Annotated in this window: 52 protein-coding genes (2 of these 52 only partly in view); 16 read left to right on the forward strand and 36 right to left on the reverse strand. The window is 72.8% G+C overall.

What is annotated here, in order from left to right:
* Positions 1 to 488: the final stretch of a lipopolysaccharide biosynthesis protein gene (locus tag ACIP4X_RS16070; RefSeq protein WP_401348790.1), read on the forward strand. Its footprint begins 3370 nt before the window's first position; 488 of the gene's 3858 nt are visible here — the last part of the coding sequence; its start codon lies off the left edge, out of view; it ends in the stop codon at positions 486 to 488.
* 31 nt (positions 489 to 519) lie between these two features.
* Here ACIP4X_RS16070 and ACIP4X_RS16075 read toward each other — a convergent pair whose 3' ends face one another.
* A complete protein-coding gene (locus tag ACIP4X_RS16075) occupies positions 520 to 1938 on the reverse strand; it encodes a xylan 1,4-beta-xylosidase (protein WP_401348792.1) in 1419 nt (472 codons plus the stop codon).
* A gap of 143 nt (positions 1939 to 2081) precedes the next feature.
* Here ACIP4X_RS16075 and ACIP4X_RS16080 point away from each other — a divergent pair, with 143 nt between their 5' ends.
* Together ACIP4X_RS16080 and ACIP4X_RS16085 are read left to right on the forward strand one after the other, a co-directional pair.
* On the forward strand, positions 2082 to 3176 hold the full coding sequence (locus tag ACIP4X_RS16080; protein WP_358735357.1) for a DUF5925 domain-containing protein: 1095 nt from the start codon (positions 2082 to 2084) through the stop codon (positions 3174 to 3176).
* Positions 3177 to 3212: 36 nt separating this feature from the next.
* Positions 3213 to 4004: a DUF72 domain-containing protein gene (locus tag ACIP4X_RS16085; protein ID WP_391456337.1), complete on the forward strand. Its 792-nt coding sequence runs from the start codon at positions 3213 to 3215 to the stop codon at positions 4002 to 4004.
* A 28-nt stretch (positions 4005 to 4032) separates the two neighbouring features.
* Here ACIP4X_RS16085 and ACIP4X_RS16090 read toward each other — a convergent pair whose 3' ends face one another.
* A complete protein-coding gene (locus ACIP4X_RS16090) occupies positions 4033 to 4404 on the reverse strand; it encodes a GntR family transcriptional regulator (protein ID WP_391456335.1) in 372 nt (123 codons plus the stop codon).
* Positions 4405 to 4489: 85 nt separating this feature from the next.
* On the opposite strand from ACIP4X_RS16090, the gene ACIP4X_RS16095 reads away from it, so the two are divergent.
* Positions 4490 to 5419, forward strand: a complete 930-nt coding sequence (locus tag ACIP4X_RS16095; RefSeq protein ID WP_391456334.1) for a GNAT family N-acetyltransferase — start codon at positions 4490 to 4492, stop codon at positions 5417 to 5419.
* Complete coding sequence (locus ACIP4X_RS16100; protein ID WP_391456332.1) at positions 5400 to 5918, forward strand: DUF402 domain-containing protein; 519 nt, start codon at positions 5400 to 5402, stop codon at positions 5916 to 5918. The genes ACIP4X_RS16095 and ACIP4X_RS16100 overlap by 20 nt, the downstream gene beginning before the upstream one ends.
* Before the next feature lie 23 nt (positions 5919 to 5941).
* Here the strand turns inward: ACIP4X_RS16100 and ACIP4X_RS16105 are convergent, their stop codons facing one another.
* A complete protein-coding gene (locus ACIP4X_RS16105; RefSeq protein WP_358735366.1) occupies positions 5942 to 6580 on the reverse strand; it encodes a class I SAM-dependent methyltransferase in 639 nt (212 codons plus the stop codon).
* A 139-nt stretch (positions 6581 to 6719) separates the two neighbouring features.
* On the opposite strand from ACIP4X_RS16105, the gene ACIP4X_RS16110 reads away from it, so the two are divergent.
* Positions 6720 to 6854, forward strand: a complete 135-nt coding sequence (locus tag ACIP4X_RS16110; RefSeq protein ID WP_358735368.1) for a hypothetical protein — start codon at positions 6720 to 6722, stop codon at positions 6852 to 6854.
* A 186-nt stretch (positions 6855 to 7040) separates the two neighbouring features.
* Positions 7041 to 8123, forward strand: coding sequence for a lytic polysaccharide monooxygenase (locus ACIP4X_RS16115; RefSeq protein WP_391456329.1), 1083 nt, complete (start codon positions 7041 to 7043; stop codon positions 8121 to 8123).
* 76 nt (positions 8124 to 8199) lie between these two features.
* On the opposite strand, the gene ACIP4X_RS16120 is transcribed toward ACIP4X_RS16115, so the two are convergent.
* The 7 genes from ACIP4X_RS16120 to ACIP4X_RS16150 form a co-directional block, all read right to left on the reverse strand.
* Positions 8200 to 9060 (reverse strand): alpha/beta fold hydrolase, encoded by an 861-nt coding sequence (locus tag ACIP4X_RS16120; RefSeq protein ID WP_358735372.1) that lies wholly within the window; start codon positions 9058 to 9060, stop codon positions 8200 to 8202.
* Between the two features lie 198 nt (positions 9061 to 9258).
* Positions 9259 to 10269: a DNA polymerase thumb domain-containing protein gene (locus ACIP4X_RS16125; RefSeq protein ID WP_358735373.1), complete on the reverse strand. Its 1011-nt coding sequence runs from the start codon at positions 10267 to 10269 to the stop codon at positions 9259 to 9261.
* Positions 10266 to 13739, reverse strand: coding sequence for a DNA polymerase III subunit alpha (locus tag ACIP4X_RS16130; protein ID WP_401348799.1), 3474 nt, complete (start codon positions 13737 to 13739; stop codon positions 10266 to 10268). Before ACIP4X_RS16130 ends, ACIP4X_RS16125 begins: the two co-directional genes overlap by 4 nt.
* A gap of 225 nt (positions 13740 to 13964) precedes the next feature.
* Entirely contained in the window at positions 13965 to 15044 is a 1080-nt protein-coding gene (locus tag ACIP4X_RS16135; RefSeq protein WP_401348801.1) for a S1 family peptidase, read from the reverse strand.
* A gap of 422 nt (positions 15045 to 15466) precedes the next feature.
* On the reverse strand, positions 15467 to 16375 hold the full coding sequence (locus tag ACIP4X_RS16140; protein ID WP_358735379.1) for a S1 family peptidase: 909 nt from the start codon (positions 16373 to 16375) through the stop codon (positions 15467 to 15469).
* A gap of 269 nt (positions 16376 to 16644) precedes the next feature.
* Positions 16645 to 16989, reverse strand: a complete 345-nt coding sequence (locus ACIP4X_RS16145; protein WP_358735380.1) for a hypothetical protein — start codon at positions 16987 to 16989, stop codon at positions 16645 to 16647.
* Between the two features lie 94 nt (positions 16990 to 17083).
* Positions 17084 to 18262, reverse strand: a complete 1179-nt coding sequence (locus ACIP4X_RS16150) for a DUF5685 family protein (RefSeq protein WP_391456320.1) — start codon at positions 18260 to 18262, stop codon at positions 17084 to 17086.
* A 286-nt stretch (positions 18263 to 18548) separates the two neighbouring features.
* Between ACIP4X_RS16150 and ACIP4X_RS16155 the strand changes: the two genes are divergently transcribed.
* Positions 18549 to 18986, forward strand: a complete 438-nt coding sequence (locus ACIP4X_RS16155; RefSeq protein ID WP_358735385.1) for a cell division protein SepF — start codon at positions 18549 to 18551, stop codon at positions 18984 to 18986.
* A gap of 36 nt (positions 18987 to 19022) precedes the next feature.
* Here ACIP4X_RS16155 and ACIP4X_RS16160 read toward each other — a convergent pair whose 3' ends face one another.
* The gene (locus ACIP4X_RS16160; RefSeq protein ID WP_358735387.1) at positions 19023 to 20222 is read right to left on the reverse strand and encodes an acyl-CoA dehydrogenase family protein; all 1200 of its coding nucleotides are present in this window, start codon (positions 20220 to 20222) and stop codon (positions 19023 to 19025) included.
* A gap of 271 nt (positions 20223 to 20493) precedes the next feature.
* Positions 20494 to 22095, reverse strand: a complete 1602-nt coding sequence (locus tag ACIP4X_RS16165) for an MFS transporter (protein ID WP_358735389.1) — start codon at positions 22093 to 22095, stop codon at positions 20494 to 20496.
* Between the two features lie 293 nt (positions 22096 to 22388).
* On the opposite strand from ACIP4X_RS16165, the gene ACIP4X_RS16170 reads away from it, so the two are divergent.
* Positions 22389 to 23591: a hypothetical protein gene (locus ACIP4X_RS16170; protein WP_358735390.1), complete on the forward strand. Its 1203-nt coding sequence runs from the start codon at positions 22389 to 22391 to the stop codon at positions 23589 to 23591.
* Between the two features lie 237 nt (positions 23592 to 23828).
* Complete coding sequence (locus ACIP4X_RS16175; RefSeq protein ID WP_358735392.1) at positions 23829 to 24860, forward strand: phosphatase PAP2 family protein; 1032 nt, start codon at positions 23829 to 23831, stop codon at positions 24858 to 24860.
* A 39-nt stretch (positions 24861 to 24899) separates the two neighbouring features.
* Here ACIP4X_RS16175 and ACIP4X_RS16180 read toward each other — a convergent pair whose 3' ends face one another.
* Positions 24900 to 25115: an I78 family peptidase inhibitor gene (locus tag ACIP4X_RS16180; RefSeq protein WP_358735393.1), complete on the reverse strand. Its 216-nt coding sequence runs from the start codon at positions 25113 to 25115 to the stop codon at positions 24900 to 24902.
* A gap of 413 nt (positions 25116 to 25528) precedes the next feature.
* Positions 25529 to 26251 carry a transglycosylase family protein gene (locus tag ACIP4X_RS16185; RefSeq protein WP_358735395.1) on the reverse strand — a complete coding sequence of 241 codons (723 nt, stop codon included), beginning with the start codon at positions 26249 to 26251 and terminating at the stop codon, positions 25529 to 25531.
* Between the two features lie 543 nt (positions 26252 to 26794).
* Here ACIP4X_RS16185 and ACIP4X_RS16190 point away from each other — a divergent pair.
* The gene (locus tag ACIP4X_RS16190; protein WP_358735397.1) at positions 26795 to 27628 is read left to right on the forward strand and encodes a hypothetical protein; all 834 of its coding nucleotides are present in this window, start codon (positions 26795 to 26797) and stop codon (positions 27626 to 27628) included.
* A gap of 37 nt (positions 27629 to 27665) precedes the next feature.
* Positions 27666 to 28079 carry a hypothetical protein gene (locus ACIP4X_RS16195; protein WP_358735399.1) on the forward strand — a complete coding sequence of 138 codons (414 nt, stop codon included), beginning with the start codon at positions 27666 to 27668 and terminating at the stop codon, positions 28077 to 28079.
* A 55-nt stretch (positions 28080 to 28134) separates the two neighbouring features.
* Here the strand turns inward: ACIP4X_RS16195 and der are convergent, their stop codons facing one another.
* From der to aroH, 5 genes are all read right to left on the reverse strand, one after another.
* Positions 28135 to 29619, reverse strand: a complete 1485-nt coding sequence (gene der, locus ACIP4X_RS16200) for a ribosome biogenesis GTPase Der (RefSeq protein WP_358735401.1) — start codon at positions 29617 to 29619, stop codon at positions 28135 to 28137.
* A 67-nt stretch (positions 29620 to 29686) separates the two neighbouring features.
* Entirely contained in the window at positions 29687 to 30286 is a 600-nt protein-coding gene (locus tag ACIP4X_RS16205) for a lysophospholipid acyltransferase family protein (protein WP_358735446.1), read from the reverse strand.
* Between the two features lie 77 nt (positions 30287 to 30363).
* Complete coding sequence (gene cmk, locus ACIP4X_RS16210; protein ID WP_391456312.1) at positions 30364 to 31059, reverse strand: (d)CMP kinase; 696 nt, start codon at positions 31057 to 31059, stop codon at positions 30364 to 30366.
* Between the two features lie 89 nt (positions 31060 to 31148).
* Positions 31149 to 32234: a prephenate dehydrogenase gene (locus tag ACIP4X_RS16215; protein WP_358735405.1), complete on the reverse strand. Its 1086-nt coding sequence runs from the start codon at positions 32232 to 32234 to the stop codon at positions 31149 to 31151.
* A complete protein-coding gene (aroH, locus tag ACIP4X_RS16220; RefSeq protein WP_358735406.1) occupies positions 32231 to 32593 on the reverse strand; it encodes a chorismate mutase in 363 nt (120 codons plus the stop codon). The genes ACIP4X_RS16215 and aroH overlap by 4 nt, the downstream gene beginning before the upstream one ends.
* 218 nt (positions 32594 to 32811) lie before the next feature.
* On the opposite strand from aroH, the gene ACIP4X_RS16225 reads away from it, so the two are divergent.
* A complete protein-coding gene (locus ACIP4X_RS16225; protein ID WP_358735407.1) occupies positions 32812 to 33315 on the forward strand; it encodes a Rieske 2Fe-2S domain-containing protein in 504 nt (167 codons plus the stop codon).
* Positions 33316 to 33490: 175 nt separating this feature from the next.
* Here the strand turns inward: ACIP4X_RS16225 and ACIP4X_RS16230 are convergent, their stop codons facing one another.
* The 9 genes from ACIP4X_RS16230 to ACIP4X_RS16270 all read right to left on the reverse strand — a co-directional run bounded on the left by ACIP4X_RS16230 (position 33491) and on the right by ACIP4X_RS16270 (position 44341).
* Positions 33491 to 34552, reverse strand: a complete 1062-nt coding sequence (locus ACIP4X_RS16230) for a pseudouridine synthase (protein ID WP_358735408.1) — start codon at positions 34550 to 34552, stop codon at positions 33491 to 33493.
* The gene (scpB, locus tag ACIP4X_RS16235) at positions 34552 to 35226 is read right to left on the reverse strand and encodes an SMC-Scp complex subunit ScpB (protein ID WP_358735410.1); all 675 of its coding nucleotides are present in this window, start codon (positions 35224 to 35226) and stop codon (positions 34552 to 34554) included. The genes ACIP4X_RS16230 and scpB overlap by 1 nt, the downstream gene beginning before the upstream one ends.
* The gene (locus tag ACIP4X_RS16240) at positions 35223 to 36308 is read right to left on the reverse strand and encodes a segregation/condensation protein A (protein ID WP_358735411.1); all 1086 of its coding nucleotides are present in this window, start codon (positions 36306 to 36308) and stop codon (positions 35223 to 35225) included. The genes scpB and ACIP4X_RS16240 overlap by 4 nt, the downstream gene beginning before the upstream one ends.
* 38 nt (positions 36309 to 36346) lie before the next feature.
* Positions 36347 to 36922 carry a hypothetical protein gene (locus tag ACIP4X_RS16245; protein WP_358735412.1) on the reverse strand — a complete coding sequence of 192 codons (576 nt, stop codon included), beginning with the start codon at positions 36920 to 36922 and terminating at the stop codon, positions 36347 to 36349.
* The gene (locus ACIP4X_RS16250) at positions 36907 to 38043 is read right to left on the reverse strand and encodes a ParA family protein (RefSeq protein ID WP_100567648.1); all 1137 of its coding nucleotides are present in this window, start codon (positions 38041 to 38043) and stop codon (positions 36907 to 36909) included. Before ACIP4X_RS16250 ends, ACIP4X_RS16245 begins: the two co-directional genes overlap by 16 nt.
* Before the next feature lie 400 nt (positions 38044 to 38443).
* A complete protein-coding gene (ald, locus tag ACIP4X_RS16255) occupies positions 38444 to 39568 on the reverse strand; it encodes an alanine dehydrogenase (protein ID WP_358735415.1) in 1125 nt (374 codons plus the stop codon).
* Between the two features lie 135 nt (positions 39569 to 39703).
* Complete coding sequence (locus ACIP4X_RS16260) at positions 39704 to 41800, reverse strand: tetratricopeptide repeat protein (protein ID WP_401348816.1); 2097 nt, start codon at positions 41798 to 41800, stop codon at positions 39704 to 39706.
* 161 nt (positions 41801 to 41961) lie between these two features.
* On the reverse strand, positions 41962 to 42588 hold the full coding sequence (locus ACIP4X_RS16265; RefSeq protein WP_358735418.1) for an NUDIX hydrolase: 627 nt from the start codon (positions 42586 to 42588) through the stop codon (positions 41962 to 41964).
* Between the two features lie 85 nt (positions 42589 to 42673).
* Complete coding sequence (locus ACIP4X_RS16270) at positions 42674 to 44341, reverse strand: CTP synthase (protein ID WP_401348819.1); 1668 nt, start codon at positions 44339 to 44341, stop codon at positions 42674 to 42676.
* A gap of 517 nt (positions 44342 to 44858) precedes the next feature.
* Here ACIP4X_RS16270 and ACIP4X_RS16275 point away from each other — a divergent pair.
* Both ACIP4X_RS16275 and ACIP4X_RS16280 read left to right on the forward strand, forming a co-directional pair.
* Positions 44859 to 46661: a glycoside hydrolase family 15 protein gene (locus tag ACIP4X_RS16275; RefSeq protein ID WP_358735448.1), complete on the forward strand. Its 1803-nt coding sequence runs from the start codon at positions 44859 to 44861 to the stop codon at positions 46659 to 46661.
* Positions 46662 to 46778: 117 nt separating this feature from the next.
* Positions 46779 to 48446 carry a PucR family transcriptional regulator ligand-binding domain-containing protein gene (locus ACIP4X_RS16280; RefSeq protein ID WP_391456304.1) on the forward strand — a complete coding sequence of 556 codons (1668 nt, stop codon included), beginning with the start codon at positions 46779 to 46781 and terminating at the stop codon, positions 48444 to 48446.
* A gap of 3 nt (positions 48447 to 48449) precedes the next feature.
* On the opposite strand, the gene ACIP4X_RS16285 is transcribed toward ACIP4X_RS16280, so the two are convergent.
* The 6 genes from ACIP4X_RS16285 to ACIP4X_RS16310 form a co-directional block, all read right to left on the reverse strand.
* Positions 48450 to 49580 (reverse strand): glycosyltransferase family 4 protein, encoded by a 1131-nt coding sequence (locus ACIP4X_RS16285; RefSeq protein WP_401348822.1) that lies wholly within the window; start codon positions 49578 to 49580, stop codon positions 48450 to 48452.
* Positions 49581 to 49779: 199 nt separating this feature from the next.
* Entirely contained in the window at positions 49780 to 50535 is a 756-nt protein-coding gene (locus tag ACIP4X_RS16290) for a hypothetical protein (RefSeq protein WP_401348825.1), read from the reverse strand.
* A gap of 19 nt (positions 50536 to 50554) precedes the next feature.
* Entirely contained in the window at positions 50555 to 52306 is a 1752-nt protein-coding gene (recN, locus tag ACIP4X_RS16295; protein WP_391456298.1) for a DNA repair protein RecN, read from the reverse strand.
* Positions 52307 to 52408: 102 nt separating this feature from the next.
* Positions 52409 to 53314 (reverse strand): NAD kinase, encoded by a 906-nt coding sequence (locus ACIP4X_RS16300; protein ID WP_358735429.1) that lies wholly within the window; start codon positions 53312 to 53314, stop codon positions 52409 to 52411.
* A complete protein-coding gene (locus ACIP4X_RS16305) occupies positions 53311 to 54126 on the reverse strand; it encodes a TlyA family RNA methyltransferase (RefSeq protein WP_401348828.1) in 816 nt (271 codons plus the stop codon). Before ACIP4X_RS16305 ends, ACIP4X_RS16300 begins: the two co-directional genes overlap by 4 nt.
* 7 nt (positions 54127 to 54133) lie before the next feature.
* Positions 54134 to 54457 (reverse strand): hypothetical protein, encoded by a 324-nt coding sequence (locus tag ACIP4X_RS16310; RefSeq protein ID WP_358735433.1) that lies wholly within the window; start codon positions 54455 to 54457, stop codon positions 54134 to 54136.
* A gap of 42 nt (positions 54458 to 54499) precedes the next feature.
* Here ACIP4X_RS16310 and ACIP4X_RS16315 point away from each other — a divergent pair, with 42 nt between their 5' ends.
* Complete coding sequence (locus ACIP4X_RS16315; protein ID WP_391456295.1) at positions 54500 to 54847, forward strand: sterol-binding protein; 348 nt, start codon at positions 54500 to 54502, stop codon at positions 54845 to 54847.
* Here ACIP4X_RS16315 and ACIP4X_RS16320 read toward each other — a convergent pair.
* Entirely contained in the window at positions 54831 to 55715 is an 885-nt protein-coding gene (locus tag ACIP4X_RS16320; protein ID WP_401348832.1) for an ABC transporter ATP-binding protein, read from the reverse strand. The genes ACIP4X_RS16315 and ACIP4X_RS16320 overlap by 17 nt on opposite strands.
* Positions 55712 to 56321 carry the 3' portion of an iron chelate uptake ABC transporter family permease subunit gene (locus ACIP4X_RS16325; protein ID WP_391456292.1) on the reverse strand. The gene runs 479 nt beyond the window's last position, so 610 of the gene's 1089 nt are visible here — the last part of the coding sequence; its start codon lies off the right edge, out of view — the gene reads right to left on this strand; it ends in the stop codon at positions 55712 to 55714. Before ACIP4X_RS16325 ends, ACIP4X_RS16320 begins: the two co-directional genes overlap by 4 nt.

Below are 56321 nucleotides of genomic sequence, written 5' to 3' on the forward strand. Positions count from 1 at the left end.
CCCTGGCACCGGCCGACCCGGTGCTGGTCTCCGGACTGGTCAAGTCGCTGAAGGACGCGGGTCCGAACGCGTACCTGATGATCAACCGCAGTCAGGTGACGTATCTGCGGATGGACGTGGGCTACTCGGCCGCCTGGGAGTCGCGGCTCGTACGCAACCTCGACGACCGGCGGGAGCTGCGGAAGGTCCTCGCCAACGACGACGTGACCCTGTACGAGCTGCGCGAGCGGCCCGGCGGTCCCGTGCCCGAGCCTCGTCCGGGTCCGATCGGGCCGAAGGTGACGTGGACGCCGTGGTCGGTGGCCGGCGGACTCGCGGCGCTGGCACTGACGTTGATGCTGACGGCCCGGGAGGTCGTCCGGGTCGCGGTGCGGCCGAGTGTGCGCCGGCTGCGGTGGCTCCAGGGCAGCTTCTGGTTCTCGCTGCCGCTGCTGGCGGTGCTGTTCGCCTCGCTGGTGCAGCGGTTCCTGACGCTGGGGGGCGGCTGAGCGGTCGGGCGGGTGGAGCGGCTCCGGGGGGCTACCGCCGGAGCCACTTCACCTCGTACGCCTTCAGATCGAAGCGCCTGCCGTCGACCTGCGCGCTGATCGTGCGGTTCAGGGTGTTGACCACCAGGACCGTCCGGTCGTCGGCCAGGACCCGCACGTTGGGCACGTCGTCCGGGGCGACGGACACCGTCCTGTACCCGGTGCCCGGCGGGAACGCACGGCTGAAGCGGGAGACCAGGTCGTGCATGGGCAGCGCCCGGCCGCCGCCCGAGGAGCCGGTCGGGGTCCACAGGCAGCCGGGGCAGCCGCCCGTGCGGTTCTCCGGGTTCCAGTAGAAGCCGGTGGAGGCACCGCCCTTGGCCATGGCGATCAGGCCGGCGGCCTGGACGGCGACGCGGTGCGGTTCGGACCACTCCTTGCGGTCGTCGTTGCGGTCGGCGGGCTCGACGTAGTACTCGGCCCACCACAGCGGCAGGCCGCCCGTCTGCCGCCGCACCCAGCGGCCGACGTCCGTGAGCTTGTCGGTGGCGCGGAACTCGTCGGGCAGCAGGTCGTCGTCCTTGGTGTAGCTGGAGCCGTCCACGACGACGAAGTCGGCGCCCGCCTTGTGCCGGTTCCAGTAGGCGAAGGCGTCCAGGACCCGCTGGTCCATGGCTCCCCAGGGGCCCCGCAGCACGGTGGAGGCGTCCTGCCGCTGCCGCGGGTCGACGCTGTCCATGACCAGGTACGGACCGCCCACCATGATCTTGGGGTCGACCTGCTTGAGCGCCCTGTGGACCAGGTTGTAGAGGTCGGTGTAGCCCTCGTAGTCCCAGCGGCCCCCGGCGTTGTTCCAGAAACCCTTGAACTCGTTCCACACGATGAAGTGGCGTACGTCCGGGTAGCGTCTGGCGACGGTCGCGGCGAGGGCCGCGTAGTCCTTGTAGTGGGCGCGGTCCGGGGCGGTCTCCAGCGCCTCCTGGCTCCAGTCGGTGTTGTCCGCGCCGGCCCGGCCGCCCTTCATCCAGTCGGGCGCACAGCACAGGGTGATCACCGGGGTGCCGCCCGAGGCGCGGACGAAGTCGATCCGCCGGTCCAGCGCCTCGAAGTCGTAACGCCCCTTGACCGGCTCGGGGTTGTCCGCGCCCCAGCCCATGATCGCCTGGTTCTGCGGCAGGCCGCCGTCCTTCGACAGCAGCGCCTCGACCCGGGCGGTCGCGGCCGCGCCGCCCTCGTCGGCGCTGAACTGGGTGTGGGTGAAGCCCCAGCCGACGTCCGGCACGTCCGCGTCCCGCGGAGTGGCCGGTGTGCCGTGCACCCTGTCGCCGTCGCGTGTGGTGCCCTCGGTGCTCGCGCCGCCCGGCAGCGTGCTGATCAGGGCCGCGACCAGGGCCACCGCCGTCACTCCCACGCCGAGCAGCGCGGTGAGCCGCCACCGCCCCGCCCCCGGATTCCCCCCATGACGTGTCATCAAGGACCACAGTAAGGGCCGAAATCATCCGCGGGACAGGGTTCCGGCAGGCTCGGCCCACGACGGGCTCCGTCCGGGCACCGGCACAGGACGCGCGGGGGAAACCGGGTGCGCACGGCGCCCGCGTGACAGATCATGGCGGCATGTCCGCGAACCCACACGACGCTCTGCCGGTCCGGCTCACCGTCGACGACTCCGACTCGCCGTCCGACGTCGTCGACGCGCTGTTCCTCGGCCGCTTCGCGACGGGCGAGCAGCCGTACTCGCACGCGGTGAACATCGACCGCGTGCGTACCGGCGCCACCCTGCTGCCCGAGGACGCCCGGGTGCTGCGCGCGGCCCGCGACGACGACCGCAGCGCGACCCTCGCCGAGGGCGAGGGCTGGACGCTGCTGATCTCCCGCTGGAACCGGGGCGCCGACGTCACGGTCACCGCGACCAGCGCCGAGCTGGCCGCCAAGGTGCTGGAGGAGGCGACGGACGGCGCCGCGGACGAGCCGGAGCCGCAGCCGGAGAACGTGACGATGGGCTTCTGGTACGTCTCGCCCCGGCGCGGCCCGCACCGCACCACGCGGCAGATCTCGGCGGGCACCTGGGACGACGTCCGGGAGAACTACACCGCCCCGGTCGCTGAGGCCATGGACCGGCTGATGAAGACGACCCCCGAGGACATCGCGGGCCGGCTGCTCCTGCTGCACGGCCCGCCCGGCACGGGCAAGACGTCGGCGCTGCGGACCCTGGCCCGGTCCTGGCGCGACTGGTGCCAGGTGGACTGCGTCCTCGACCCGGAGCGGCTGTTCAGCGACGTCGGCTACCTCATGGACATCGCCATCGGCGAGGAGGACGCGGCGGGCAAGGGACGCTGGCGGCTGCTCCTGCTGGAGGACTGCGACGAGCTGATCCGCGGCGAGGCCAAGCACACCGCGGGCCAGGCGCTGTCCCGGCTGCTGAACCTCACCGACGGCCTGCTCGGCCAGGGGCGCAACGTGCTGGTGGGGGTGACGACCAATGAGGACCTGGAGCGCCTGCACCCGGCCGTGGTCCGCCCGGGCCGGTGCCTGGCCCGCATCGAGGTGGGCCGGCTGACCCGCCGGGAGGCGGTGAACTGGCTGGGCACCGAGGAGGGGGTGAGCCGCGAGGGGGCGAGCCTCGCGGAGCTGTACGCGCTGCGGCGGGGCACGTCACCGACGGCGCTCCCGGAGCCGCGCGAGGGGGCCGACGCGGGTCTGTACTTGTGACGGGTCCCGTACGGGCGCCGGTGCTTTGATGGGCGTATGACCCTGTTCGTCGGAACGTCGGGCTGGCAGTACAAGGACTGGCGGGGCGTGCTGTACCCGGCGGGGTGCCCCGCACGGCTGTGGCTGGAGGAGTACGCCGCCGCCTTCGCCACCCTGGAGGTCAACAACGCCTTCTACCGGCTGCCCGCGCGGGAGACCTTCGAGAACTGGCGGGAGCGGGTCCCGGCGGACTTCGTGGTCGCGGTGAAGGCGAGCCGGTTCCTCACCCACATCAAGCGCCTGAAGGACCCCGAGGAGCCGGTGCACCGCCTGATGACGCACGCGGCGGGCCTCGGCGACCGGCTGGGCCCGGTCCTGCTCCAGCTCCCGCCGACCCTGCGCGCGGATCCGGAGCTGCTCGACGCCTGCCTGGCGTGCTTCCCCTCCGGCACCCGGGTCGCGGTGGAGCCGCGCCACGACTCGTGGTGGACACCACGGGTGCGCGAGGTCCTGGAGGCCCGGGGCGCCGCCCTGTGCTGGGCCGACGCCCACGCCCGCCCGGTCACGCCGCTGTGGCGGACGGCCGGCTGGGGGTACGTCCGCTTCCACGTGGGCCGCGCCCGGGCCTGGCCCCACTACGGCCGGCGGTCGCTGGAGACCTGGGTCGACCGGATCGCCACCGCCTGGCCGGGCAAGCCGGATGTGTACGCCTACTTCAACAACGACCCGACGGGGGCCGCGGTCCAGGACGCGGTGGTGTTCGCGCGGGCGGCCAGGAGCGCGGGTCTGGCGGTGACCCGCACCCCGGCGCTCACCGCCGACCGGCAGAAGGTCCCGCCGGGCCGGTGACGCCGCGCGACCGCCACTCCGAAAAGCCCTACCGCTCCCCGTAGCCCGACCGCAGGGCGTCCCGCGCGGCGGCGAGCGCGTCGTCCTCGGTGAGCCCGAGCCGCCGCACCCGCTCGGCGTACGCCTGGGCGGCGGCCGCGGCCTCCCGCGCCGCCGCCGAGTCCGCGGCGGCGACGAACGTGCCGTTGCGCCCCCGCGTCTCGATCACGCCGTCCGCCTCCAGTGCCCGGTAGGCCTTGGCGACCGTGTTCGCCGCGAGCCCGAGCGACTCGGCCAGCCCGCGCACCGTGGGCAGCCGGTACCCCACCGGCAGCACCCCCGACCGCGCCTGCTCGGAGATCTGCGCCCGCACCTGCTCGTAGGGAGGTGCGCCGTCCTCGATGTGGATCTTCAAGGTCACGGAGTGATTGTCCCGCACGCCCGCGCGTGGGACCCAGCGGAAAATGGGAGGCGCCCCGCCGGTCCCCGCCGTAGCGTGCCCCACCATGACCCTGATCATCCGGGAGCTGCGCCCCGACGCGCCGGCCGACCTCGAGGGCTTCGCCCGCGTCCGGCACCTCGCGATGCCGTACATACTCGTCACCCCCGACTCGCTCGTCCACGACCTGACCCACCTGCACCCCGACGCCCACTACCGGCCCCTGGTCGCCGTGGCGGACGGCGAGGTGATCGGCACCGCGCAGGTGCACGTGTCCCACGAGAGCACCGAGCCCGGCCAGGGCAACATCAACGTGTACGTGCATCCCGGGCATACCCGCCGCGGCGTCGGCACCCTCCTCCTGCGGGCCGCCGAGGAGCACCTGGCGACGCACGGGGCGGCCCGGCTGCACTCCTGGGTGCTGGACGAGCCGGGCAACCGCGCCTTCGCCCAGTCGCACGGCTACCGGCCCAGCCGCTCCGCGTACTTCCTGCGCCTGGATCTGGCGAACGGCACGCTCCCCCCGCTCCAGGACCCGCCCCCGGGCGTGGAGCTGCGCCGGGGCTCGGACTACGCCGACGACCCGCGTCCGCTGTTCGAGCTGGACGCCGAGACGACCGCGGACGAGCCGGGCGACGTGGACTTCGAGTTCACCGACTACGAGGCCTGGCTTGAGGGGACCTGGCGGCATCCGCTGCTGGATCTCGAACTGACCTCGGTGGCGGTGGCCGACGGCCGTCCCGTGGCCTTCACGGCGGCCCGTACCGACGGCGGCGCCCGCTACAGCACCGGCATGACCGGCACCGCCCGCGCCTTCCGTGGCCGGGGCCTGGCCAAGCTCGCCAAGAACGACTCGCTGCACCGCGCCCGGGCCGCCGGGTGCACGGAGGCCTTCACGGGCAACGACACCGGCAACGCGCCGATGATCGCGGTCAACGAGTGGTTCGGGTACGAGGTCTGCGCGACGGAGGTGCGTCATGTCCGCGAAATCGGCTGAGACCGGCGATCGCCCGCAGGGACCGGCGGAGGTGGAGGTCGTCCTCGTCAAGGCCGGCCGGGTCAAGATCCGCTACCCGGGCGTGCTCGTGTCCGACGACGGCACGCGCGTCACCGTCCGGGCCCGGTGGGCGAGCGAGGGCGTCCGCGACTTCGGCTTCGTGCGCTTCGAGCCGGGCGACCTGTTCACCGAGCACTACTGGCGCGACCGCTGGTACTCCGTGAAGGAGGTCCGCGACGCCGGGGGCACGCTGAAGGGCTGGTACTGCGACGTCACCCGCCCCGCCACCCGCTCCGGCACCGACCTCGTCGTCGAGGACCTCGACCTGGACCTGTGGCGCTCCGCCGACGGCACGGACGTACGGCGGCTGGACGAGGACGAGTTCGCGGCGAGCGGTCTGGCGCACACCGACCCCGGGGCCGCGGCCGCCGCCCTGGCCGCCCTCGACGAACTGGAGCGGCTGGCCCGCGAGGGCGGCTTCGAGTCGCTGCTGTCCTGACCCCCGCACCGGCCGGCGCCCGCTCAGTCCGAGGCCACCACCGCGTACCGCACGTCGTCCACCTCCCCGCCCCACAGCCGCGCGTCGGCCGACAGTGACTCCAGGTGAATGTGGGAGGCGAGTGGCCGGAGAAGCATGGTCAGCCGGTCCGGGGGTATGCCGACGGGGGTGAGCGTGCCCCAGACACCCTCGATCAGGACGAGCCGGCCGTCCGGCCGCAGCAACCCCTGCCAGTGCCGCAGCGCGCGGGCGGGGTCGGGCAGCGCCCACAGGACGTGCCGGACCAGGACGGCGTCGAAGCGCCGCCCGTCCACGGGCGGGTCCGCGGCGTCACCGACCAGGAACACCGCGTCGCGGCCGGCGAGCTTCGCGCGGGCCCGCTCCAGCATCGCCGGGGACAGGTCCACACCGGTCACCCGGTGGCCCTGCTCGGCCGCGAGGAGCGACAGGCTGCCGGTGCCGCAGCCGAGGTCGAGGATCTCGGCGGGGCGCCCGGGCAGCCAGCCGCGCAGCCGTTCGGCCCAGGCGGCACGCACGCCCGGGTCGCGCAGCCCGTGATCCGGCTCCTCGTCGAAGACGGCGGCCTGGGCGTCCCAGTCCACTCCGGCCCGGGCCCCGCTGCCGTCGTCACCGTCGCCGTCGGTCGTCGTATGCGCGTTCATGCCGCCCAGAGTGACACCACCCACTGACAACCGATTCGTGACAGCCGCCACAGACAGAACCGCACCGATGAGCAACTCTCGCCCGAAAGGTCCCGCCTCCGTACGAAGACGGATCCGGTGGGCCTCGAAGGAGGCAGCCATGCGCCGAGTGACAGTGCACAAGCCCCTGAGGAAGACGGATACCCGCCGCGTCCGCGAGGAGGCCGACGAGCGCCCCGCCGCGCGGCCCGAGGTCCGCAAGGACATCGCGCGCACCTGGTGGCCGGAGTCATGACCGGCGGCCGGACGCTGAGACGCGCCGACCTGAGCGCAGTCTCAGCGCTCCCTTAACGCGAGCATAAGGATCTCCCCGCACCGCCTCCAGCAGGCGTTTTCGCGGTGCGTTGCGGCTAGCTTCTGAACACCCCCACGGGATCCGTCCCATCCTGTGTCAGAGCTGTCGCCCCCGAGGAGTTCCCTGATGCCCGTACGCCGCACGGCCGCCGCTCTCGCCGTCCTCGGACTGGCCCCGCCGGCCCTGACCGCGCTCGCCGCGGCGCCCGCGGCCGCGCACGGCTCCATGGGCGCCCCGGTCAGCCGGGTGGCCCAGTGCTACGCGGAGGGTCCGGAGAACCCGACGTCGGCGGCCTGCCGTGCGGCGGTCGTGGTCGGCGGCACCCAGGCGCTGTACGACTGGAACGGCATCCGGATCGGCGACGCGGGCGGCCGGCACCGGGAGCTGATCCCGGACGGCAGGCTGTGCAGCGCCGGCGACGAGGAGTTCAAGGGCCTGGACCTGCCCCGCGCGGACTGGCCCGCGACGGACGTGCGCGGCGGCGCGTACACCTTCAAGTACCGCGTGACCGCCCCGCACAAGGGCACCTTCACGATCTACCTCACCAAGCCGGGCTACGACCCGGCCAAGCCCCTGGCCTGGGACGACCTCGATCTGTCGGATCCCGTCGCGACGGCCACCGACCCGGCCGCCGTGGACGGCTTCTACACCTTCTCCGGCTCGCTGCCCGAGCGTTCGGGCAGGCACCTGCTGTACGCGGTGTGGCAGCGCTCGGACAGCCCGGAGGCGTTCTACTCCTGCTCGGACGTCACCTTCGGCGGCGGGAACGGCGGCGCGTCCGGCGGCTCCGCCCCGGCGCCGGCCGCCTCCGCGCCGACCGAGCGGCAGATCGAGGACGGTGCCGTCAGGTCGTCGGTCGAGCACCACGGCCACGGGGACGACGACCCCCTGACCACGACGGACCCGGTGGCGCCCGCGTCGGCGGCCCCGGCCGCGAGCCCGGCGTCGGACCCGGTGACGGCCGCGGCCGTGCGGTCGGCCGGTGACACGGACGAGGACACGAGCGCGGACCCGGCCGCGCGCGCCGCCGCCGAGGAGCCGAACCGGCCGCAGGCCGCGGGCAGCCCGGTGAACCTGGCCGAGACCGGTGGCGACGGCCGCACCCCGTACCTCGCGGTCGCCGGCGCGGCCGCCCTGGCGCTCGGCTCGGCGGCCCTGTTCGCCTCGGTCCGCCGGCGTGCCGCGACCGGCGGCGGGCGGGGCCGCTGACGCGGCCCGTCGAACACGGGGCCTGTCCGGCGGCTCAGGCCGGGCAGGCCCCGAGGCACGTCAGCGCCTCAGCAGTTCAGCTGAAGACCGACGCGCAGGTGGTGGCGGTGGCGTGCGCGGGGTCGAGCGCGTTGGCCACCTCGTGGAAGGCGATGCGGTCGATCGTGCCGATCGCCACGTGCTCGGACAGGTCGAGCGCGCACAGGTCCTGCAACAGGACGTTGCGCACGTCGGAGCCGGTCAGGTACTGGGTCCGCCACGGCGTGGCCACCTCGTCGTACCGGGTGGCGATGACCGTGTAGTGCACGCCGGGCACGGTGTCGCCGCCCTCGTTGAGCTTGGTGAGGAGGGCGGACCCGGTGATCTGGTCGGCGAGACCGGGGGTGGCCGCCTTGAGCAGGTCGCTCGCGCCCGGGAAGTAGGGCAGGAGGTTGGTGAGACCGCTGAGGGTGGTGCCGTGGTTGTCGGGTGCGAGGCCGACGAGGGCGTTCACCTTGGCGGCTCCGCCGAGGAACTTCAGGTAGTAGCGGGGCATCATCCCGCCCTGCGAGTGGCCGACGAGGTCCGCCTTGGCGGCGCCGGTGGCGGCGAGCACCTTGTCGACGAAGGCGGACAGCTGCTCGGCCGATTTGTCGACGGGGCCGAGGCCGTAGAAGAGCGGGACGCCCGGCAACTGGCCGTAGTCGAGGGAGAAGACGCAGTACCCGCGGACCTTCAGGTACGGCGCGAGGGACAGCCAGTTGTCGACGGAGTTGCCGAAGGTGCCGTGGACGAGGACGACGGGGCGGGGGTGCGCAGCGGAGGGCCTGCAGCCGTAGTCGTTCCAACCGCTGGTGGGAGCGGCGGCCGCGTGCGCGGTGGCGGTGGGGGCGACGGCGAGGGCGGCGGCCAGCAGCAGGGCGGTCAGTGGTCTGAGGGCGCGCTTGAGGGGCAGCATCGAGTGATCTCCTTGCGGCTCAGGGGAGGTACGACGGCACTACGCCCTGTGATCCGGATCACGGGATGCTGTTCACTCGTCAAGTTACGGACGAGTAGCTCACGTGTGAAGTTACGCGTCAGTAAAAACTTCAACCGGTAACCAGAAGCCGTGATAACGGTCCTGACCGACCGTCACCACGGCGAGAGAGAAGGGGAGTCACGCGGCCAGCGTGCCCGGCATCACCGCCCGCGGCCCGAACCGGGCACGCGCGCGGTCCGCGACCTCCTCGATACGGCGGACCTTCTCGTCGACGGGGTCGAAGGTGAGCTGGTGGGAGGCGTGTTCGGCGGACCCGAGGCCCTCGGCGCGCAGGACGAACGCACGGACCCGGGCACGCTGGAGCCCCAGCGCCTCGTACAGGGCGTACGCTGCGCCGGTCAACGCGGCCGAGTGCGCGGTCGGTTCGGCCAGCGTGCGGCTGCGGGTCGTGCCGACGGGGGTCCCTCCGCTCGCGCCTGCCCGGGAGCGGGAGAGGTCGGCGTAGCGCACGGTGAGCGTCAGGGTGCGGCAGACCTTGCCCAGGGAGCGCAGCCGGGAGCCCAGTTCCCCCGCGGCCGACAGCAGCGCCCTGCGGTGCCGGTCGGGGTCCAGTTCGTCCCGCTCGAAGGGGCGTTCCTCCGCGAGTGACCGGGAGACGGCGTTCGGCACCACCCGGCTGCGGTCGACGCCGTTCGCCTTCTCGTGCAGTTCACGGCCGGCCTTCGCGCCGACCAGGCGCTGGAGGGTCGACAGGGGCGCGGCGGCGACCCGGCCGAGGGTGTCGAGGCCGTACTCGTCCAGGGTGCGGGCCGTCGCCGCGCCGACTCCGGGCAGCGCGGTGACGGGCCGCTCGGCCAGGAACCCCGCCACGGCGTCGGGTTCGCCGGGCACCGCGCATGTGAGTCCGGGCCGGGCGCCCCGCAGGGCCATGCGGGCCAGCATCGGGCCCGGTCCGGCGCCGATCACGCAGTCCACGCCGTGCAGCGCGAGGGCGCGGACCCTGATCACCGACGCCAGTTCGACCGCGTCGCGCCCGAAGTACCTTTCGGCGCCCCGCAGATCGGCCAGCGCCCCGTCCGGGGGCAGCGCCTCGACGACCGGGGTGAACTCCTCCAGGAGCCCGAGCAGCCCCGGCAGGGCGGCCTCGTACATCGGCGGCAGCTGGAAACGTACGCAGAGAACCGTCATCCCGCACTCCCTGGACTCTGGTGCCACAACTTCCTTCCACCCGGCGGGCCTTCGCCCGCGGGACGCAGATCGGCCCAGGGGTGCATCTCGTACCCCGTGGACATGCGGATCGTCCGGCCGTGCGCGGGGGCGCCGTCGCCGGGCCTCTCCGGTGCCGGTTCGGCCAGGCGCGCCGCCACTTCGTCGAGTCCGCCCTCGGCGCGCAGTTCGGCGAGTTCGGCCAGGTTCCAGGCGACGGCGCCCACCACGCTGACGCTGCGCGGGCCGCGCCGCTGCACCACGCCGCGCACCAGCAGCAGCCAGGAGTGGAAGACGGTGTGCGCGCAGGCCTCGTGGGAGTCGTCGAAGAAGGCGAGGTCGACCAGTCCGGTGCCGTCGTCCAGCGTGGTGAAGACGACCCGTTTGCCGGACCGGATCGGCGGGGTCTGGGTGGCCGCCTTGGCGCCCGCGACCAGTACCGTCTCGCCGTGCCTGGCCTCGCGCAGCCGGCGTGCCGGGATCACGCCCAGCTCGTCGAGGAACGTCCGGTGGTCGTCCATCAGGTTCCGCGAGACGTCCATGGACAGCACGCCCAGCTCGGCGCTGAGCCGTTCGGCGTCGGACAGGTCGGGAAGTCCTGCCGCGGCCGTCTTCCTCCCGCCGGCCAGCGGCAGTTGTCCGCCGCCCGCGCCGCGGGCGCCGCGGTGCAGCTCGGTCAGGTGCAGTTGCAGGTCGCGGCGGTTGGCGCCGAACGCGTCCAGCGCGCCCACCTGGGCGAGCCGGGCGGCGATCGGGCGGCTGGGCCGGGCCCGCTCCCAGAAGTCGAGCAGCGAGGCGTAGGGCTGTCCGTCCGCGATGCGCGCCGCCTCCGCCTCACTGATGCCGTGCACGTCGGAGAGGGCAAGCCGGAGTCCCCACATACCGGAGGAACCGGACCTCGACTCAGACACCAGTTCGATACGGTGGGCGACGCCCGAACGGTTCACGTCCAGCGGCAGGATCGGCACCCCGCGCCGCCGCGCGTCCGCCAGCAGCAGCCGCTTCGGGTACATCCCGGGGTCGTGCGTGAGCAGCCCGGCGTAGAAGGCGGCCGGGTGATGGGCCTTCAGCCACGCCGACTGGTACGTCGGCACGGCGAAGGCGACCGCGTGCGCCTTGCAGAAGCCGTAGGAGCCGAACGCCTCGATCACCTCCCAGGTGCGATGAATCGTTTCCGCGTCGTAGCCCTCGGCCGCCGCGTGCTGCGCGAACCACACCTTGATCCGCCCCTGCGACTCCGGGTCGGACAGCCCGCGCCGCACCCGGTCCGCCTCGTCGCGTCCGCAGCCGGTCATGAGGTGCAGGATGTGGATGATCTGCTCGTGGAAGACGACGACCCCGTACGTCTCCTCCAGCGGTTCCTCGAGGTCGGGATGCGGATAGCGCACCGGCGCCCGCCCGTGCCGGGCCTCGATGAACGGCCGCACCATGTCGGCGGCGACCGGACCGGGCCGGAACAGGGAGATGTCGACGACCAGGTCGTGGAACGTGGCCGGCTGGAGCCGTCCGACCAGGTCGCGCTGGCCCGGGGACTCGATCTGGAAGCAGCCGAGGGTCTCGGCGGAGCGGATGAGCCGGTACGTCGCCGGGTCGCCGTCCGGCAGGGAGTCCAGGTCGACCCGCTCCCCCGTGGTCCGCGCCACCTCCGCGACCGCGTGCGCCATCGCCGACTGCATCCGCACGCCCAGCACGTCCAGCTTGAGCAGCCCGAGGTCCTCCACGTCGTCCTTGTCGAACTGGGACATGGGGAAGCCCTCGCCGCTGGTGGGCACGACCGGGGTACGGGACGGCAGGGAGGCGTCGGAGAGCAGGACCCCGCAGGGGTGCATGGCGACCCCGCGCGGCAGGGCGTCCAGGGCCTCGACCAGCTCCCACAGCCTGCCGTACCGGTCCCGCTCCCCCGCCAGCTCCCTGAGTTCGGGCAGCTCGTCGAGCGCCGCGCGGGCGTCGCGGGCGCGGATGTGCGGGAAGGACTTGGCGATGCGGTCGATGTCGGCGGGGTCCATGGACAGGGCGGCCCCTACGTCGCGGACGGCGTGCCGTACGCGGTACGTCTCCGGCATGGCGACGGTCGCGACCCGCTCGGTGCCGAACCGGCCGATGATCCGGCGGTAGACCTCGAGGCGGCGCGCGGACTCCACGTCGATGTCGATGTCGGGCAGGGCCGTGCGCCGCTTGGACAGGAAGCGCTCCATCAGCAGCCCGTGCTCGACCGGGTCGGCGTGGGCGATGCCGAGGAGGTGGTTGACGAGGGAGCCGGCGCCGGAGCCGCGGGCGGCGACCCGGATGCCCATCTCCCTCACGTCGTCGACGACTTGGGCGACGGTGAGGAAGTAGGTGGCGAAGCCGTGGTGGGCGATGATGTCCAGCTCCCGGTGCATCCGCTCCCAGTACTCCCGGCGGCCCGCGTAGCCGCGCAGCACCATGCCCGCCGCCGCCCGGGAGGCGAGCACGCGCTGGGCGGTGCGGCGGCCGGCGCCGACGAGGTGCGGCTCGGGGAAGCGGACGGTGCCCAGGCCGAGGTCGTCCTCGGGGTCGACCAGGCACTCGGCGGCCGTGGCCCGGGTCTGCTCCAGCAGGCGGTGGGCGGCCCCGGGGCGGAATCCGGCGGCCTCCACGATCCGCTCGGCCGCGCGCAGCATGGCGTCCGGTTCCTTCAGCCAGGCCTCCCCGGAGTCCAGTTCCTTGGCCGGGTCGATGGGGACGAGCCGGCGGGCGGCGTCCAGCACGTCGGCGACCGGGCCCTGCCCCGGGTCGGCGTACCGGACGGCGTTGCTGAGCACGGGCCGGATCCGCTGCTCGGCGGCGAAGCCGACGGTGCGCGCGGCCAGGCGCAGCGAGCCGGGTCCGGTGCCCGCGCGGCCGTGCCAGACGGCCTCCAGGCGCAGGGCGTCGCCGTAGGTCTCACGCCAGGGCGCGAGGAGTCTCGCGGCCCGGTCGGGGCGGCCGGCGGCGAGGGCGCGGCCGACGTCGGAGGCGGGGCCGAGCAGGACGGTCAGGCCGTCGGTGTGGTCGCCGGGCCAGGGCAGCAGCGGGGTTCCCGGGGACGGGGACGCCCCCTGTGCGCGCGGAGCGGCGGGTCCGGCGTGGGCGGCGGTGACCAGGTGGCACAGATCGGCCCAGCCGCGGGCGCCGGCACGGGCGAGGAAGGTGACACGGGGAGCCGACTCGTCGACGAAGGCGCCTCCGCGCACGGGGGCACGGCGCCGGTCCCGGCGTACGGGGTCCGGGTCCGTGGTCTCCACCGCCAGCTCCACGCCGAACAGCGGGCGGACGCCCGCCGCCGCGCAGGCCTTGGCGAAGCGGACCGAGCCGGCCAGGGTGTCGCGGTCGGTGAGCGCGAGCGCGTCCATGCCCCGTTCCGCGGCGCGCTCGGCCAGCCGCTCCGGGTGCGAGGCGCCGTAGCGCAGGGAGAACCCGGAGGCGGTGTGCAGATGCGTGAAGTCCGGCATCCGCACCTCCCGCACTCGTGAGCGTCACCGCTCTCGAACATCCGTTCCCATCTCTCTCACCCCCACCATAAACCAATTTCCGAACGTCTGTGCGACATCCGTTCGAGCGTCTCCCACCTGCGCAAACACCCGGCGCCCGGAGCGGGAGGGACCCGGCGGCCATGCGAGAGCCCCGCCCTCGGGAGGGCGGGGCTCTCGTCGGTCAAGGACAGGCCGGTGCCGGGGTCAGCCGATCTGGGCGCCGGTCGCCGAGAGGGCCTCGGTGACCGGCTGGAAGAAGGTCACACCGCCCGAGGCGCAGTCGCCGCTGCCACCGGAGGTGAGACCGATCGCGGTGTCGCCGTCGAACAGGGAGCCGCCGCTGTCACCGGGCTCGGCGCACACATCGGTCTGGATCAGACCGCCGACCGTGCCCTCGGCGTAGTTCACGGTGGCGTTCAGACCGGTGACCGTGCCGCTGTGCACCTGGCTCGTCGAACCGCTGCGGGTCACCTTCTCGCCGACGGTCGCGTCGCCCGCCCCGGTGATCGTCTGCGTCGAGCCGTTGTAGAGGTTCACCGCGCTCGGGTGGTCGACGCCCGCGGTGTACCGGACCAGACCGAAGTCGTCACCCGGGAAGCTGGACCGCTCGTTCTGGCCGATCACCGTGCCGCCGGCGTCCGACCACGTGGAGATCGCCTCCGTGCAGTGGCCCGCGGTGAGGAAGTACGGCTGGCCGTCCTTGACCACGTTGAAGCCGAGCGAGCAGCGGCCGCCGGAACCGGTGATCGCGTCACCGCCCGCGACGAAGGGCTTGAACTCCCCCTTCGACCGCTTGAGTTCGGCCTTGGCTCCGAGCCCGTCGACGACCTTGCTCAGCGTGGTCCACTCGGCCCCGGAGACGGTGCTGTCGGCGGTGACGACGACCTTGTTGGTCACGGGGTCCGTCGCCCACGAGGTGCCGGGGATGGCCGCGTCCTTCTCCAGCGCGGCACGGGCGCCGGTCAGTTCGGCGAGGGAGTTGCGTACGACTCTCGCCCTGGCACCCGCCCGCTCGACGGTCTCGGCGGTGCTCGCGTCGAGCACGTTCACCACGAGGCTCTTCGTCGTGGCGTCGTAGTACGTGCCCGCGGCGTCGGCGCCGAGGTCCCGCACGAGCGTCGAGGCGAGCTTTCCGGCCGCCGCGGACGAGAGGGTCCGGACCTCGGGAGCCTTGGCGGGTTCACTGGCGTTCGCACTCTGGAAGGTGAATCCCGCGACGAGCAGGGCGGCGACGCCCGCTCCCGCCACGGCCGCACGGCGTCCGGGTATGCGTCGGTGCTTCAACTGACGTCCTCCTGTGGGGGGTCGGCCCGGCGGGTAGTGGGGACCCGGCGGGCCGGAAGGCGGTTGAACGGCGCCCACTATTCCGACGCCCCTGGAGGCACACAAGGCCGAGTTCTGGACGTGTGTACGTCAACCGGCGTACTTCCCCTGCGTATCGGCCCGCGCGCCGCGGTCGCCGCCGGAGCGTTCACGCAACATTCACAGCGCAAACACCGGGGACGGGTGACCGGCGCCGTTCCGCGAGGCCCGGCCCTGGCTCGAATGCGGCCCCTTGGGCACGCTCTCCACGCGGGGCCCCGGCGCCGGGGCCGCCGCGCACAACGGCGAGCCCCCGCACGCTGGTTGCGTGCGGGGGCTCCGCGCTGTCGCGCGCCGGGCGAGTACCGGGCCGCGTACACCGCGGCCCGGCAACAGGGGGTACGTCAGCCGAGGTGGACCCCGTACGCGCTCAGCGCGGCGGTGACCGGCTGGAAGAAGGTCGTGCCGCCGGAAGTGCAGTTGCCGCTGCCGCCGGAGGTCAGACCGTAGGCGATGCCACTGGGGGAGTAGAGCGAGCCGCCGGAGTCACCGGGCTCGGCGCAGACCGTGGTCTGGATGAGGCCGTTGACGATCTCACCGTTGCCGTAGTTGACCGTCGCGTTGAGCGCCGTGACCTTGCCGCTGTAGGTGCCGGTGGTCGAGCCGCGCCGGTAGACGGTGGTGCCCACGGACGGCGTGGCCGCGCTGGTGATGTTCACGCTGCCCACGGCGCTCGGATGGGCCACCGAGGTGTTGGTGTAACGCACGATGCCGTAGTCATGGCCGGGGAAGGAGGAGCCGGCGGTGGTGCCGAGCGTGGTCGAGTGGGAGGAGTTCGACCACCAGGTGCCCGCACCGTCGGTGCAGTGACCGGCGGTCAGGAAGTAGGAGTTGCCGCTGTTGTCCTTGACGTTGAAGCCCAGCGAACAGCGCCAGCTGCTCGCGTAGATGGCGTCGCCGCCGGAGATCAGCTTGCTGAACTTGCCGGAGGTGTGCTTGATGGTCAGGGCCCCGGAGTTGGTCCCCGCCTGCCGCTGGATCCGGGCGATGTCGGCCTGGGAGACCGTGCTGTCGACGGTGACGACGACCCGGTTGGTCTTGCTGTCGACGGCCCAGGCGGTGCCCGGGATGTCGGCCTTGAGCACGGAGTCGCTCGCGGTGGTGAGCTGCGCCGTACTGAAGGTGGTGGGGGTGTCGGACGCGCTCGCGTTGGGGACGGCGAACGCGGCTGCGGCCACGAAGCCGGAGGCGATGGCGATCAGCCGGGTCCGTCTCGTCATGCCGCCGAGGGGAGTGGTGCGCTTGATCCTCACTTGTCGTTCCTCCACAAAGGAAGTCGGGGGCCCGCGTGGGGTCGGGGCCCGTGAGGCGCAGTCAGCGGACGGCTGTTCGGAATCCGAACATGCTGTGCCCCTGACAAGCGCTGTGGGGGAGTATTCGGCCGAACGACCGGTCGGCGCAAGGGCGCCTTTCGGCCGTGCGACCATGTGCGATTCGAGTGAACTAAGAGTGATCGGAACCAATTGACGTGTGGTCGGCGACGGGAGGACGGCCTCGGGCCGACCGCGCTTCCCGGCCGCGGTCACGACGCCGCGGCCACCGCGTCCCATATGGTCTCGCGGCGCCCTCCGGACCAGCACTCGCCCAGGTCGGCCCAAGAGGCCGGTACCGGCCGGGTGTCGTCGGCCGCGGATCGCGCCCGGCCGCCGAAAGGCCGCTCGCCGAGGGCCGGTTCGCCCGCCTCGGCAGCGGCCGCCGCGACCGTCGCGCCCTCGGCCGCCCAGGCTCGCAGGATGGCCGGAACTCGACGTTCCGGATGGCCCCGGAACCCGAACGCACCCATCGGCGCGAGCAGGTCGCGAAGCGCCGGCGCCGCCTCCCTGCGGTGGCGGCGCCCCTGCTTCCACTGATCGGATAGGTCCATCATGAGATGAGCCCTTCCATGCGCGGCCCGGCGGTCAAACCCCCTCGCCGCCCACCGCCCGGACCCGGAGCCCGTTGACGGTCGGCCGCGACCGCGTTCAGCAGTCGCAGCACGAGCAGTCACAGCAATCGCAGCCGTCGCAGCAGCAGTCGCACCCCTCGCAGCAGCAGTCGCAATTGCACCAGCCCGAACGCTTCTTGCCCGACCACGGACCCTCGAACTCGTCGGCGCAGCAGACCTTGCAGGTGCAGCACAGCCCGACGGCCACCGCGCACCCGGCCCAGAACCCGCGCCCAGAGGGCCGTGGCGGCTCACCGCCCCCGGTGTACGGGTCGCCCGGGCGGTTCGGGTCGTACGGAGCCTGCGGGGCGTGCGGTGGGCCGAAGGCCCCCTCGGGCGCGTGCCCGCAGGACTCGGTGCCGAAGGCACGGTCGACGGAGCGCCCCAGTTCGTGCACGAGCAGCCGGTGGGCGAGCCGTCCGTCGCCGAACTCCACCTCGCTCAGGGCGAGCCGGATGCCGTGCACCGCGTCGTCGGCGAGCCGGCGCGCCTCGACGAGCGGGGTTCCGGTCGCGGTGAGCGGGTTCCAGGCGCCGGCCGCGGCGTCGGCCGCGCGGTCCTCCACCGCGTCCAGCAGATGCGCGAGCCGTCCGAACAGGCGCCCGGCCTCGGCGAGCGGAGCGGCGTTGCCCGGCCGCCCGGCGAGGACCGCGGTGTGCGCGAAGGCCGCGGCGGTCGCGGTCTCGGTCGGTTCGGTGACGGCGAGGATCGGCGTGCCGGGGCCGGCGAGCGCCTCGAGGCCGGTCTGCCGGTCCACCGCGTCCAGGAGGACGGCCGTGTCGAATCCGACGCCGGCTCCCGTACGGGCGCCCGCCCGGCTCCAGTTGTCGGCGACCCGGCGCGCGGCGAGCGCCACCGGTCGGCGCGTCAGCAGTCCGTCACCGTCGGCGACGTGGTCGCGCACCTTGGCCGAGGCCAGCACCAGGGAGACGGCCGCGGCGAGTCGGGGGCCCTCCCCCAGGGCGACGGACGCGGTGCGCATCCCGCGCAGGGGGCACGGCCCGGCGGTGCGCCGCAGACCGCCGGCCCGGCCGCCCTGCTGCGCCTGAGCCTCCGTCAGCACCGAGACGAGCAACCCGTCGTAGTTCGTCACGAGCCTCGCGAACTGACCGTGGTCGCCCCGCAGGGCCAGGCACAGTCCGCACAAGTGGGCCGTCCACTCGGCGCCGAGTCTCTCCCCGAGCCTGTGGCGACAGGGCCTGACGATTCCGAACACGACCATCCCCTTGGTGTGCAACGTCGAGTCGCGGCATCGTATCGACCCTTCGTTCACCCGTACGCCCTGTCCGTCACCCATGTGCCGAGAACAATCATATTTCACTCTCAGTCAGCAGTCGTGTAGGTCGGATCCCTTGGGGCACACGGGCTCTCGACGTATTAGCCGTGCACCAGTACCGTCACAAACCCCCCGTGCGGCGTGCGTTCACTTGGCGCGTTGTCAGCATCATGGATGACCATAGGGATGCGGAATGCAGGAAAGACCGCTGTGAGAGGAGGCGTCCATGGGATCGGTACGCAAGGCGAGTGCGTGGCTCGGCCTCGTCGACGACAACGATGACGAGCGCTACTACGACGACGACTACACGGAGGGGACCGATTCCGGGGAAGCCTGGGTCACCGATCCTCGGGTGAAGGTGGCGACGGACACGGCAGAGGACAGGGGCCGCCGGATCGGCACGGTGACACCGGACAGCTTCCGGGACGCCCGTGCCATCGGCGAGCTGTTCCGGGAGGGCGTGCCCGTCATCATGAACCTGACGGCCATGGAGGCCTCCGACGCCAAGCGCGTGGTCGACTTCGCGGCCGGGCTCGTCTTCGGTCTGCGCGGCTCCATCGACCGCGTGTCCACACGGGTGTTCCTGCTGTCCCCCGCCGACACCGAGATCGTCAACGGGGATCCGGCGGTGCACCGTTCGGACGGTTTCTTCAACCAGAGCTGAGGCAGGGCCGTACACCGGCCCTGCCCCGTCCGGGGCTCACCGGAACGCGTCGAGACCGGTGAGCGCCTTGCCCAGCACGAGCTGGTGCATCTCGACGGTGCCCTCGTAGGTGAGCACCGACTCGAGGTTGGTCGCGTGCCGCATCACCGGGTATTCCAGGGAGATCCCGTTGGCGCCGAGAATCGTCCGCGCCGTACGGCAGATCTCGATCGCCTCGCGCACGTTGTTGAGCTTGCCGAAGCTGACCTGCTCGGGCCGCAGGCGGCCGGCGTCCAGGCGCCGCCCCAGGTGGTGGGCGAGCAGAATCCCCTTGTGCAGTTCGACCGCCATGTCGGCGAGTTTGGCCTGGGTGAGCTGGAAGCCGCCGATGGGCCTGCCGAACTGCTCGCGCGAGACCGCGTAGTCGAGGGCGGCCTCGAAGCTGGAGCGGGCCGCGCCCATGGCGCCCCAGACGATGCCGTAACGGGCGTGCGACAGACAACCGAGCGGTCCGCGAAGACCGGTGGCCTCCGGCAGTACGGCGTCGGCGGGCAGCCTCACGTCGTCCAGGACCAGCTCGCTGGTGACGCTCGCCCGCAGCGACCACTTGTGCTTGATCTCCGGGGCGGAGAACCCGGGGGTGCCGGCCGGCACCAGGAAGCCGCGGATGCCGTCCTCGGTCCGCGCCCAGACGACGGCGACACCGGCCACGGAGCCGTTGGTGATCCACATCTTGCGGCCGTTGAGGATCCAGTCGGTGCCGTCGCGCTTGGCGTGGGTGCGCATGGAGGCGGGGTCGGAGCCGTGGTCGGGCTCGGTGAGCCCGAAGCAGCCGATCACCTCGCCGGCCGCCATGGAAGGCAGCCACCGCTGCTTCTGCTCCTCGCTCCCGAACCGGTGGATGGCGTACATGGCGAGCGAGCCCTGCACCGAGACCAGGGACCGGATGCCGGAGTCGGCGGCCTCCAGCTCAAGGCAGGCGAGCCCGTACTGGACGGCGGTGGCGCCGGCGCAGCCGTAACCGGTCAGGGACATGCCGAGAGCGCCGATGCTCCCGAGCTCGCGGGAGAGTTCCCGGATGACGGGCAGCTCGCCCTTCTCGTACCACTCGGCGACATGCGGCAGAACGCGGTCGGCCGCCCACTGCCGCATGGTGTCGCGGACGGCGAGGTCCTCCGGCTCCAGCAGGTCGTCGATGCCGAGCGGATCGGCGGGGTCGAACGAGGGCAACGAGGGCAACGGGGACTGCGAGGACATGCGGACACCCTCCGGCGACGGCAACTTCAACTAGCACTGCTAGTGCCCCGACAGGCAACGTTCGCCCCGTCGCGACGCCCGGCACTCCCCCAAGCTCTTCGAGCAGGGGGGACCCCAAGAGCACGCACCGGACGCCGCTCCTTCACGGGCAAACGTTGCCTGCCGCGGCACTAGTTGGGCGACTCCGGCCCGACGTTACGACGCGGAACCGCCCACGTCCAGCCTGCTCCTTTGCCCGCCGCGGCACCGCCGTGCGGGAGAGGAAGGGCGCTCACGCCGAGACGCGGGGCCGCTCGGCCTCCCGCTGCGCGGGCAGTTCGACCGGGGGCTCCTCGCAGTGCATCACCCGCGGCAGCCGCAGCGCCATCACCGCTCCCAGCAGCAACAGCCCCGCGCTCACCAGCAGCGTCACATGCAGCCCGTGCACGAAGGCGTCCCGGGCCGCCCGCCGCAGCGCCGCCCCGACCGGCCCGCCGAGCCGGTCGGCGACCCCGTAGGCCTCCCCCAGCGAGTTCGCCGCCGCGCCGGACGCCTTCGCGGGCACCCCCGGCACATCGGCGAGCGCGGGCGCGTAGGCCGCGTTCATCACCGTGCCCAGCAGGGCGATACCCATCCCCGCGCCCAGCTGGTACGACGTCTCCCCGATCGCCGCCGCGCCGCCCGCCTGCGCGGCCGGCGACTCGCTCAGCATCGACTCGTACGCCCCGAACAGCGTCATCTCCAGGCCGAAGCCGAGCAGCGCGAAGCCGGCGAGGAGCAGCCCGGGGTTGTCCCGGCCGCCCATCGCCGTGAGCAGCACCACCGCGGCGGCGGTCACGCAGAATCCGAAGCACACCATCCGCCGCGGCCCGAACCGCCGCAGCATCCGCGCTCCGGCCAGTCCGGCCGCCATCGCGGCGAACGTCAGCGGCAGCAGCCGCAGCCCCGTGGCGAGCGGCGAGAGACCGAGGACCAGTTGCAGGTACTGCGCCGCGATCAGTTCGAGGCCGACCAGCGCCAGCATGGCCAGGACGATGCAGCCCACCGACGTGCTGAACGCCGGGCGGGCGAACATCCTGAGGTCCACCAGCGGATGGGTCCGCCGCCGCTGCCGTCGTACGAAGGTCACCAGCAGCACCGCGCCGACCACCAGCGGTCCCACGGTGAGCGCGCTCAGAGCCGTCTCACCGCCGCCGAGCCGCTTCACGCCCAGCACCACACCGAACAGTCCGGCCGCCGCCGTCAACGCGCCGACGACGTCCCAGGGCCCGTCACGGTCGCCGGTCGACTCGGGCAGCAGCAGCCTGCCCACCGGCAGGCTGATCAGCATCAGCGGAATGTTGACGAGGAAGACCGAACCCCACCAGAAGTGTTCGAGCAGGAAGCCGCCGAGCAGCGGCCCGACCGCCGCGCCCACCGCGGCGACCGCGCTCCAGATCCCGATCGCCAGCGCCCGTTCGCGCCGGTCCGGGAAGACCTGCCGCAGGAGCGACAGCGTGGCCGGCATGATCATGGCGCCGCCGACGCCGAGCAGCGCCCGCGCGAAGATCAGCATCTGGGGGTTGGGGGCGAAGGCCGCCACGGCGGAGGCGATGCCGAAGAGGGCGTAGCCCAGCAGCAGGATCCGTCTGCGGCCCACCCGGTCGCCCAGGGTGCCGAACAGGATCAGCAGCGAGGCGCAGACGAGGGGGTAGGTGTCGACGATCCAGAGCAGTTCGATGGCGCCGGGCCTGAGGTCCTCGGTGACCGCGGGCACCGCCACGTGCAGCACGGTCGCGTCCACCGCCACCAGCAGCAGGCTGACGCAGAGGACGACCAGGACGACCCAGCGGTTGGCACCGGCCCCGGCCGTCCGACGGCGCAGCCGCTCGGCGGCCGCGGTCGTCCCGGACATGTACGTACCTCCCAGATGAACCCTCGCGTTCGACGGTCCGCGGGACGGGGACTTCCCGCGGCTCGGCCGGAGCGGAGCGGTGGCCCCCGACCTGCACGACGACGTGCGAGTGACACGTCAGCGTACGCTCATTCGCCCGGATGAGGCGTGGCCCACCTCTCAGTGCACGCGGCCAACCCGTGTGGCGTACGCCACTCCGCTTGTCCGTGGGCCCTTGACGCGTGCCTGGTGAGCGGCCTGCCGGCGGGCCCCGGTGGCGGCTCCGGTTTCCGGCAGCGCCGATAATCGAGTCCGTGAGCGATCTTGCGACGCACGTGGCAGTGGTACGTGCCGGGGCCCTGCGCCGGGCCGCCCCGGCTCTGCTCGGGTACGCCGCCGTGCGCGCGCTGGGCCTGGTCGCCCTCGCGCTGTGGAGTGCCGAGCGTGGCAAGAGCTGGTACACGCTGCTGACCGCCCGCTGGGACTCGCTCTGGTACGCCGGGGTGGCCGCGGGCGGCTACGGCCACGAGACACTCCTGCCGAACGGGGACGTCCACTCCGACCTGGCGTTCTTCCCGCTCCTCCCCTGGCTGGAGCGGCCGCTCGCGGCGGTGGGCCCGCTGTCGTACGCCGACGCGGGCTTCGCCGTCAGCCTGTTCGCCTCGCTCGCCGCGGCCTGGGGGATCTTCGCGGTGGCCGACCACGTCTGCGGCCGCGAGGCCGGTGTCGCCGCGGCGCTGCTGTGGGCGGTGCTGCCGGTCGGGATCGTGCAGTCGATGGCCTACAGCGAGTCGCTGTTCACGGCGCTCGCCGCCTGGGCGCTGTACGCGGTGCTCACCGGCCGCTGGGTGACGGCTGGCGCCCTCGCCCTGATGGCGGGGCTGACCCGGCCGGTGGGTCTCGCGGTGGTCGCCGCGGTGTGGACGGCGGCGCTTGCCTCGTTCGTGGGAGACCGGAGCGCGACGGCGGCGGACGGCGCACGGGAGACGGGACACGCCCCGGCCGCCGCGGGGCACGCCACCGCCCGCCGTCTGCTCGGCATGGCCCTCGCCCCGCTCGGCGCCGCCGGATACGTCCTGTGGGTCGGCCACCGCACCGGCAAGGGCCCCTTCGGCTATCTCGACGTCCAGGCCGGCTGGCGCAACGGCTTCGACGGCGGGTACGCCTTCGCCCGCTTCGTCGCCGACAAGTTCACGTCCTTCCCCTCGGCCCTCGCCGGGATCGGACTGATCGCCGGGGTCGCCGCGGTGATCGGGCTGTACGTCGTCGGCGTACGGCAGAGGCAGCCGCTCGCGCTGCTGGTGTACTCGGGAGTGGTGACCGCGCTCGCCCTGTGCGCGTCGAGCTATTTCGGCTCCAAGCCTCGACTGCTGCTGCCCGCCTTCCCGCTGCTGCTGCCGCTCGCGTCGGCGCTCGCCCGGACGCGCGTGGCCCGGGCGGCGCCGATCGTGGGCGGCGTCGCGGTGGCCTCGGCGGTCTACGGGGCGTTCTGGCTGAACGGCTCCGGTCCCCCGTGACCGGTCCCTCGTCCCGCCGAGGGCGCGCGGAATTTCCATCCGGGCGTACGGTCGACGCATTCATAAGCGCCGCATAAACGTCCGCCGGAATGATCAAAGGAAATGCGGGACGGGTTCGTTCGTGATTGCGGATTCCGTGGATATAAAGCCCCGTTGAGAGCAATCCCACATCACGTGGTCATCACAAATCACGTGCTTCGTCAGGGAACACACCTCACTCGCTGTAACGTCGATTGGGTGCGTACCGAACGAACCCTCACCCGCCTGGACCGGGTGTTCGCCAGGCTGGACCGTGAGCCGCAACGGCCGGCGCACATCGACATGCCGCGAATGAGCCGCCACCGGTTCGTGCTCCTCTCGGCGACCCTGGCCTTCTACCTGGCGATCGTCTGGGCCGTGATCACCACCTCGTGGCTGGTCCGGCTCGACTGGCAGGTCATGTTCTTCCGGCCGTACCAGCAGTGGCCTCAGATCCACGCGTTCCTCGACTACTACGTAGTGCTCGGCCAGCGCGGCCCCACCGCCGTGATGGTCTGCGCGTGGCTGGGCTGGCGCTCCTGGCGGCAGCACACGCTGCGCCCGCTGCTGACCCTCGCCGCCTCGCTGCTGCTGCTCAACGCCACGGTCGGCGCCGCGAAGATCGGCATGGGACGGCTGGGACCGCACTACGCGACCGTCATCGGCTCCAACGAGATGGGCCTGGGCGGCGATATATTCCCCAGCGGCCACACCGCCAACGCCGTGGTGACCTGGGGCATCCTGGCCTATCTGGCCTCCACCCCGAGGGCGCGCCGCTGGCTGTCGGCACTGTCCGCAGTGACGGCGCTCGGCGTCGGCCTGACCACGGTCTACCTGGGTACGCACTGGCTGAGCGACGTGCTCCTCGGCTGGGCCGCGGGGCTGTTGATCCTGCTGGCGCTGCCGTGGTTCGAGCCGCTGATCGCCCGGACCGAGGTCGCCCTGTTCGACCTGCGCGACCGCTGGCGCGCCCGTCGCGGCCGCCGGGCACCGGTGCCCGCGCCCGCCGCACCGGTCGGCGCCCCCGTCGTGCTCACCCCGCGCGCCTCGGCCGCGGAGGAGACCCCGGCGGCCCACGGGACGGTCGGCGCGGGACGCGCGCCCCGGACGCCGGCCCACCTCGCCCAGGGCCGGTACACGAGCCGCTCGGAGCGCCCGCCGGTCACCCCGGCCGGCAGCCGCAGACCGCCGCACCCCGAGCGCGTCACGCGCAACACGGCCTCGGCGGCCCGCCCCCTGACGGGCAGTTGACGAAGGACCGCCGTGGGGTCCGGGAGCGCCCGCGGCGGTTCAGCCCTTCCAGGCCCGTGCCACGTGGCCGTCCCTGACCTCGAAGTTCATCCGCCCGAACCGGTATTCCATGGTGATGATCGCGCCCGGCGGCAGTGACCGCACCGTGCTCCAGCCCCGTTCGCGTGCGAGCCGTTCGGCCTGTCCGGCCTCGAGGCCGACGTAGGCGTCGGGGTTGTCCTGGGGTTCCGCGGGCGGAGTGGGATTCGGTGCCATACCGCCACGCTAGGTGCCGGACCGCCGCGGGGGAAGCCCGCCCCGTACACACGGGTCACTTGGATGACTCGTGTCCTTCCTGTCACGTTTCTGTCACAGGCCCCACCGTCCGAAGCGGTCTCACTGCGTCACACGTACGGGCGGTTCCACCGGTCTTCCGCAGCCGTCCGCACGCAATTCCAGGCAGCCGGTGCGGCACCGGGAAAAGCCCCGCCGAATGCGTCGCGGGAAGCGGTCCACGACCTCCCCGGCACCGCCGCGCATTCGGAATCCGCGGCCGTGACAGGGAGTCGGCACGGCACAGGAATTCGGCCATGCCGCCGCCGGATCGGGTGCCTCGCCGGACGGCGGAAGACCCCGCCCGGTCGGTGGACCGGACGGGGCCTGGTGCCCGTGGTGCGAACCGGAGCGGCTCAGATGTCGAGGCGCTGGCCGGGCATGATCAGGTCGGGATCGTCACCGATGACGGACCTGTTGGCGGCGTGCAGCCGCTGCCAGGTGGTTCCGTACCGGGCGGCGATTCCGCTCAGCGTGTCCCCCGCGCGCACGGTGTACTCGCCCCGGGAGGCACTGCGGTTGGTGTGGCCCGCCTCGCGCGCCGGCGCCGTCGACGGCCGGCGCGGCGGGACCGCGTTCCGTGTCCCTGACCGGTCGCCCTCCTGGACCGGCTTGTTCACCGACTTCCGTGTGCTGTGCGCCGATCCCTCGGTCACGGTCCTTTCCGTACCCGATCCGGCAGCGGGTGCGCCGCCGTACGCCCCGGCCCTGGCCGAGCAGACCGGCCACGCCCCCCAGCCCTGGGCCTGCTGGACCCTGGTGGCGACGGCGATCTGCTGCTCCCTGGAGGCCTGGTCGGCGGTGGGCGCGTAGGCCGTGCCGCCGTAGGCCCGCCAGGTGCCGGCGGCGAACTGGAGCCCGCCGTAGTAGCCGTTGCCGGTGTTGATGTGCCAGTTGCCGCCGCTCTCGCACCGGGCGATGCGGTCCCACACGCCGCCGTCCGCCGCGTGGGCGTTGCCGGTGGCTGCCAGCAGCCCGATCGGGGCGAGCAGCGCCGCCCCGGCGAGAGCCGCCGTCGTCCGTGCCCTACGGGCGTTGTCGCGCATGGTGTCGTGGCTCTTGTCGGCACATTCGGACATGTGGATCCCTCTCGAAACACACCCGGGGTCCCCCAGGGCGGACACGCCCGCCGCGCATGGACGCGGTCGGCGCGCTCGCCCCGTCCGCCGCACGAGGCCGGGCCGAGTCGTACTCGGCCCGGTGCGGTCGGCGGACGTTCCCGAGCGGTGCTCGTTGCACACGGCTGAGGAATGTAAGGAGCGTGCGGAGTCCGGAGCAACCAACGGCCCGTTCTGCCAGGCCAGTTCAGCGTTACCGGCAGTAGCGGCTTTTTTCGGTCACCCACTTCATTCGCTGATTTCCTGATTTTTCGACCACCCGCACCGGTGATCTGTGACTCACTTCACCGGCCCAACCCCCCTGAACTTGGGGGGAGTTGACCGTGAGTGCCGGGTTCCGCACGTGACGTCACCCTCCGCACGGGATGGTTCGATTCCGTTCGCCGGAGGGCGTGACTCCCGCCACAGATCGCCCGTTGTCTTCTTCATGAGCCGGGTCCCTCCCGGCTCATGGGCCGGGAGCCACCCGGCTCCGCCACGTACCGCATCCCGAGGGAGCCACCCGTGCCGCGCATGCTCGACGTCAGTGACGCCGTACGCGCCGAGATCGGCGACGAAGAGGCCGACCGGCTGCTCGCCGGACAGAACGCCCCGGGCAGTTACGACTGCACGTCCTGCCGCACTCCCGGCGACTCCGAACAGGAGCGCACCAGCACTGTCCTGTTCGTCGGGGACGAGACCGCCGTCCTCGCCTTCGCCCACGCCACCTGCCTGCCCTCGCAGGTCGTCCAGGTCACCGAGGACCAGCTGCGGGGTGCGGTCCGCTCCATCCACGCGGACACGAACCCCTCCGGCAGGGTGCCGGAGCAGGCCCCGCCCCAGTGGTCCACGGCCCAGCAGGCCGTGCCGCAGACGGCGGTGCCCGAGCAGGCCGTGCTCGGGGTGACCAGCGGACTCGTCCTGATCACCGGGGAGTTGCATCCCGCCCTGGTCGTCGAGCCGACCGCGCCCATCGTGCGTCCGGGCTCGATGGGCGCCGCCGACGAGTTCCTGCCGCTGCTCGTCGAGCAGGGCTACGTCCCGATGACCGAACTCGCCGCCGTGCCACCGGTGCTGCACGGCTGGTCGGTGCTGCTCGCCGCGGGCCAGCTGCACGCCGTCCTCCAGCCCCAGGCGGGCGGCGGCCAGCCGGTGGCCTGGTGGCAGGCGCACCAGCCGCTCCAGGTCACCGACGGCTGGCGGGCGGCCGCCAACAAGCACCAGCAGGTGATCATGTTCGCCGCGCCGGCCGGGTCCATCGGCCGCCAGCCGCGGGAGGACCTGCTGCGGGACGCGCTGGACAAGGCAGCGGCGAGCGGGCGGCTGGTCGCGGCGACCCTGCCGCTCGCCGGGACCTGAGCCGCATCCCTTCCGGTTCGGGGTCGTTTGGAGATACGTGCACGCATATGACGTTCCCCGCCGCCAGCCCTATCCGCCGGTCCCTCCCCCGGGCTCCCGGCTTCGCTCGGGCAGGGAGGTGCCCCCGCCGCGGGCGCCTCAGGATCATCACGGCGGCCCCTCGGCCACGCCGATCTACGACGCGCTCTACGCCGAGTTCGTCAAGTCCTACCGGACCCTGCCGGGCGACCGCAGCGGCGAGGAGGATCTGGGCTTCGTAGCTTTCGGGAACCTGCCGCACCACACGGGCTCCACCGTGTACGGCGCCTACAGCCTGGGGGCCTACAGCACCCGCCATGTCACGGGCCGGCAGCAGCCGCAGTGGCAGCGGGTCGGGACGATCGGGCGGCAGGACACCGGGATGCACCACGTCCCGGCGGCCCTGCCGCCCGCGCCGCGCCGCGGAATCTGATCCGCGGACGGCGAAGGGGCGGCCCCTGTCCGGGGCCGCCCCTTCGCCGTCACCGCTACTTCTTCTTCGCGCCGCGCTTCTCGCGCACCCGCACCGAGATGTGGATCGGCGTGCCCTCGAAGCCGAACTCCTCGCGCAGCCGACGCTCGATGAACCGCCGGTAGCCGGCCTCGATGAACCCGGAGGCGAACAGCACGAACCGCGGCGGCTTGGTGCCGGCCTGGGTGCCGAACAGGATGCGCGGCTGCTTGCCGCCCCGGATCGGGTGCGGGTGGGCGGCGACCAGCTCGCCGAGGAAGGCGTTCAGACGGCCGGTCGGCACCCGGGTCTCCCAGCCCGCCAGCGCCGTCTCGATCGCCGGGACCAGCTTCTCCACGTGCCGCCCGGTCTGCGCCGAGACGTTGACGCGCGGGGCCCATGTGACCTGCGCGAGCTCGGTCTCGATCTCCCGCTCCAGGTAGTAGCGGCGCTCCTCGTCGAGGGTGTCCCACTTGTTGTAGGCGATGACGAGCGCGCGGCCCGCCTCCACGGCCATGGTGATGATCCGCTGGTCCTGCACCGAGATGGACTCGGAGGCGTCGACCAGGATGACGGCGACCTCGGCCTTCTCGACGGCGGCCGCGGTGCGCAGCGAGGCGTAGTAGTCGGCGCCCTGCTGGAGGTGGACACGCTTGCGGATGCCGGCGGTGTCGACGAACTTCCAGGTCTTTCCGCCCAGTTCGATCAGCTCGTCGACTGGGTCGCGGGTGGTGCCGGCCAGTTCGTTGACGACGACGCGCTCCTCGCCCGCCACCTTGTTCAGCAGCGAGGACTTGCCGACGTTCGGGCGGCCGATCAGGGCCACCCGGCGCGGGCCGCCGATACCGCCGCCGCCGAACGTCTCGCGCGGCGCCTCGGGCAGCGCCTCCAGGACGCGGTCCAGCATGTCGCCGGTGCCGCGGCCGTGCAGGGCCGAGACCGGGTGCGGCTCGCCGAGGCCGAGCGACCACAGGTACGTGGCGTCCGCCTCGCCGCTCTGGCCGTCGACCTTGTTGGCGCACAGCACGACGGGCTTGCCCGCCTTGCGCAGGAGCCGCACGACGGCCTCGTCGGTGTCGGTGGCGCCGACCTTGGCGTCGACGACGAAGACCACCGCGTCGGCGGCCTCGATGGCGTACTCGGCCTGCGCGGCCACGGAGGCGTCGATGCCGAGGACGTCCTGCTCCCAGCCGCCGGTGTCGACGACCTTGAAGCGGCGGCCCGCCCACTCGGCCTCGTAGGTGACGCGGTCGCGGGTGACGCCCGGCTTGTCCTCGACGACCGCCTCGCGGCGGCCGATGATGCGGTTCACCAGAGTCGACTTGCCGACATTGGGGCGGCCGACGACGGCGAGGACGGGCAGCGGGCCGTGTCCGGCGGCCTCGATGGCGCCCTCGACGTCCTCGATGTCGAAGCCCTCGACCGCGGCGAGCTCCATGAACTCCGCGTACTCGGCGTCGCCGAGCGCCCCGTGCTCGTACTCGTGCTCTGCCGAGCCGTCGGGCTGGATGTCGTCGTTCATGAAGTCCGTACCTCGTCGTTCATCGTGGTGATCGGTGAACCACCGCCGGTTCGCGGTGAGCCACTACTCAAGTGTCGCTCTGGCGCCCGGTCAGGCGCCTGGCGTTTTCCAGGTGGTCGGTGAGCTGCTTCTGGATGCGCTCGGTGGCCTCGTCCAGGGCCCGTCGCGTACGCCGTCCGCCGTCGTCGCCGGCTTCGAACGGTTCGCCGAAGACGACGTCGACCCGGTGGCGCAGCGGAGGCAGTCCCTTTATCAACCGTCCGCGCCGCTCGGAACTTCCCAGCACGGCCACCGGGACGATCGGGGCGCCGCTGCGGACCGCGAAGTAGGCGAGCCCGGCCCGCAGCGAGGCGAAGTCGCCGTCGCCCCGGGTGCCCTCGGGGAAGATCCCGAGGACGCCGCCCTGCTTCAGGACGCCGAGCGCCCGCGTGATCGCCGAACGGTCCGCGGAGTGCCGGTCCACCTGGAGCTGGCCGATGCCGGTCAGGAAGGAGCCGAGCGGGCCGACGAACGCCTCCTTCTTGATCAGGAAGTGCACCGGCCGGGGTGCCACGCCCATGACCATCGGGCCGTCGACGTTGTGCGCGTGGTTGACCGCGAGGATCACCGGGCCGGTGGCGGGCACCTTCCAGGCACCCAGCACCCGCGGGCGCCACAGCCCGTACATCAGCCCGACGCCGATCCGCCGGCCGACGTCCGCGCCGCGCTCCGACGGAGGGCCCGCCGCGGGCTCCGGCGGACGGCTCACTTCGCGGCCCGCTTCTCCTCGACGAGGGTGACCACGCACTCGACGACCTGTGCCAGTGTCAGCTCGGTGGTGTCCACCTCGACCGCGTCGCCGGCCTTGGCCAGCGGGGAGGTCTTGCGGCTGGAGTCGGCCGCGTCCCGCTTGATCAGGGCCTCGCGGGTGGCGTGGACGTCGACGCCCTTGAGCTCGCCGCTGCGCCGGGCGGCGCGGGCCTCGGGGGAGGCGGTGAGGAAGATCTTCAGGTCCGCGTCGGGCAGCACGGTGGTGCCGATGTCACGGCCCTCGACGACGATCCCGGTCTCGGCGGACGTGGCCAGCGAGCGCTGGAGCTCGGTGATCCGGCTCCGCACCTCCGGTACGGCGCTGACCGCGCTGACCTTGGCGGTGACCTCCTGGGTGCGGATCGGACCGGCCACGTCCACGCCGTCGACGGTGATCGTCGGGTGGGCGGGGTCCATGCCGGAGACGATCTCGGGCTTGCCGGCCACCGCCGCGATCGCGGTGGGGTCCTCTATGTCGATCCCGTTGGTCACCATCCACCAGGTGATCGCCCGGTACTGGGCGCCGGTGTCCAGGTAGCTCAGACCGAGCTGCGTGGCCACGGCCTTCGATGTGCTCGACTTGCCCGTGCCGGAGGGGCCGTCGATGGCGACGATCACGGGCAGGGCGGTCCGGGCGGCGCCGATTTCCACAGCGGAGCACCTTCCTGGTGAAGGGTGGTGGGTGGTGTGCGGGACGCGAGGGCGCCCCGCACAAGGTTACTGGCTTCCCGGACGCCCTCTTACTGGCGGATGGACCAGCCCCGCTCCCGCAGGGCCGAGGCGAGGACCGACGCCGCCTTCGGCTCGACCATGAGCTGCACCAGACCGGCCTGCTGCCCGGTGGCGTGCTCGATGCGCACGTCCTCGATGTTGACCCCGGCCAGCCCCGCGTCCGCGAAGATGCGGGCCAGCTGTCCCGGCTGGTCGTCGATGAGGACCGCGACGATCTCGTACACCCGCGGCGCGGACCCGTGCTTGCCGGGGACCCTGACCTGGCCCGCGTTGCCCCGCCGCAGCACGTCCTCGATACCGGCGGCGCCCTCGCGGCGCTTGGCCTCGTCGGAGGACTGGAGGGCGCGCAGGGCCTGCACGGCCTCCTCCAGGTCGAGGGAGATGTCGGAGAGCAGGTCGGCGACCGGTCCCGGGTTGGCGGAGAGGATGTCGATCCACATCCCCGGGTCGGAGGCCGCGATCCGGGTCACGTCCCTGATGCCCTGCCCGCACAGCCGTACGGCCGTCTCCTCCGCGTTCTTCAGGCGCGCGGCGACCAGGCTGGAGACCAGGTGGGGCATGTGGGAGACGAGGGCCACGGCACGGTCGTGGGCGTCGGCGTCCATGACGACCGGGACCGCCCGGCAGTGCGAGACGAGCTCAAGGGCGAGGTTGAGGACCTCGGTGTCGGTGCCCCGGGTGGGGGTGAGCACCCAGGGGCGGCCCTCGAAGAGGTCGGCGGTCGCCGCCAGCGGACCCGACTTCTCGCGGCCCGACATGGGGTGCGTGCCGATGTAGCCGGACAGGTCGAGGCCCATCGACTCCAGCTCGCGGCGCGGGCCGCCCTTGACGCTGGCCACGTCCAGGTAGCCGCGGGCCGCGCCCCGGCGCATGGCGTCCGCGAGCACTCCCGCCACGTGCGCGGGCGGCGCGGCGACGACGGCGAGGTCGACCGGGCCGTCCGGGGCCGCGTCCGTGCCGGCGCCGAGCGCCGCCGCCGTGCGGGCCTGCTCCGGGTCGTGATCGACGAGGTGCACGACCACCCCGCGCCGGGCGAGGGCCAGGGCGGCGGAGGTGCCGATCAGCCCGGTACCGATGACGAGTGCGTTTCTCACTGGGCGATGTCCTTGCGCAGGGCGGCCGCCGCACCGAGGTAGACGTGCGCGATCTCGGCGCGCGGCCGGTCGGACTCGATGTGCGCGAGGACGCGGACCACGCGGGGCAGGGCGCCCGCGATGTCCAGTTCCTGGGCGCAGATCAGCGGTACGTCGACGATGCCGAGCTTGCGGGCCGCGGCGGCCGGGAAGTCGCTGTGCAGATCGGGGGTGGCCGTGAACCAGATGCTGATCAGGTCGTCGGCGGTCAGGCCGTTCCTCTCCAGAACGGCGGTGAGCAGCGCCCCCACCTGCTCGTCCATGTGGCCGGCCTCGTCCCGTTCGAGTTGGACGGCTCCCCGGACCGCTCGTACCGCCACGGCTCTGCTCCTTGCTGAGGTGAATCGGGTCTCGGGCATCCAGCCTAGTCAGACCGCATGGGACGGGTGGGCGGCGCCCGCCCGCTGAGACGACGGGGGAAACGGGTGGTTTATCGAGTACTGCCCCGATTTGCTTCGACTTCATGGTGTTCGGTGCGAAAATGCTGCTGCTCCGCTCGGAGCTCTTCCCCTCCCCCGGAACCCCCCGGAGTGATGACATGACCCAGGGCTCTACGCGGCGCGCGGTGCTCGCCACGAGTGCGGTGGCGCTCGTGGCGGCGGGCTGCGGCACCACCGCCGGCGGCAAGTCGGAGGCCTCACCCGCCACGGAAACGACGTCTCCCCCCGAGAAGACCTCCCCCTCGGAGGCGTCGCCCACCTCTGAGACGTCCCACCCGCCGACGACCACCCGGACCGGGGAGGGAACCGCCGCCGGGCCCGAGCTGGCGAGCACGGCGGACATCCCGGTGGGCGGGGGCAAGGTCTTCGCGGAGCAGAAGGTCGTGGTCACCCAGCCGAAGAAGGGCGAGTTCAAGGCCTTCTCGGCGATCTGCACGCACCAGGGCTGCACGGTGAACAGGGTCGCCGCCGGCACGATCGACTGCCCGTGCCACGGCAGCAGGTTCCGGGTCGCCGACGGCTCGGTGGCCCACGGCCCGGCGATCTCCCCGCTCCCCACCAAGCAGATCAAGATCGAGGGAAACTCCGTCCACCTGGTGTGACGGCCCGTCCCGGGCACGTGTTCGTCGCACCCGCTCCCCGCCTTCCGCGGAGTTTTCCGCGGAGCCCGATCACCGACGCGTGGCGGACTTTCTGCGCCGTGTCCGCCACGCGTCGGCCTGCCGGGACGGCGGCCGAGCCGTCCGGGGCCTCGAGGGCCGTGAAGACCCGAAGGGTCTAGAGGTCGACCTCGTTCATCAGCATGCCGACCTCGGTGTTCGACAGGCGGCGGAGCCAGCCGGACTTCTGGTCGCCCAGCGTGATGGGTCCGAAGCCGGTACGGACCAGCTTGTCGACCGGGAAGCCCGCCTCGGCCAGCATCCGGCGCACGATGTGCTTGCGGCCCTCGTGGAGGGTGACCTCCACGAGGTAGTTCTTGCCGGTCTGCTCGACCACCCGGAAGTGGTCCGCGCGCGCGTAGCCGTCGTCCAGCTGGATGCCGTCCTTGAGCTTCTTGCCCAGGTCCCGCGGGATGGGGCCGACGATGTGCGCGAGATAGGTCTTGCGCACGCCGTACTTCGGGTGGGTCAGCCGGTGCGCCAGCTCGCCGTGGTTGGTGAGCAGGATCACGCCCTCGGTCTCGGTGTCGAGCCGGCCGACGTGGAAGAGGCGCGTCTCACGGTTGGTGACGTAGTCACCGAGGCACTGACGGCCCTCCGGGTCCTCCATGGTGGAGACCACACCGGCGGGCTTGTTCAGCGAGAAGAACTGGTACGACTGCGTGGCCACGGTCAGTCCGTCGACCTTGACCTCGTCCTTCTCCGGGTCGACCCGGCGGCCCTGCTCCAGGACGATCTCGCCGTTGACCTCGACCCGGGCCTGCTCGATCAGCTCCTCGCAGGCGCGCCGCGAACCGTACCCCGCGCGGGCGAGCACCTTCTGCAGCCGCTCGCCCTCCTGCTCGGCACCCGGGAACGTCTTGGGCAGCTTGACGTCCTTCTTGCCGGCGTACCGGTCGCGGTTGCGCTCCTCCATCCGCGTCTCGTACTCGCGGGAGCGGGCCGGAGCCGTACGGCCGCCCTGCTGGGCCTGCCTGGGGCCGCCCTTGGCGCCGCCGCGCGCGGATCCGCCCCGCCCGGCCTTCGGGCCGTCCTTCGTCGCGCCGGGGCCGACGTCGTAGCGGCGCTCCTCGGGTCGGGGCTTGCGGGGGCGGCCCTGCCCCTGCCGCTCGTCCCTGTTGTCGCCGGCACCGCGGTAGTCGCCGCGCCCGCCGTTCCTGCCGCTGCCGCTGCTTCGCATCAAAGTTCCGTCGTCGTCTTCGTCGTGTGGTCGCCGTCTGCGCCCGGCGCGTCATCGGGAGCGTCCGGGTCGAACGACGGTACGCCCTCCTGGGTCTCGGCCTCGATCGCCTCCGCCTCCGGGAGGAAGGGCGCGAGCTCCGGGAGTTCGTCCAGACCGCGCAGGCCCATCCGCTCCAGGAAGTAGTTCGTCGTCCTGTACAGGATCGCACCTGTTTCGGGTTCCGCGCCCGCCTCCTCGACCAGACCGCGCTGGAGCAGGGTGCGCATGACGCCGTCGCAGTTGACTCCGCGGACGGCCGAGACGCGGCTGCGGCTGACCGGCTGGCGGTAGGCGACCACGGCGAGGGTCTCCAGGGCGGCCTGGGTGAGCCGGGCCTGCTGGCCGTCGAGGACGAAGCCCTCGACGGCGGCCGCGTACTCGGGGCGGGTGTAGAAGCGCCAGCCGCCGGCGATCAGCCGCAGCTCGAAGCCGCGCCCCTGGACGGTGTACTCGTCGGCCAGTTCGCGCAGCGCGTCCGCGATCTGCCGGCGGGGCCGCTGGAGGATCTTCGCCAGGTGCTCCTCGGTCGCGGGCTCGTCCACGACCATGAGGACGGCCTCCAGGGCGGGCTTCAGGTCGAGGCCGGCGACGGTCGCCGGGCCCGCGGACGGTTCGGTGGTCTCCTCGCTCACGCCTTCATCTCCTCCTTGGGCTCCTCGGACTCCTCCGGCGCCTCGGGCGGACGGTCGAACTCGTCCGTCACCCTGGGCGTCTCCTCCCCGTCGCCGCCGGTCCAGCGCACGGTCAGCTCGCCGAGCGCGGTCTCCTGGTCCAGGGCCACGGCCTTCTCGCGGTACAGCTCGAGCAGGGCGAGGAAGCGGGCCACGACGGTGAGCGTGTCGTCGGTGTCCGCCACCAGCTCACGGAAGCCGGCCTGACCGAGCTCCCGCAGCCGCGCGATCACGATCCCGGCCTGCTCCCGCACGCTGACCAGCGGCGCGTGAATGTGGTCGACGTACACCTGCGGCTCGGGCCTGGGCTGCATCGCCTTGACGGCGAGTTCGGCGAAGCGGGCCGCGCCGATGCTGATGACGACCTCGGGCAGCAGCTCGGCGTGGTGGGGTTCCAGCCCCACGGTGCGGGGGTGGCGCCGGCCCTCCTGGTCCAGCCGCCGGCTGAAGATGTCGGCGATCTGCTTGTACGCGCGGTACTGGAGCAGCCGTGCGAACAGCAGGTCCCTGGCCTCCAGCAGGGCGAGGTCGGCCTCGTCCTCCACCTCGGCGGCGGGCAGCAGCCGGGCCGCCTTGAGGTCGAGCAGGGTGGCGGCCACGACCAGGAACTCGGTCGTCTGGTCCAGGTCCCAGTCGGGCCCCATGGCCCGGATGTGCGCCATGAACTCGTCGGTGACCTTGGACAGGGCCACCTCGGTGACATCGAGCCTGTGCTTCGAGATGAGCTGCAGGAGCAGGTCGAACGGCCCCTCGAAGTTCGCCAGCCGGACCTTGAACACCCCGTCGTCGGCCTCCGGCTCGGCGGGCTGCCCGGTGGCCGGCCCCGCCGGGGCGTCCGCGGGGAGTTCGGCCGAAGGCTCGACAGGCTCCTCGGCGGCCCCGGGTGCGGGCGGGGGTGCCGCGGGCGCGTCCGGCGGTTCGGGACGCTCGTCCTGGGGCGGCGGCGGTGCGGAGGGGTGGGCCGGGGAGGCGGTCGCCGTTCCCGGGCCGCGGCCCAGGGCGCGCCGTCGGCCGGTGGGGGTGGGAGCGTCGTTCGAGGTCATGGCCGTCGCAGGCTACCGCCTACGGCCCGCCCGGACGGCTAACGCCCGCGCAGCCGCCGTACCAGGATGCTTGCCTCGCCCCGGGCCTCCAGGTCGGCCAGCACCACGGCGACCGCCTCGCGGACGATGCGCCCCCGGTCCACGGCGAGTCCGTGCTCACCGCGGAGCACCAGACGGGCGTGTTCGAGGTCCATGAGCTCCTCGGCGGACACGTACACGGTGATCTTCTCGTCGTGCCGTTCGCGGCCGCTCGGCCGGCGTGCCGCGCTGCGGCCCCGCTTGCGCGGCTGCTCGGCCGAGGGGGCAGAACCTTCCTGCGGCGCCGCCGAACGCCGCGCGGGGCGCTCCGCGGTCGTGGACCGGCTGCGGGACTCGCCCGTGTCCGTCGGCCCCGCCTCCACCGCCACGTGCTCCGCGCCCTCGCCGTCGCCGCCCTGCGCGGGCACCGACTGCGGCGCGTCCTCGGCCGCGGCGGTCGGGTCGCTCTCGCCCGCGGGGGCGGGCACCCGGGCCTCGCCGCCTGCCTGGCGTCGGGGAGTGGACGGCTGGAGCGCCATTCCCCCTGTCGTACGGAACAGTTCGTCGGCCCCCGGCAGACTCACTCGGCGTGACACCGGGCGAGCACCTCCCTGGCGAGCTGGCGGTAGGCGGCGGCACCGACGGAGTTGGAGGCGTACGTGGTGATCGGCTCACCGGCGACCGTGGTCTCCGGGAAGCGGACCGTGCGTCCGATGACCGTGTGGTACACGTGGTCGTCGAACGCCTCGACGACACGTGCCAGCACCTCGCGGCTGTGCACGGTGCGCGAGTCGTACATCGTGGCCAGGATCCCGTCGAGTTCCAGCTCCGGGTTGAGGCGCTCCTGGACCTTCTCGATGGTCTCGGTCAGCAGGGCCACACCGCGCAGCGCGAAGAACTCGCACTCCAGCGGCACGATCACCTTGTGCGCGGCCGTGAGGGCGTTGACGGTGAGCAGGCCGAGCGAGGGCTGGCAGTCGATGACGATGTAGTCGTAGTCGTCCATCAGCGGCTTCAGGGCGCGCTGGAGCGTCGACTCGCGCGCGACCTCGCTCACCAGCTGGACCTCGGCGGCCGACAGGTCGATGTTGCTGGGCAGCAGGTCCATGTTGGGGACCGCCGTCTTCAGCAGGACCTCGTCCGCGGACATGCCCCGCTCCATGAGCAGGTTGTAGACGGTGAGGTCGAGCTCCATGGGGTTGACGCCGAGACCCACCGACAGCGCGCCCTGCGGGTCGAAGTCCACGAGCAGGACACGGCGGCCGTACTCCGCGAGCGCGGCACCCAGGTTGATGGTCGACGTGGTCTTGCCGACGCCGCCCTTCTGGTTGCACATCGCGATGATCTTCGCGGGGCCGTGGTCGGTCAGCGGACCCGGGATCGGGAAGTACGGCAGCGGGCGTCCGGTCGGGCCGATGCGCTCACGGCGCTGGCGGGCCGCGTCGGGCGCGAGCGTGGCCGCGTACTCGGGGTCGGGCTCGTACTCGGCGTCGGGGTCGTAGAAGTGCCCGTCGGGCAGTTCGTCGTAGTCGGCGAAGTGGTTGTGGGGCGCGCCACTTCCGTCGCCGGCCATGGCGTTCACGTGATGGCCATCCATGCTTGGGGGTGCTGGCTGAGTCACTCCTGTTGTCCGGTGACTCTGGTGGGCTGCGAAGGTGCGCACAGCGACGGAGCCGACAGCCTCGAGCCGCGTGGGGCCCTGGCCCGGCGCAGGCATTCCTGGTTGACCACCCCCGGGAGAAAATGTCGACTCATTCACAAGTCGTCTTACCTCCTTGGCGACCAGGGGACTTCTAGACAGGTCAGCGTGGCACCATGCCGACGTTTGGCGACTCTATGGCGTGTCGGCGGTCCGCAGCAACACAATCCGCCGGACCCGGCCCGATGTGTCGGTAATGGAACATCCCTCTGTCAAGGGCGTACGAGCGTCGCACGGCAGGTTTCACCGGTGCGTGAATCGGTCGAATGGTTGCGTTCGAGGCGAGTTGACCGAGTGCGGCGAAGTGACCATACACACATCCGGCCGGACCTTGTGGGACAAGGTCCGGCCGGCCGTGCGAGGTTGACGACACGAGTTGACGTATCGCCTTTCATGCCTTGGCGACTTGGCGACCCGCTCAGCCGAGCAGGGACTCCAGCGCGACGTGCTCCAGGCCGTGGGCCTCCGCGACCTCGCGGTAAACGACCTTGCCCTCGTGGGTGTTGAGGCCCTTGGCCAGCGCCGCGTCACGGCGCAGCGCCTCGACCCAGCCGCGGTTGGCGAGTTCGACGATGTACGGCAGCGTGGCGTTGGTCAGCGCGTAGGTCGAGGTGTTGGGCACCGCGCCCGGCATGTTGGCGACGCAGTAGAACACCGACTCGTGGACCCTGAAGGTCGGGTCGGCGTGCGTGGTCGGGTGGGAGTCCTCGAAGCAGCCGCCCTGGTCGATCGCGATGTCGACAAGGACACTCCCGGCCTTCATCCGGGACACCAGCTCGTTGCTGACCAGCTTCGGGGCCTTGGCGCCCGGGACGAGCACGGCGCCGACGACGAGGTCGGCCTCCAGGCAGGCCTTCTCCAGCTCGAAGGCGTTGGAGACGACGGTCTTGATCTTCGTGCCGAAGATCCGGTCCGCCTCCTTGAGCTTGTTGATGTCCTTGTCGAGCAGGGTCACGTGGAAGCCCAGACCGATGGCGATCTGCGCGGCGTTCCAGCCGGAGACGCCACCGCCGATGACGACCGCCTCACCGGCGGGCACGCCCGGGACGCCGCCCGGCAGCACACCGCGGCCGCCCGCGGCGCGCATCAGGTGGTAGGCGCCGACCTGCGGCGCGAGGCGGCCCGCGACCTCGGACATCGGGGCGAGCAGCGGCAGCGCGCGGTTGGGGAGCTCGACGGTCTCGTAGGCGATCGCCGTGGTGCCGGACTCCAGCAGGGCGTCCGTGCACTCCTTGGAGGCGGCCAGGTGCAGGTAGGTGAAGAGGATCTGGTCCTTGCGGAGGCGGTGGTACTCCTCGGCGATGGGCTCCTTGACCTTCAGCACCATGTCGGCGGCGGCCCAGACCTCGTCCGCGGTCTCGAGGATCTGCGCACCGGCGGCCACGTACTCCTCGTCCGGGATCGAGGAGCCGACACCCGCGTTCCGCTCGACGACGACCTGGTGGCCGTTACGCACGAGCTCGTGCACGCCTGCGGGGGTGATGGCCACCCGGAACTCGTTGTTCTTGACTTCGCGGGGGATGCCGACCTTCACGTCGATCACGGTCCTTGGCTCAGAGAATGTGGGGCAATTGCAGACGTATTCCGGCATGCGAAGGCATACCAGGCGACACCGCAGGAGAACGAGCGGCAGAACCAGTCTAATGAAGGCTTTCCCTCTGTCTAGCCTTTCATTGCATCAATCTTCAGTGGATGCACTGCGGATTTCGCAGGCATTGGCGCCTTCTTCCGTCAAGGGGCCCTCCGGGCCGCCCTCCTCGGCCGCAGGGACCTCTTCGACTTCGGCGTCGAGCAGTCGCCGGGCCGCCCGGCGGTGCAGGGCCGCCGTGCTCGCGTCGCCCAGCCGCTCCAGCGAGTCGGCGAGCCGCAACTGGAGCGCCGCCTGGAGCCGCACGTCCTCGGCGCGGCGGGCCCACTCGACCGCCTCCTGGCAGGTGCGCAGGCACTCCTCGGGCCGCCCGGCGTACTCCTGGACGCGCGCCAGCTCGCTCAACGCCCGCGCGTGGGCGGCGACATCGCCGCTCTTGCGGTGCACGGCGGCGGCGGCCCGCCAGTTGCGCAGCGCCTCGCCGTAGCGGCCCGTGTAGGTGTGCGCGGCGGCGATGCGGCCGTAGAGCCGGGCGGCGTCCTCGCGCTCCTCGCGCGCCAGCCGCTGCGCCAGGGCCCGGCCGAACCAGTCGGCGGCCCGGTCGTAGTCCCCGAGCTCCTGGTGGGAGCTGCCTACGGATTCCATGGCGCGGCTGATGGCGTACGGGTCCTCGGCCTCCCGTCCTGCGTCCAGCGCGGCCCGGTAGCGGACCAGTGCCGCGGCCGTGCGCCCGGTGCGGGCGTCCAGGTCGGCGAGGTTCAGCAGGGCGGCGGCCTTCTCCCGGGGCAGTCCGCGCCGCTCGGCCACGTCCAGGACGAGCCGGTGGATGCCGTAGAGGTCGGCGGCCGCGGCCTGGGTGCCGATGTGCGCCACCATGGCCCGCACGAGCTGGGACATCAGACGGCGGGCCAGGGTGTCCAGCTCGCCGTCGGCGACGGCGAGCCGGGCCGCGGCGAGCAGGGCGGGCCTGCGGGCGCGCAGCCACCTCTCGGCGGCCCGCGGCGTGGCGAAGCGCAGCCCGGCGGGCAGGCTCTTGACCTTCTCCCTGGTCTCGGGGCTGTCGGTCTCGGTGATCGCCCGGCAGGACTGGAGCAGCCGCACGGTCCGCTCCAGCATCCGGGCCCGGGCGAGCCGCAGCTCGGCGGGGCGGTCCTGGCGCTCGGCGAGCTCCGCCAGCAGCGGGTGCAGGCAGCCGGGGACCTCGTAGCACGGCAGCGACGAGGGGACGGCGCGCAGCACCCCGAGGTCGGCGAAGTCGTCGAGGAGACCGCGGGCGGCCTCGACCGAGCAGCCGGCGAGCGCCGAGGCGGTCTGCGGGTCGACGTCACCGGCCGGGGCGAGGGAGAGCAGCCGCAGCAGCCGGGCGGCCGTACCGGACAGGGTGCCGTGCACGAACCGCAGCACCCGGCCGAGGGCGGAACCGTCGTCGGGGTCGGCGCGCAGCTGCTTGGCGAGGTCGGCGACGGCCGCCTGGGGGTGGGCGGCGAGCCAGCCGCCGGCCAGGGCCAGGGCGGCGGGCTGGCCCTGGCAGACCTCGACGAGGCTCTCGGCGGCCCGCGGGTCGACGGTGATGCGCACCGGGTCGATGCGTTGCGCCAGCAGTTCCACACCGGACTTGGTGTCCAGGCCGCCCAGGGTGCACGGGCGGACGTCGGCGATCCCGGTGAGCGGACCTCGGGAGACGGCGACGAGGAGGCAGTCGGCGTTCTCCGGCAGCAGCGCGTCGACCTGGTCCGCGCCGGCCGCGTCGTCGAGCAGGAGCAGTGCCCGGCGCTCGGCGAGCGCGGTGCGCAGGATCCCGGTCAGGTCGTCCTCGGCGGCGCCGGGCGGGGTCGGCAGACCGAGGACGGTGAGCAGGTCGCGGGCGAGGGCCTCGACCGGCACGGGGGTGCCGTCGGGCTCGGTGAGCCTGGCGCGCAGCACACCGCCGGGGTAACGCTGCGCGACCTGCTCCACCAGTTCCTCGGCGAGTGCCGTACGGCCGGAGCCGGGCCTGCCCGCGATCAGCAGGACGCGCGCGCGAGGTGCCTTGCGGCCGGCCAGGGTGTCGAGGCCGGTCCGCTCGATGTCGGCCCGTAGCTCCTTCAACTCCCTTGCACGGCCCAGGAAAAGACTTTTCGCGGCAGCGGGGAAGGGATCCCCGCCGGACAGGTCCACGCCGCCTGCGTCCACCGCCTGATCCGTCACGGGCCACACTCCCGTCCCACCGCACGTGCAAGCCCGCCGGGACTCCGGGCCGGGCGCTTCCAGAGCCTAGTTCACGCTCTGCGACGTACTGTGCGGAGCACGGCGGACACGTCGCCCGATCGGATCAGGCGATGGTCACACCGCGGGGATCGGTGGTGCGTTCAGGACGCGAAGGGGCGCGCCGGCCAGGGCGCCTCGGCCGGGCGCAGCGCGTCCAGTCCGTCGCCCCGGCGCGCGGCGACCAGCGACAGGACGCCCACCACCAGGCAGTTGTTGTGCAGTTCGCCCGCGAGCACGCCCCGCACCAGTTCGTCCACCGGCATCCGCGCGTGCTCCATGTCGGTCTCCTCGTGCTCCGCCGCGAAGCGCTCGCCGACCGCCTCGGACAGGCCCCGGGCGAGGAAGATCCGCACGGACTCGTCGCAGCCGCCGGGGGTGGTGTAGACGTCGGTCAGCACCCGCCAGTCCTCGGCCTTGACGTGGGCCTCCTCGTACAGCTCGCGCTGGGCGGCGTGCAGCGGGTTCTCGCCGGGCACGTCGAGCAGGCCCGCCGGGATCTCCCACAGCCGCTGCCGCACCGGGTGGCGGTACTGGCGGATCAGCAGCACCCGGTCCTCCTCGTCGAGAGCGAGGACGGCCACGGAGCCCGGGTGCACCTGGTAGTCGCGGGTGACCACGGAGCCGTCGGGCATGACCACGTCGTCGGTGCGGACGGAGGTCTTGCCGCCGACGAACGGGGTCTTGGTGGCCCGGATCTCCCACTCCTCCGGGATGTCCTTGATCGTCATGCCCTGCCCTTTCCGACGTGCGCAAACAGAACGGGGGTGCGCGCCTTCGACGGCACGCACCCCCGCAACCGTACAACCGGGCGTGCTACTTGGAGATCTTCCGCTCGACGGCGGCCTTCACCAGGCCGACGAACAGCGGGTGCGGGCGCGTGGGGCGCGAGCGCAGCTCCGGGTGCGCCTGGGTGGCGACCAGGTAGGGGTGGACTTCGCGCGGGTACTCCACGTACTCGACGAGCTTGCCGTCCGGGGAGGTGCCGGAGAAGACGATGCCCGCCTTCTTCTCCAGCTCCGCGCGGTAGGCGTTGTTCACCTCGTAGCGGTGGCGGTGGCGCTCCTCGACGTACTCCTTGCCGTCGTGGACCTCGCGCACGATCGAGCCCTCGGCCAGCTTGGCCGGGTACATGCCGAGCCGCATGGTGCCGCCCATGTCGCCCTCGCCGGCCACGATGTCGAGCTGCTCTGCCATGGTGGAGATCACCGGGTGACCGGTGGCCGGGTCGAACTCGGTGGAGTTGGCGTCCGCGATGCCGGCCAGGTTCCGGGCGGCCTCGATCACGATGCACTGCAGGCCCAGGCACAGGCCCAGCAGCGGGATGCCGTTCTCGCGGGCGTAGCGGATGGCGCCGACCTTGCCGAGCACGCCGCGGTCGCCGAAGCCGCCCGGGATGCAGATGCCGTCGACGTCGGCGAGCTGCTGCTCGGCGCCGGCCGCGGTCTTGCAGTCGTCGGAGGTGACCCACTTGATCTTGACCCGGGCCTTGTTGGCGAAGCCGCCGGCGCGCAGCGCCTCGGTCACCGACAGATAGGCGTCGGGCAGGTCGATGTACTTGCCGACCAGGGCCAGGGTGATCTCGTGGTCGGGGTTGTGGACGCGGTCCAGCAGGTCGTCCCAGGTCGTCCAGTCCACGTCGCGGAAGGGCAGGTCCAGCTTGCGCACGACGTAGGCGTCCAGGCCCTCGGCGTGCACGACCTTCGGGATGTCGTAGATCGACCGGGCGTCGGGGCAGGCGACCACGGCCGCTTCGTCGACGTCGCACATCAGGGAGATCTTGCGCTTGATCGCGGTGGGCACCTCACGGTCGCAGCGCAGCACGATCGCGTCCGGCTGGATGCCGATGTTGCGCAGCGCGGCGACGGAGTGCTGGGTCGGCTTGGTCTTGAGCTCACCGGACGGGCCGATGTAGGGCAGCAGCGAGATGTGCACGACGAAGACGTTGTCCCGGCCCACCTCGTGGCGGACCTGGCGGACGGTCTCCAGGAACGGCAGCGACTCGATGTCGCCGACCGTGCCGCCGACCTCGGTGATGACGACGTCCACCTCGTCGGTGGCCATGCGCCGGATGCGGTGCTTGATCTCGTTGGTGATGTGCGGGATGACCTGCACCGTGTCGCCCAGGTACTCGCCGCGCCGCTCCTTGGCGATGACCGTGGAGTAGACCTGGCCGGTGGTGACGTTGGCCGAGCCGTCCAGGTCGCGGTCGAGGAAGCGCTCGTAGTGGCCGATGTCCAGGTCGGTCTCGGCGCCGTCGTTGGTGACGAACACCTCACCGTGCTGGAAGGGGTTCATCGTGCCCGGGTCCACGTTGAGGTAGGGGTCCAGCTTCTGCATCACCACGCGCAGGCCGCGGGCCTTCAGCAGCATGCCCAGGCTGGAGGCGGTGAGGCCCTTGCCGAGCGAGGAGGCGACACCCCCGGTGACGAAGATGTGCTTGGTCGTCGTGGCTGTGCTGCTTCGGAAAGCAGCGGGCGGCATGGCCAAGAGGGGGCTCCCGTGGTCGCGGTTGGTCGTGCGGTACGGCTGGCCGGTCCGGGGAACCCGGATGTTCCGGCTGAGGCGCCGTCGCTGCGGTTCGGGGGTTTCGAGCCCACCGGTCCACGGGCTACCAGGGTATCAGCGCCTGACGGGCATGGCTCCCGGCCACGCTCCGCGCACGCTCCGACACGTGCGCGTACCACTCACAGGTCCCTCACCCATGGCTCACTCGTTCGGCGCACCCGGGTTGCCCGGAGCGGCACGCAGATCATCTACGTGCGTCGTATCCTGCTCGGACACTCGCTGAGGAGCCCGGCCGGCAACACGGCACCACCCCCGCCCGTAGACCCGGAACAACTAGAGCTCGTCAGTTCGTTGAGCAAGGGTTGTCGTTCTGCCCCCGCGGCCGACCGGCGGTCTCCCCACCGCTCGACGACGCTTTAACAACCACCCCTTGACCGCACTAAGCGACAGCCCCTTCGTGGGGTGTGACGTGGCCGTTCGACTGGAGTTGCACGTGGCCGGGCGCATCGAAGACTACGCACTCATCGGAGACATGCAGACCGCTGCCCTGGTCTGCCGGGACGGGACAGTCGACTGGCTGTGCCTGCCCCGCTTCGATTCCCATGCCATCTTCGCCGGCCTGCTGGGTACCGAGGAACACGGTTTCTGGCGGATCGGCCCGGCGTTCGCGGACGGCAGCCGGCCGCCCACCGCGGCCCGGCGCAGCTACCGCGGCGACTCGCTGATCCTCGAATCCGAGTGGGACACCCCCCGCGGCACCGTCCGCGTGACCGATTTCATGCCCCCGCGTGACGGGGCCCCGCAGGTGATCCGCATCGTGGAGGGCGTCAGCGGCCGGGTGCCGATGCGCTCGACACTGCGCATGCGCTTCTCCTACGGCCGGATCGTGCCGTGGGTGCACCGGCACGAGGGCCGCACGGTCGCGGTGGCGGGCCCGGACTCCGTGTGGTTCGACACATCGGCGAAGACCTACGGGGAGTCACTGACCACGTACGCGGACTTCACCGTCGCTCCCGGTGACCGGATCGCGTTCACGATCTCCTGGCAGGCCTCGCACAAGGAGCCGCCGCCGCTGCCGGAGCCGGAGCAGTCGCTGGAGGCGACCGAGGAGTTCTGGCGCGAGTGGGTCGGGCACTGTACGTACCACGGCCCCTACCGCGAGGCCGTGGTCCGCAGCCTGATCACGCTCAAGGCCCTGACCTACGCCCCGACCGGAGGCATCGTCGCGGCCCCCACCACCTCGCTGCCCGAGGACATCGGCGGCGTACGCAACTGGGACTACCGCTACACCTGGCTGCGGGACGCGGCGATCACCCTGTCCTCGCTGCTGCGCACCGGCTACCGCGAGGAGGCCCGCGCCTGGCGCGAATGGCTGCTGCGGGCCGTCGCCGGCGACCCCGACAACCTCCAGATCATGTACGGCATCGCCGGCGAGCGCGAACTCGGCGAGGCGGAGCTGGACTGGCTGCCCGGCTACGAGAACTCCGCGCCGGTCCGGGTGGGCAACGGCGCCGCGCACCAGCTCCAGCTCGACGTCTACGGCGAGGTCACCGAGGCGCTGCACCTGGCCCACATGACCGGCCTGGCCCGCAACGACTACGCCTCCCTGCTCCAGCTCAAGCTGATCCAGTACCTGGAGAAGCACTGGCAGGAGCCGGACGAGGGCATCTGGGAGGTGCGCGGGCCGCGCCGCCACTTCGTGCACTCCAAGGTCATGGCGTGGGTCGCCGTCGACCGCACCATCAAGCTCATCGAGTCCGGGGAGGCCGACGGCCCCCTGGAGCGCTGGAAGGTGCTGCGCGACGACATCCACCGCGAGGTGTGCGAGAAGGGCTACGACAAGGAGCGCAACACCTTCACGCAGTCCTACGGCTCGCAGGAGCTGGACGCGTCCCTGCTGCTCATCCCGCAGATGGGCTTCCTGCCGCCGGACGACAAGCGGGTCATCGGCACCATCGAGGCCATCCAGCGCGAGCTGTCCACCACGGACGGGTTCATCCTGCGCTACCCCACCGACGGCGACCACGCGGGCGTCGACGGACTGCCCGGCGACGAGGGCGCCTTCCTCGCCTGCTCCTTCTGGATGGCCGACGACCTGGCGATGATCGGCCGCGTCGACGAGGCCCGCAAGCTCTTCGAGAAGCTCCTGTCGCTCCGCAACGACCTGGGCCTCCTCGCCGAGGAGTGGGACCCGCGCCGCAAGCGCCAGGTGGGCAACTTCCCCCAGGCCTTCAGCCATGTGCCGCTGATCGACACGGCCCTGCGCCTGACGGCGAGCGGCGCCTACGGAGGCTGACCCGCAGCCGGGCGGGCGAGCCCGCCCGCCCGGCGATCACCCCAGCTCACGGTAGGCCGGACCGGTCCGGCCACCCGACGCTGCCACCGCACCGCGGGCAGAGGTAGCGTCCGCTCCATGGACCGCAGATTCGACACCGAGGGCACCGGCATCACCGTCCGGCGCGCCCTCGAACTGCCCGGCCTCCGCAGCGGCCTCCCCGAGGTCCTCGCCGGCGCCGACAAGCTGACCCGCACCGTCCGCTGGGTGCACGCCGGCGAGGTCCCCAACATCGCCTCCCTCCTCAAGGGCGGCGAACTCCTGCTGACCACCGGCTACGGCCTCGGCACCCGCCCCGCGGACCAGCGGGTCTTCGTACGCACCCTCGCCGACCGCGGCATCGCCGCCCTGGTGGTGGAGCTGGGCCCGCGCTTCACCCGCCTGCCCGCCGCCCTCGTCGAGACCGCGCGGACCGCCGGCCTCCCCCTCGTCCAGCTGCACCGCGAGGTGCCGTTCGTGGCGGTCACCGAGGAGATCCACACGGAGATCGTCAACGGCCACTACGCGCTGCTCCAGCGGGCCGAGGAGGTGCACCTCCGCTGCACCCAGGCACTGCTCGGCGGCGGCGGGGTGCCGCAGGTGCTCGGCATCCTGGCCGACTTCGGCGGCAACCCGGTGTTCCTGGAGACCTCGGACGGGCAGCTGCTGTACGCGGCCGGCTCCGGCCCCGAGGGCGCCGATCCGCTTCAGGTGTGGGAGGGGCTGCGCGGCCAGCGCAAGGACGCGGCCCCGCCGGCCGGTTCGGTCGTCGTCGACGTGCCCGGCGGCGGCCCCGGCACCGGCTCGGTGCGCGCCCGGCTGGTGCTGCTGCCGGTCCGCTCACCGCTGGCCCCGGTGCACCGCATGGCCGCCGAGCGGGCGGCGGGACTGCTGGCCGTGGTGCTGATGCAGGCCCGCCAGGAGGAGGAGCTGGCGGCGCGCGGCCGCGGCGACTTCCTGACCGACCTCGCCGAGGGGCGCATCGCCGCCGAGGACGCCCCCGCGCAGGCCCGCGTCCTCGGCTTCAAGCCGGGCGACAGCCCGCTGCTGCCCGTGGTGATGCGGCTCGGTGACGCGCTCGCGTCCACCGGGGGCACCGCCCGGCCGAGCGCGGGCACCGGCGGCGGGGGCTGGGCGGCGCTGGCCCGCGCGGTCGCCGAGGAACTGGCCTCGGTGGGCGTGCCGGTGCTGCTGGGTGTGCGGCCGGTCGAGGGCCGGGTGCCGCTCCTGGTCGGGCTGCGCTCGGAGGCGGAGCGGACCACTGTCGCCGACCGGGTCGCGGCGGCCCTGCGGGCGGGTGCGGAACGGGCCGGGATGCGGCGGCCGGGCGGGCAACCTGAGGTGGTGGTCGTCGGGGTGGCGGGCGGCTGGGCGGCGGCCTCGGCGGGCCTGCGGCATGCGGCGGAGGCGGCGACGGCGGCTCAGGGGCTGCCGGACCTGCCCTGGTACGACGCCCGCCGCCTCGACATCGACCTGCTGCTGTGGCGGCTGCGCGACCACCCCGACCTGGCGGCCTTCGTGGACCGCGCGATCGGCCCGCTGCGCGACCACGACCGGCGCTCGAAGCCGCCGCTGCTGCCCACTCTCCAGACCTATCTGGCGCACGCGGGCCGCAAGGCGGAGACCGCGCGCGAACTGCACCTGAACCGGCAGACGCTCTACAACCGCCTCGCCCGGATCGGGGAGTTGCTGGGCACCGACCTCGACGACCCGCAGACGGTCCTGGCCCTGAGCCTGGCCCTGCGGGCCCGCCGGCACGCGCCCTGAGCGTCAGGCCAGCGGCCGGGGGCGGGTCAACTCGTCGTAGACGCTGAGCACCTGGGCGACCGTCTCGTCCTCGGTGGGCCAGGTGGCGGCCTGGCGGGTTCCCAAGTCGCGCAGTTCCTCGCGGCGTTCGCAGTCGTCCAGCAGCCGTATGACGGCTCCGGTGAACGCCTCCGGGTCCTGGTCCGGTACCAGTTCGGCCGCGTCGCCCACGAGTTCGGGGATGGCGCCGGTCCGCGCCGCGACGAGCGGCACCCGCGCGTGCAGCGCCTCCTGGGCGAGGACGGAACGGGCCTCCCAGCTCCTCGGCAGCAGCGCCAGGTCGGCGGCGGCGAGCAACTCCCCGACGTCGTCGCGCCGTCCGAGCAGCCGCACCGGCAGCTCCTCGTCCTCGATCCGCCGCTGAAGCTCCGTACGCAACGGCCCCTCCCCCGCGACGACGAGCAGCGGCACGGGTTCCAGCAGGCGCCAGGCGCGGGCCGCGTCCAGCAACAGCTCATGGCCGCGGCCCGGATCCAGGGAGGCGACCGAGATGAGCATCGGCCGGTCGGTGGCACCGAGTTCGGCGCGCACCTTGGCACGCGGACGGTCCGGGTGCTCGTAGCCGCCGACCGGCCGGGGCACCGCGACCGCGGCGAGCCGGGCGTCTCGCGCGCCCCGGCCCCGGGCCCGGTCGACGAGCTCGGAGGTGGTGCCGAGCACGACGGTGGCGGCCCTGACCACACGACGCTCCAGCAGCCGCAGCAGATGCGCGCGGGCCCCTTCCGCGGGCTCGTGGTTGTGCCAGGTGACCACGAGGGGCGTGCCGCGGCCGCTGAGCGCCAGCACCGCGCGGAAGGAGGCGTGCAGCCCGTGCGCGTGCACCAGGTCGGCGTCCGCGCAGACCGTGCGCAGCGCGGCCACGGACACCGGGTCGCTGCTGCGCGGCACGTGCACGTGCTGGGCGCCGACGCCGGTGAACGCGTAGGCGCGGTCGGCCTCCGCGGGGGCGCACACCGTCACCCGCACGCCCCGGGCGACCAGCCCCGCGGCCAGCGAGCGCACGTGCACGCTGCTGCCGGCGCTGCCTCCGCCGAGCACCTGCACGGTGCGCAGCGTCGACTGACCGTGCGATACGTGGCTGATCACGGGGCTCACGCGGCCGGGGCTCCTGGTTCGGCGTCGGACGGGTACGGGAGGTTACGGGGAAACGTACAGAAGGTATCGAGTCGAGGTGCTCGACCGCGCGCTCCGCTCGGCGCAGGGCTCCCGTTCCAAGGATGCCAGCACGTACGGGTGTTCTTGTCCCGCCGGAGTGTCGGAAGTGTGCGAGACCAGGCGGCAGCCGGGGACTACGTCACTCACACGAGTGAATTTGACGGGTGTTCGCCCTCTCTCCGCAGACGGCCGCGGCCACCACCGCGGCGGCGTGCGCGACCAGTCCGGCGCGCCCGTTGCACGCGACGACGGCGATGCCGAGGACCGCGCCCAGGGCGTGCGCCCCCGTGTCACCGATCATCACCCGCTCCCCGAGGTCCTCGGGGAGCACGGCCGCGGCAGCTCCCGTGGTGACGGCCGCCAGCTCCGCTCCCGGGCCGCCGCGCAGCAGCCCGGGCGCCCCGAGCGCGAGCACCGCGCCGGCGGCCCGGCCGGGGCGCACGTCCAGGAGGTTGACGGCGTGCGCGGCCCCGGCGATCACGACCCCGGCGAGGAACCTGTCCAGCGGCCGCCGCTTCAGCAGCGCCCCGGCGGCCAGCCCGGCCGCCGAGATCCCGAACAGCTTGACCGCCCCGCTGGTGACCTCGCCGCCCCGCAGGGCGGCGAGATGCGCCCGGAACCCGCGCCGCCCGTCAACCGCGCCGACGACGTCGTCGTAGGCGCCGCAGACCCCGGCCGCAAGCACCGCAAGACCGGCCGCCGGCCGTACCCGCGCGGCCCCGGCCGCCGCCGCCACAGCCAATGCGGGCCCCGCGTACAGCCCGACGACGCGCCCCGCGTGGTTCCGCCGCTCCCAGCGCGCCCGGCCGCCGGGCGCGAGGGCCCGCAGGCCGGCGGTACCGGCCCGGGTGAGCGAGGCGGCCAGTGCGAACGAGGCGGCGGTCCGGGAGATCATCCCGCCACCCTACGCACTCCTACAGGTCCGCCCGGGCCGCTGCGAGCAGTTCCTCGGCGTGCGCCCGCGCCGTCTGCGAGTCCTCCTGGCCGGCCAGCATCCGGGACAGCTCCCGGACCCGTTCCTCGCCCTCCAGCACCTTCACGCCGGACCGGGTCACCGAGCCGTCGTTGGTCTTCTCCACCAGCAACTGCCGGTCGGCGAAGGCGGCGACCTGGGGCAGGTGGGTGACCACCACGACCTGGGCGCTCCTGGCCAGCCGGGCCAGGCGCCGGCCGATCTCCACGGCCGCCTTGCCGCCGACGCCCGCGTCGACCTCGTCGAACAGATACGTCGGCACCGGATCCGTCCCGGCGAAGACGACCTCGACGGCCAGCATCACGCGCGACAGCTCACCGCCGGAGGCACCCTTGGCGATCGGCCGGGGCGGCGCGCCGGGGTGCGGGGCGAGGAGCAGTTCGACCTCGTCTGCACCGGCCGGCCCGCAGGCGACGGCACGGCCGCCGACCTCGACGCCCTCGGGGTCCTCGGTCTGCCGGATGTCGAACGACACGCGCGCGTGCGGCATGGCCAGCGAGGCCAGCTCGGCCGTCACGGCGGCGGCGAACCGCTCCGCGGCCTCCGTCCGGGCGTCGGTCAGCGCCTGGGCCAGGCCGCCCAGTTCGGCGCGCAGCGCGTCCCGCTCGGCGGTCAGCTCGCCGAGCCGCTCGTCGTCGCCGTCCAGCTCGGTGAGCCGGGCGGCGCTCTGTTCGGCCCAGGTGAGCACGGCGGCGACGCCCTTCTCGTACTCGCCGTACTTGCGGGTCAGCGCGCCGAGCGCGGCCCGCCGCTCCTCGACCGCCGCCAGCCGCAGCGGATCGGCGTCCAGGTCGTCGGCGTACCCCGCCAGCTCCCCGGCCACGTCACCGAGCAGGATGCCGATCTCGCCGATGCGGTCGGCGAGCGCGGCCAGCGCCGGATCGTGCGACCGCACGGCCTCCAGGGCCCGCTGGGCGCCCGCGACGAGCGTGGTCGCGTCGATGCCCTCGGGGTCCTCCGGATCACCCGCGAGAGCGGCGTGCGCGGCCGTCGCGGCGGACGACAGCGCCTCGGCGTGGCCGAGCCGCTCGGCCTCCTCGGCCAGCTCGGTGTCCTCCCCGGCCCGCGGTTCGACCCCGGCGATCTCGTCGAGGCCGTAGCGCAGCATGTCGGCCTCCTGGGCCCGCTCACGCGCGCGCGTGGTGATCTCGTCCAGCTCCGCGGTGACGGCGCGGAGCCGGCGGTAGGCCCCGGCGTACTTGGCGAGCGGCACGGCGACGGAGTCGCCCGCGTACCGGTCGAGGGCCTGCCGCTGCCGGGACAGCTTGAGCAGCCCCTGCTGGTCGGTCTGCCCGTGCACGGCCACCAGTTCGTCGGCGAGTTCGGCGAGCAGGCCCACCGGCACGCTCCGCCCGCCCAGGTGCGCCCGGGAGCGGCCCTCGGCCGAGACGGTACGGCTGATCAGCAGCGCCCCGTCGTCGAGCTCGGCACCGGCCTCCTCCGCCCGTACGGCGGCGGAGGCGTCCGCGGGTACGGTGACCCGCCCCTCCACGACCGCCTTCCCGGCGCCGATCCGCACCAGCGCGGGATCCGCGCGTCCGCCCAGCAGCAGTCCCAGACTGGTGACCACCATGGTCTTGCCCGCACCGGTCTCACCGGTCACGGCGGTGAACCCCGGCGACAGCTCGACGACCGCGTCGTCAATCACTCCGAGTGACCGTATCCGCATCTCCTCCAACACGAGCACGACCATACGAGGTTTTGGTGGCGCCGTGCGACGCCACCCCACCCATGGAGGGAACAGTCCCGCCCACCCGTGTCCCGGGCCGGCGGTCGCGGCCAGTGCGGTGCGCCGCTAGTGCGGTGCTCCGCGCCACCCGGAGACGGGCAGCGCGAACTTGGCGACCAGGCGGTCCGTGAACGAGGCGTGGTGCAGGCGGGCCAGCCGGACCGGTACGGCTCCGCGGCGCACCTCCACGCGTGCGCCGGGCGGCAGTTCGACCGTGCGCCGCCCGTCGCACCACAGCACGCCCGGCGGGACGTGCGGCAGCACCTCGACGGCCAGGACGGAGTCGGGCGACGTCACCAGGGGCTTGGCGAACAGCGCGTGCGCGGAGATCGGCACCATCAGCAGCGCCTCGACCTCCGGCCACACCACGGGCCCGCCGGCGGAGAAGGCGTACGCCGTGGAGCCGGTGGGGGTGGCGCAGACGATGCCGTCGCAGCCGAACCCGGTCACCGGGCGGCCGTCGATCTCCAGCACGATCTCCAGCATCCGCTCGGCGGACACCTTCTGCACGGCCGCCTCGTTCAGCGCCCAGTCGGTGTGCACGATGTCCCCGTTGCGGTGCACGACCACGTCGACGGTCATGCGCTCCTCGACCTCGTACGCCTTGCTGACCACCCGGTCCACGACCTTGTCGAGGTCGTCCCGCTCGGCCTCGGCGAGGAACCCGACCCGCCCGAGGTTGACCCCCAGCATCGGCACGCCCGAGGCGCGGGCGAACTCCGCGCCGCGCAACAGCGTGCCGTCACCGCCCAGCACGATGAGCAGTTCGCACCCGTCGAGGGAGTGCGGGGTGGCCTCCTTGACCAGCTCCACCTCGTCCGGCAGGGGCAGGTCGCGCGCCTCCGCCTCCAGGACGCGTACGCCGATGCCGGACAGCAGCAGCCCCTTGACCACGAGTTCCGCACTGCGGATGGCGGCCGGCCGCCCGGTGTGGGCCAGCAGGAAAACGGTTCGAGCTTGGGTCTGTGTCAACGCGGCCCCTCCGCCACTGCGCGGTCAACATCGGCCGGGTCCAGGGCGGGCGCCCCGGCACGCAGCCACAGAAAGTATTCGACGTTCCCGGACGGCCCGGGCAGCGGGCTGGCGGTGACGCCTTCGGCCCCCAGCCCCAGTTCCCATGCCTTCTCCGCCACCGTCCGCACGGCCTCCGCCCGCAGTTGCGGACTCCGTACGACACCCCCGCTGCCCAGTCGTTCCTTCCCCACCTCGAACTGCGGCTTGACCATCATCACCAAGTCGGCGTCCGGCTTCGCGCACCGCACCAGGGCGGGCAGCACCAGGCCGAGCGGGATGAAGGACAGATCCCCCACGACAAGATCCACAGGCTCCCCATCGATCGCTTCGAGCGTCAACTCGCGTACGTTCGTACGGTCCTTGACGGTGACGCGTTCATCGCTCTGCAAAGACCAGGCGAGTTGTCCGTATCCGACGTCGACGGCGACGACGTGTGCGGCGCCCGCGCGCAGCAGCACGTCGGTGAAGCCTCCGGTGGACGCGCCGGCGTCCAGTGCCCGCCGCCCCTCGACGGCGAGTCCGCGCGGCATGAACGCCGTCAGCGCGCCGGCCAGCTTGTGCCCGCCGCGGGAGACGTAGTCGGGGTCGCTGTCGTCGGTGGCGACGACGATGGCGGCGGCGGTCTCCACCTGGGTGGCGGACTTGGTCGCGACGGTCTTGCCGACGGTGACCCGCCCGGCGGCGATCAGCTGGCCGGCGTGCTCGCGTGAGCGGGCGAGCTTCCGGCGGACCAGCTCCGCGTCGAGACGGCGGCGTGCGACTCCTGCCACGTTCGGTTCAGCTCCTGTGTCGGTACGGCGGTGACTGCGCGGGGGGCGCCGGAGGTCCCGGACGGGCGTCGAGCGCGGTGAGCGCGTCGCGCAGCCCCCCGTGTACATCCTCGTACACCTGGAGGTGTCCGTCCGTGGCGAGGTGGTCGGCGTCACCGAGCCGCTCCAGGGCCGCGTCGACACGGGCGTCACCGGTGGGTGTGCGGGGCACGAGCAGCGGCGCGGGGGCGGCGGGGCCGTGCCCGCCGATCGCGCCGCCCGGCTCGGGGTCCTCCCTTTCGGGGGCCGCCGCGTCCTCCCGGACCTCCGTCCCGGTCACGAAGTCGCTCATGCCCAGACGCTACCGCGAAGCACTGCGGTAACGTCGGTGGTGATGGCAACGATCGAGGAGTGCCGCAGCGCACTCGGAAGACTCTCCGACAACATGGCGAAGGCGGAGGGGGACGTCCGCGACGCGGCGGCCCTGGACCGCTCGGTGAGCTGCCACATCAAGGATCTCGACGTCAGCTTCCTCGGCCGCCTCGTCGACGGCCGGATAGAGGTCCGGGACACCGTTCAGGGGCCGCCGCCGGAGAAGGCCGAGATCCGGCTCGCCATGACCGGCGACGACCTGGTCGCGCTGGTCGGCGGCGAGCTGGCGTTCGCCAAGGCCTGGGGGTCGGGGCGGGTGAAGCTCCAGGCGGGCATGCTGGACCTGATTCGGCTCACGAAGCTTCTTTAGCGGCCGGTCCCGCCGCCGTGCCGTGGGCCGCCACGCGCGCGCGTGCGGCACGCGCCGCGGGCACCACCAGGGGCGTGCCGGTCTCCGGGTCGTCGATGACCTGGCAGCGCAGCCCGAACACCTCTTCCACCAGGTCGGCGGTGACGATGTCGTTCGGCGCGCCCTGGGCGACGACCCGGCCGCCGCGCAGGGCGACGAGGTGGGTGGCGTAGCGGGCGGCGTGGTTGAGGTCGTGCAGCACGGCGACGAGGGTGCGGCCCTGCTCCTCGTGGAGTTCGGCGCACAGGTCGAGGACGTCGATCTGGTGCTGGATGTCCAGGTACGTCGTGGGCTCGTCGAGGAGCAGCAGCGGTGTCTGCTGGGCCAGTGCCATGGCGATCCACACGCGCTGCCGCTGGCCGCCCGACAGCTCGTCGACGTACCGCTCGGCGAGCCCGCCGACCCCGGTCCGCTCCATGGACTCGCGCACGACCCGCTCGTCCTCGGCGGACCACTGGCGCAGGATCCCCTGGTGCGGGTAACGGCCGCGGCCCACGAGGTCGGCGACGGTGATCCCGTCGGGCGCGATCGAGGACTGCGGCAGCAGCCCGAGCGTCCGGGCGACCTGCTTGGCCGGCATCGACTGGATGACCTGCCCGTCCAGCAGCACCCGGCCGCGGCTGGGCCTGAGCATCCGCGACAGCGCCCGCAGCAGCGTGGACTTGCCGCACGCGTTGGGTCCGACGATCACCGTGAAGGAGTTGTCGGGTATCTCCACCGACAGCTGCTCGGCGATGACGCGCTGGTCGTAGGCGAGGGTGACGTTGTCGGCGGACAGGCGGTTCACGGTGCTCCTCGGGTTGCTCACTGCGTTGCTGCGGGCGCTCATATCCGTCCGGCCCTGCGCTCGGCGACCAGCAGCCACAGCAGGTAGAGCCCGCCGAGCACGCCGGTGACCACGCCGACCGGCAGCCGGTCGGCGCCGAAGGCCCGCTGCGCGGTCAGGTCGGCGGTGACCAGCAGGGCGGCGCCCATGCACAGGGAGGGCAGCAGGTTGGGGCCGGGCATGGGGGCACCTCCCGCGCCGTTCAGGCAGCGGGGGAGGGTCAGACGGCGGGCCAGTTGCGGCGCGGTCAGGGCCACGAAGCTCACGGGTCCGGCGGCCGCGGTGGCGGCCGCGACCAGCAGGACGGCACAGCCCATCAGCAGCAGCCGTACGCGTTCGACGCGCACCCCGAGGGCGTAGGAGACGTCGTCGCCCATCTCCAGCATCCGCAGGCCGCGCGCGTTGGCGAGGACGACCGGGAGGAGCACGGCGCACAGGACGGCCAGCGGTCCGACCTGGGTCCAGTCACGCCCGTCCAGCGAGCCGGTCATCCAGACCACCGCGCGGGCCGCGTCCACGAAGTCGGCCTTGGTGATCAGATAGCCGTTGACGGCGGTGACCACCGCGGAGACGCCGATGCCGACCAGGACCAGCCGGTACCCGTGCACG

It is taken from the genome of Streptomyces sp. NPDC088817 (genome assembly GCF_044750345.1).
Lineage (GTDB): Bacteria > Actinomycetota > Actinomycetes > Streptomycetales > Streptomycetaceae > Streptomyces.

Bases quoted from the DNA above. Each gene is read 5' to 3' on its own strand.
- der (WP_358735401.1), bottom strand. From the start codon at position 29,619: ATGAACGACGACATCCAGCCCGACGGCTCGGCAGAGCACGAGTACGAG.
- ACIP4X_RS16125 (WP_358735373.1), bottom strand. From the start codon at position 10,269: ATGACGGTTCTCTGCGTACGTTTCCAGCTGCCGCCGATGTACGAGGCC.
- ACIP4X_RS16310 (WP_358735433.1), bottom strand. From the start codon at position 54,457: ATGAGCGACTTCGTGACCGGGACGGAGGTCCGGGAGGACGCGGCGGCC.
- ACIP4X_RS16205 (WP_358735446.1), bottom strand. From the start codon at position 30,286: ATGTACGGGCTGTGGCGCCCGCGGGTGCTGGGTGCCTGGAAGGTGCCC.
- ACIP4X_RS16180 (WP_358735393.1), bottom strand. From the start codon at position 25,115: ATGGCACCGAATCCCACTCCGCCCGCGGAACCCCAGGACAACCCCGAC.
- ACIP4X_RS16240 (WP_358735411.1), bottom strand. From the start codon at position 36,308: ATGACCTCGAACGACGCTCCCACCCCCACCGGCCGACGGCGCGCCCTG.
- ACIP4X_RS16155 (WP_358735385.1), top strand. From the start codon at position 18,549: ATGGGATCGGTACGCAAGGCGAGTGCGTGGCTCGGCCTCGTCGACGAC.
- ACIP4X_RS16315 (WP_391456295.1), top strand. From the start codon at position 54,500: ATGGCAACGATCGAGGAGTGCCGCAGCGCACTCGGAAGACTCTCCGAC.
- ACIP4X_RS16145 (WP_358735380.1), bottom strand. From the start codon at position 16,989: ATGATGGACCTATCCGATCAGTGGAAGCAGGGGCGCCGCCACCGCAGG.
- ACIP4X_RS16320 (WP_401348832.1), bottom strand. From the start codon at position 55,715: ATGAGCGCCCGCAGCAACGCAGTGAGCAACCCGAGGAGCACCGTGAAC.
- ACIP4X_RS16230 (WP_358735408.1), bottom strand. From the start codon at position 34,552: ATGCGAAGCAGCGGCAGCGGCAGGAACGGCGGGCGCGGCGACTACCGC.
- recN (WP_391456298.1), bottom strand. From the start codon at position 52,306: ATGGTCGTGCTCGTGTTGGAGGAGATGCGGATACGGTCACTCGGAGTG.
- ACIP4X_RS16290 (WP_401348825.1), bottom strand. From the start codon at position 50,535: ATGATCTCCCGGACCGCCGCCTCGTTCGCACTGGCCGCCTCGCTCACC.
- ACIP4X_RS16185 (WP_358735395.1), bottom strand. From the start codon at position 26,251: ATGTCCGAATGTGCCGACAAGAGCCACGACACCATGCGCGACAACGCC.
- ACIP4X_RS16075 (WP_401348792.1), bottom strand. From the start codon at position 1,938: ATGACACGTCATGGGGGGAATCCGGGGGCGGGGCGGTGGCGGCTCACC.
- ACIP4X_RS16080 (WP_358735357.1), top strand. From the start codon at position 2,082: ATGTCCGCGAACCCACACGACGCTCTGCCGGTCCGGCTCACCGTCGAC.
- ACIP4X_RS16225 (WP_358735407.1), top strand. From the start codon at position 32,812: ATGACCCAGGGCTCTACGCGGCGCGCGGTGCTCGCCACGAGTGCGGTG.
- ACIP4X_RS16100 (WP_391456332.1), top strand. From the start codon at position 5,400: ATGTCCGCGAAATCGGCTGAGACCGGCGATCGCCCGCAGGGACCGGCG.
- ACIP4X_RS16120 (WP_358735372.1), bottom strand. From the start codon at position 9,060: ATGCTGCCCCTCAAGCGCGCCCTCAGACCACTGACCGCCCTGCTGCTG.
- ACIP4X_RS16160 (WP_358735387.1), bottom strand. From the start codon at position 20,222: ATGTCCTCGCAGTCCCCGTTGCCCTCGTTGCCCTCGTTCGACCCCGCC.
- ACIP4X_RS16165 (WP_358735389.1), bottom strand. From the start codon at position 22,095: ATGTCCGGGACGACCGCGGCCGCCGAGCGGCTGCGCCGTCGGACGGCC.
- ACIP4X_RS16105 (WP_358735366.1), bottom strand. From the start codon at position 6,580: ATGAACGCGCATACGACGACCGACGGCGACGGTGACGACGGCAGCGGG.
- ACIP4X_RS16250 (WP_100567648.1), bottom strand. From the start codon at position 38,043: ATGCCTGCGCCGGGCCAGGGCCCCACGCGGCTCGAGGCTGTCGGCTCC.
- ACIP4X_RS16085 (WP_391456337.1), top strand. From the start codon at position 3,213: ATGACCCTGTTCGTCGGAACGTCGGGCTGGCAGTACAAGGACTGGCGG.
- ACIP4X_RS16110 (WP_358735368.1), top strand. From the start codon at position 6,720: ATGCGCCGAGTGACAGTGCACAAGCCCCTGAGGAAGACGGATACCCGC.
- ACIP4X_RS16115 (WP_391456329.1), top strand. From the start codon at position 7,041: ATGCCCGTACGCCGCACGGCCGCCGCTCTCGCCGTCCTCGGACTGGCC.
- ACIP4X_RS16270 (WP_401348819.1), bottom strand. From the start codon at position 44,341: ATGCCGCCCGCTGCTTTCCGAAGCAGCACAGCCACGACGACCAAGCAC.
- ACIP4X_RS16130 (WP_401348799.1), bottom strand. From the start codon at position 13,739: ATGCCGGACTTCACGCATCTGCACACCGCCTCCGGGTTCTCCCTGCGC.
- ACIP4X_RS16280 (WP_391456304.1), top strand. From the start codon at position 46,779: ATGGACCGCAGATTCGACACCGAGGGCACCGGCATCACCGTCCGGCGC.
- ACIP4X_RS16265 (WP_358735418.1), bottom strand. From the start codon at position 42,588: ATGACGATCAAGGACATCCCGGAGGAGTGGGAGATCCGGGCCACCAAG.
- ACIP4X_RS16095 (WP_391456334.1), top strand. From the start codon at position 4,490: ATGACCCTGATCATCCGGGAGCTGCGCCCCGACGCGCCGGCCGACCTC.